General features: G+C 40.8%; 51 protein-coding genes, 1 other RNA gene, 2 pseudogenes and 2 other annotated features (2 of these 56 only partly in view). Of the genes and pseudogenes, 44 read left to right on the top strand and 10 right to left on the bottom strand.

Translation table 11 applies throughout. The features are described 5' to 3' along the window. Together HP567_RS29050 and HP567_RS29045 are read right to left on the bottom strand one after the other, a co-directional pair. On the bottom strand, positions 1 to 674 hold the 5' portion of the coding sequence (locus HP567_RS29050) for a FecCD family ABC transporter permease (protein ID WP_173611036.1). 364 nt of this gene lie to the left of the window's left edge; only the first 674 of its 1,038 coding nucleotides appear in the window; its start codon is at positions 672 to 674; its stop codon lies beyond the left edge, outside the window. Continuing rightward, complete coding sequence (locus tag HP567_RS29045; RefSeq protein ID WP_173611037.1) at positions 674 to 1,681, bottom strand: FecCD family ABC transporter permease; 1,008 nt, start codon at positions 1,679 to 1,681, stop codon at positions 674 to 676. Before HP567_RS29045 ends, HP567_RS29050 begins: the two co-directional genes overlap by 1 nt. 183 nt (positions 1,682 to 1,864) lie before the next feature. On the opposite strand from HP567_RS29045, the gene HP567_RS29040 reads away from it, so the two are divergent. Beyond that, positions 1,865 to 2,875: an ABC transporter substrate-binding protein gene (locus HP567_RS29040; RefSeq protein ID WP_173611038.1), complete on the top strand. Its 1,011-nt coding sequence runs from the start codon at positions 1,865 to 1,867 to the stop codon at positions 2,873 to 2,875. 43 nt (positions 2,876 to 2,918) lie between these two features. On the opposite strand, the gene HP567_RS29035 is transcribed toward HP567_RS29040, so the two are convergent. The 5 genes from HP567_RS29035 to HP567_RS29015 form a co-directional block, all read right to left on the bottom strand. Then, entirely contained in the window at positions 2,919 to 4,157 is a 1,239-nt protein-coding gene (locus HP567_RS29035; protein ID WP_173611039.1) for a YjgB family protein, read from the bottom strand. Continuing rightward, a complete protein-coding gene (locus HP567_RS29030) occupies positions 4,147 to 4,671 on the bottom strand; it encodes an RNA polymerase sigma factor (RefSeq protein ID WP_173611040.1) in 525 nt (174 codons plus the stop codon). The genes HP567_RS29035 and HP567_RS29030 overlap by 11 nt, the downstream gene beginning before the upstream one ends. 106 nt (positions 4,672 to 4,777) lie before the next feature. Beyond that, positions 4,778 to 5,542, bottom strand: coding sequence for an ABC transporter permease (locus HP567_RS29025; RefSeq protein ID WP_173611041.1), 765 nt, complete (start codon positions 5,540 to 5,542; stop codon positions 4,778 to 4,780). Continuing rightward, entirely contained in the window at positions 5,539 to 6,291 is a 753-nt protein-coding gene (locus HP567_RS29020) for an ABC transporter ATP-binding protein (RefSeq protein WP_173611042.1), read from the bottom strand. Before HP567_RS29020 ends, HP567_RS29025 begins: the two co-directional genes overlap by 4 nt. 81 nt (positions 6,292 to 6,372) lie before the next feature. Beyond that, entirely contained in the window at positions 6,373 to 6,768 is a 396-nt protein-coding gene (locus tag HP567_RS29015) for a YqzM family protein (RefSeq protein ID WP_047069673.1), read from the bottom strand. A 281-nt stretch (positions 6,769 to 7,049) separates the two neighbouring features. On the opposite strand from HP567_RS29015, the gene secG reads away from it, so the two are divergent. From secG to HP567_RS28960, 11 genes are all read left to right on the top strand, one after another. Then, positions 7,050 to 7,292 (top strand): preprotein translocase subunit SecG, encoded by a 243-nt coding sequence (secG, locus tag HP567_RS29010; protein ID WP_047069672.1) that lies wholly within the window; start codon positions 7,050 to 7,052, stop codon positions 7,290 to 7,292. Positions 7,293 to 7,434: 142 nt separating this feature from the next. Further along, positions 7,435 to 9,945: a ribonuclease R gene (rnr, locus tag HP567_RS29005; RefSeq protein ID WP_173611043.1), complete on the top strand. Its 2,511-nt coding sequence runs from the start codon at positions 7,435 to 7,437 to the stop codon at positions 9,943 to 9,945. Positions 9,946 to 10,093: 148 nt separating this feature from the next. After that, positions 10,094 to 10,567, top strand: a complete 474-nt coding sequence (gene smpB / locus HP567_RS29000; RefSeq protein WP_016740379.1) for an SsrA-binding protein SmpB — start codon at positions 10,094 to 10,096, stop codon at positions 10,565 to 10,567. 158 nt (positions 10,568 to 10,725) lie between these two features. Next, positions 10,726 to 11,081: a transfer-messenger RNA gene (ssrA, locus tag HP567_RS28995) on the top strand. Between the two features lie 155 nt (positions 11,082 to 11,236). Then, on the top strand, positions 11,237 to 11,572 hold the full coding sequence (locus tag HP567_RS28990) for a helix-turn-helix domain-containing protein (RefSeq protein ID WP_173611044.1): 336 nt from the start codon (positions 11,237 to 11,239) through the stop codon (positions 11,570 to 11,572). Positions 11,573 to 11,865: 293 nt separating this feature from the next. Continuing rightward, positions 11,866 to 12,825, top strand: coding sequence for an Abi family protein (locus HP567_RS28985; protein ID WP_173611045.1), 960 nt, complete (start codon positions 11,866 to 11,868; stop codon positions 12,823 to 12,825). Positions 12,826 to 14,290: 1,465 nt separating this feature from the next. Then, positions 14,291 to 14,671: a helicase C-terminal domain-containing protein gene (locus tag HP567_RS28980; protein ID WP_173611046.1), complete on the top strand. Its 381-nt coding sequence runs from the start codon at positions 14,291 to 14,293 to the stop codon at positions 14,669 to 14,671. 367 nt (positions 14,672 to 15,038) lie between these two features. Continuing rightward, positions 15,039 to 15,947: an SMODS domain-containing nucleotidyltransferase gene (locus HP567_RS28975; protein WP_173611047.1), complete on the top strand. Its 909-nt coding sequence runs from the start codon at positions 15,039 to 15,041 to the stop codon at positions 15,945 to 15,947. Further along, positions 15,940 to 17,592: a ThiF family adenylyltransferase gene (locus HP567_RS28970; RefSeq protein WP_173611048.1), complete on the top strand. Its 1,653-nt coding sequence runs from the start codon at positions 15,940 to 15,942 to the stop codon at positions 17,590 to 17,592. The genes HP567_RS28975 and HP567_RS28970 overlap by 8 nt, the downstream gene beginning before the upstream one ends. After that, positions 17,585 to 18,067, top strand: coding sequence for a Mov34/MPN/PAD-1 family protein (locus HP567_RS28965; RefSeq protein WP_173611049.1), 483 nt, complete (start codon positions 17,585 to 17,587; stop codon positions 18,065 to 18,067). Before HP567_RS28970 ends, HP567_RS28965 begins: the two co-directional genes overlap by 8 nt. 155 nt (positions 18,068 to 18,222) lie before the next feature. Then, positions 18,223 to 18,951, top strand: a complete 729-nt coding sequence (locus HP567_RS28960; protein ID WP_173611050.1) for a DUF6602 domain-containing protein — start codon at positions 18,223 to 18,225, stop codon at positions 18,949 to 18,951. A gap of 239 nt (positions 18,952 to 19,190) precedes the next feature. On the opposite strand, the pseudogene HP567_RS30090 reads toward HP567_RS28960, so the two are convergent. After that, positions 19,191 to 19,310 (bottom strand): annotated as a pseudogene (locus tag HP567_RS30090) (alkene reductase); the annotation flags it as partial. 153 nt (positions 19,311 to 19,463) lie between these two features. Between HP567_RS30090 and HP567_RS28955 the strand changes: the two are divergent. From HP567_RS28955 to HP567_RS28935, 5 genes are all read left to right on the top strand, one after another. Beyond that, positions 19,464 to 19,907, top strand: a complete 444-nt coding sequence (locus tag HP567_RS28955; protein ID WP_173611051.1) for a hypothetical protein — start codon at positions 19,464 to 19,466, stop codon at positions 19,905 to 19,907. Positions 19,908 to 20,133: 226 nt separating this feature from the next. Then, the gene (locus HP567_RS28950; RefSeq protein ID WP_173611052.1) at positions 20,134 to 21,507 is read left to right on the top strand and encodes a TniQ family protein; all 1,374 of its coding nucleotides are present in this window, start codon (positions 20,134 to 20,136) and stop codon (positions 21,505 to 21,507) included. 435 nt (positions 21,508 to 21,942) lie between these two features. After that, entirely contained in the window at positions 21,943 to 23,304 is a 1,362-nt protein-coding gene (locus HP567_RS28945; protein WP_173611053.1) for a helix-turn-helix domain-containing protein, read from the top strand. Between the two features lie 111 nt (positions 23,305 to 23,415). Continuing rightward, entirely contained in the window at positions 23,416 to 26,121 is a 2,706-nt protein-coding gene (locus HP567_RS28940; RefSeq protein ID WP_173611054.1) for a TnsA endonuclease N-terminal domain-containing protein, read from the top strand. A 5-nt stretch (positions 26,122 to 26,126) separates the two neighbouring features. After that, entirely contained in the window at positions 26,127 to 27,293 is a 1,167-nt protein-coding gene (locus tag HP567_RS28935; protein ID WP_173611055.1) for an AAA family ATPase, read from the top strand. Positions 27,294 to 27,365: 72 nt separating this feature from the next. Continuing rightward, positions 27,366 to 27,513: a sequence feature (23S ribosomal RNA rRNA prediction is too short), on the top strand. Positions 27,514 to 27,531: 18 nt separating this feature from the next. Then, positions 27,532 to 27,740, top strand: a sequence feature (23S ribosomal RNA rRNA prediction is too short). A 116-nt stretch (positions 27,741 to 27,856) separates the two neighbouring features. Here the strand turns inward: HP567_RS28935 and HP567_RS28930 are convergent. Then, positions 27,857 to 27,999: pseudogene (locus tag HP567_RS28930) on the bottom strand (exosporium leader peptide); the annotation flags it as partial. A gap of 43 nt (positions 28,000 to 28,042) precedes the next feature. Then, the gene (locus tag HP567_RS28925; RefSeq protein WP_370648061.1) at positions 28,043 to 28,387 is read right to left on the bottom strand and encodes a HesB/YadR/YfhF family protein; all 345 of its coding nucleotides are present in this window, start codon (positions 28,385 to 28,387) and stop codon (positions 28,043 to 28,045) included. A 486-nt stretch (positions 28,388 to 28,873) separates the two neighbouring features. Between HP567_RS28925 and HP567_RS28920 the strand changes: the two genes are divergently transcribed. The 27 genes from HP567_RS28920 to HP567_RS28790 all read left to right on the top strand — a co-directional run. Continuing rightward, positions 28,874 to 29,410, top strand: a complete 537-nt coding sequence (locus tag HP567_RS28920) for a response regulator (protein ID WP_173611056.1) — start codon at positions 28,874 to 28,876, stop codon at positions 29,408 to 29,410. A gap of 307 nt (positions 29,411 to 29,717) precedes the next feature. Further along, positions 29,718 to 30,797, top strand: coding sequence for a YhgE/Pip domain-containing protein (locus tag HP567_RS28915; protein WP_173611057.1), 1,080 nt, complete (start codon positions 29,718 to 29,720; stop codon positions 30,795 to 30,797). 173 nt (positions 30,798 to 30,970) lie between these two features. Next, entirely contained in the window at positions 30,971 to 31,813 is an 843-nt protein-coding gene (locus tag HP567_RS28910; RefSeq protein WP_173611058.1) for an SDR family oxidoreductase, read from the top strand. A gap of 114 nt (positions 31,814 to 31,927) precedes the next feature. Continuing rightward, a complete protein-coding gene (locus HP567_RS28905) occupies positions 31,928 to 33,220 on the top strand; it encodes a Dyp-type peroxidase (RefSeq protein ID WP_173611059.1) in 1,293 nt (430 codons plus the stop codon). A 351-nt stretch (positions 33,221 to 33,571) separates the two neighbouring features. Then, positions 33,572 to 34,450 carry an alpha/beta hydrolase gene (locus tag HP567_RS28900; protein ID WP_229088183.1) on the top strand — a complete coding sequence of 293 codons (879 nt, stop codon included), beginning with the start codon at positions 33,572 to 33,574 and terminating at the stop codon, positions 34,448 to 34,450. Between the two features lie 113 nt (positions 34,451 to 34,563). Beyond that, positions 34,564 to 35,253: a DsbA family oxidoreductase gene (locus tag HP567_RS28895; RefSeq protein ID WP_173611060.1), complete on the top strand. Its 690-nt coding sequence runs from the start codon at positions 34,564 to 34,566 to the stop codon at positions 35,251 to 35,253. Between the two features lie 161 nt (positions 35,254 to 35,414). Beyond that, on the top strand, positions 35,415 to 35,705 hold the full coding sequence (locus tag HP567_RS28890; RefSeq protein ID WP_173611061.1) for a DUF3817 domain-containing protein: 291 nt from the start codon (positions 35,415 to 35,417) through the stop codon (positions 35,703 to 35,705). A 126-nt stretch (positions 35,706 to 35,831) separates the two neighbouring features. Next, positions 35,832 to 36,047: a hypothetical protein gene (locus HP567_RS28885; protein ID WP_173611062.1), complete on the top strand. Its 216-nt coding sequence runs from the start codon at positions 35,832 to 35,834 to the stop codon at positions 36,045 to 36,047. A 532-nt stretch (positions 36,048 to 36,579) separates the two neighbouring features. After that, positions 36,580 to 37,614 (top strand): protease inhibitor I9 family protein, encoded by a 1,035-nt coding sequence (locus tag HP567_RS28880; protein WP_173611063.1) that lies wholly within the window; start codon positions 36,580 to 36,582, stop codon positions 37,612 to 37,614. A 443-nt stretch (positions 37,615 to 38,057) separates the two neighbouring features. Beyond that, positions 38,058 to 39,677, top strand: coding sequence for a GAF domain-containing sensor histidine kinase (locus HP567_RS28875; RefSeq protein WP_173611064.1), 1,620 nt, complete (start codon positions 38,058 to 38,060; stop codon positions 39,675 to 39,677). A gap of 26 nt (positions 39,678 to 39,703) precedes the next feature. After that, positions 39,704 to 40,375 (top strand): response regulator, encoded by a 672-nt coding sequence (locus HP567_RS28870; RefSeq protein WP_173611065.1) that lies wholly within the window; start codon positions 39,704 to 39,706, stop codon positions 40,373 to 40,375. Positions 40,376 to 40,539: 164 nt separating this feature from the next. Beyond that, a complete protein-coding gene (locus HP567_RS28865) occupies positions 40,540 to 41,166 on the top strand; it encodes an FMN-dependent NADH-azoreductase (RefSeq protein ID WP_173611066.1) in 627 nt (208 codons plus the stop codon). A 28-nt stretch (positions 41,167 to 41,194) separates the two neighbouring features. Further along, positions 41,195 to 41,617 (top strand): organic hydroperoxide resistance protein, encoded by a 423-nt coding sequence (locus HP567_RS28860; RefSeq protein ID WP_173611067.1) that lies wholly within the window; start codon positions 41,195 to 41,197, stop codon positions 41,615 to 41,617. A gap of 52 nt (positions 41,618 to 41,669) precedes the next feature. After that, on the top strand, positions 41,670 to 43,142 hold the full coding sequence (locus tag HP567_RS28855; RefSeq protein ID WP_173611068.1) for an aldehyde dehydrogenase family protein: 1,473 nt from the start codon (positions 41,670 to 41,672) through the stop codon (positions 43,140 to 43,142). A 183-nt stretch (positions 43,143 to 43,325) separates the two neighbouring features. Further along, positions 43,326 to 43,898 carry a hypothetical protein gene (locus HP567_RS28850; protein WP_173611069.1) on the top strand — a complete coding sequence of 191 codons (573 nt, stop codon included), beginning with the start codon at positions 43,326 to 43,328 and terminating at the stop codon, positions 43,896 to 43,898. Between the two features lie 310 nt (positions 43,899 to 44,208). Next, complete coding sequence (locus tag HP567_RS28845; protein WP_173611070.1) at positions 44,209 to 46,581, top strand: DUF2726 domain-containing protein; 2,373 nt, start codon at positions 44,209 to 44,211, stop codon at positions 46,579 to 46,581. 389 nt (positions 46,582 to 46,970) lie between these two features. Beyond that, a complete protein-coding gene (trxB, locus tag HP567_RS28840; RefSeq protein WP_173611206.1) occupies positions 46,971 to 47,903 on the top strand; it encodes a thioredoxin-disulfide reductase in 933 nt (310 codons plus the stop codon). A gap of 25 nt (positions 47,904 to 47,928) precedes the next feature. After that, positions 47,929 to 48,249 carry a thioredoxin gene (trxA, locus tag HP567_RS28835; protein ID WP_173611071.1) on the top strand — a complete coding sequence of 107 codons (321 nt, stop codon included), beginning with the start codon at positions 47,929 to 47,931 and terminating at the stop codon, positions 48,247 to 48,249. A 19-nt stretch (positions 48,250 to 48,268) separates the two neighbouring features. Then, positions 48,269 to 48,787: a thiol peroxidase gene (gene tpx, locus HP567_RS28830; RefSeq protein WP_173611072.1), complete on the top strand. Its 519-nt coding sequence runs from the start codon at positions 48,269 to 48,271 to the stop codon at positions 48,785 to 48,787. Positions 48,788 to 49,143: 356 nt separating this feature from the next. Then, positions 49,144 to 50,022 carry an alpha/beta hydrolase gene (locus HP567_RS28825; protein WP_229088181.1) on the top strand — a complete coding sequence of 293 codons (879 nt, stop codon included), beginning with the start codon at positions 49,144 to 49,146 and terminating at the stop codon, positions 50,020 to 50,022. 164 nt (positions 50,023 to 50,186) lie between these two features. Further along, positions 50,187 to 50,813, top strand: a complete 627-nt coding sequence (locus tag HP567_RS28820) for a peroxiredoxin-like family protein (RefSeq protein WP_173611073.1) — start codon at positions 50,187 to 50,189, stop codon at positions 50,811 to 50,813. A 158-nt stretch (positions 50,814 to 50,971) separates the two neighbouring features. Continuing rightward, entirely contained in the window at positions 50,972 to 51,385 is a 414-nt protein-coding gene (locus HP567_RS28815) for a hypothetical protein (protein ID WP_173611074.1), read from the top strand. Positions 51,386 to 51,669: 284 nt separating this feature from the next. Next, positions 51,670 to 53,118 carry a spore germination protein gene (locus HP567_RS28810; protein ID WP_173611075.1) on the top strand — a complete coding sequence of 483 codons (1,449 nt, stop codon included), beginning with the start codon at positions 51,670 to 51,672 and terminating at the stop codon, positions 53,116 to 53,118. Between the two features lie 6 nt (positions 53,119 to 53,124). Beyond that, the gene (locus HP567_RS28805) at positions 53,125 to 54,309 is read left to right on the top strand and encodes a Ger(x)C family spore germination protein (RefSeq protein WP_173611076.1); all 1,185 of its coding nucleotides are present in this window, start codon (positions 53,125 to 53,127) and stop codon (positions 54,307 to 54,309) included. Further along, a complete protein-coding gene (locus HP567_RS28800; RefSeq protein WP_229088180.1) occupies positions 54,306 to 55,412 on the top strand; it encodes a GerAB/ArcD/ProY family transporter in 1,107 nt (368 codons plus the stop codon). Before HP567_RS28805 ends, HP567_RS28800 begins: the two co-directional genes overlap by 4 nt. A gap of 487 nt (positions 55,413 to 55,899) precedes the next feature. Further along, positions 55,900 to 57,000, top strand: a complete 1,101-nt coding sequence (locus HP567_RS28795) for an NAD(P)-dependent alcohol dehydrogenase (protein ID WP_173611077.1) — start codon at positions 55,900 to 55,902, stop codon at positions 56,998 to 57,000. A gap of 457 nt (positions 57,001 to 57,457) precedes the next feature. Beyond that, positions 57,458 to 57,671, top strand: partial view of an alcohol dehydrogenase catalytic domain-containing protein gene (locus HP567_RS28790; protein ID WP_370648058.1) — the beginning only. Its footprint extends 260 nt past the window's final position; the window shows 214 of its 474 coding nt (coding positions 1–214); the start codon lies at positions 57,458 to 57,460; the stop codon falls past the right edge of the window.

Genomic DNA, 57,671 nt, shown 5'->3' with positions numbered 1-57,671 from the left:
AGGAAGCCGGCTACGAGAATCAGTCCGACGACCCACGGCAAAATCATGAATACGTCGTTCCAGTCAACGCCGTAGATGCTGCCAGTCAGCCAGAGCAATGCCTTATTTTGCAGCAAAAACGGACTGAACATGATCAGCATGGTGACGATGGCACCTGCTGCGATTTTGATTCCCACACCGATCATGACAAGACGTAGCGGCGTGACGCCTTTTTTCCAAGAGAGGGCGTACAACAGGAATGTCGTCAATGTTGCCCCCAAAAAAGCGATGGGAGGAAGCCACTTGATGCTCACTGTTTCAAACAAGATCAAAAAGCCGACTGCAAAAACAGATGCTCCACCCGATACCCCAAGAATATCCGGGGAAGCCAACGGGTTGCGGACGAGCCCCTGCATGATGGCACCAGCGACGGCAAGTGCAGCACCTACCAAAATGGCAATGACGATGCGAGGCAGTCGAAATTGCTCCACAATCAAAGCATTCTCTTCTGAACCGATTCCCAACAAAACTTTTACCACATCGAGCGAGGCGATTTTCATTTCACCCATTCCGAGACTGACAACCGCTACTGCGATGACGACCAGCAAGGAGAGTAGCGAAAACAAGATCGTCCTTTTATGTAGCTGAAACGATGAAAAGCGCTTGCCGATGCGAAGAGACAGGTAGTCTTTCATTATTTATCCAGCCCCTTGCGTGCGACATAGATGAAGAACGGAATCCCGATCAGGGCTGTCATTACTCCAATAGGAACCTCAGCAGGCATTGCAATATAACGAGCGCCGATGTCTGCTAACAGCAGCAGGATGGAACCAAGCAGACCGCTGTACAAAAGTACCCAGCGTGTATCGATTCCGACGAGATAGCGGGCCAGATGTGGAGTGACCAAACCGACAAAACCAATAGGTCCAGCAACAGCAACTGCGCAACCGGATAAGAGAACAATGACGATTCCAACACTGAATTTGACCAATAATGTGCGTTGTCCGAGACCTTTTGCTACGTCATCACCCATCAACAACGTTTGAATCGGACGTGCGAGGACAAAAGCAGCGATCCAGGCGATGACCATATAAGGAAAGACAGTGGCTAAGTACTCCAGCTTTCTGCCTCCGACTGACCCTGCCAGCCAGAAAAGCACCTCGTCCGTAGCCTTTTCATTCAGGACCATCATGCCGTGTCGGATCGAAGAAGCCAAGGCGGTGATAGCTGCACCCGCTAGGACCAGCTTCACAGGCGAAAGTCCATCTCTGCCGAATGAACCGAGCATGTAAACGATCAAACCTGCTACAGCGGCCCCTAGAAAGGAAATCCATGTAAACTGGGTCAAGGAGCTGATCCCGACAAAAGTAACGGCGAACACAACAAAAAGAGAAGCACCTGCATTAAGACCGAACAGTTCAACGTCTGCAACAGGGTTTCTCGTCAAGGATTGCAGCAGAGTTCCGGCCAAGCCGAGGCAGAAACCGACCGTAAGTGCATTGAGCACACGCGGTACTCGCACTTCTTTAATGACGATGTGTTCATTGGAGCCGTTAAAATTCGTATAGGCATCAATCGCAGTTTGCCAGCTCGTGTCAATGACGCCAAAGATGAGGCTGGCATAACTGAGGTAAGTCAGAAGAAGAAGGGCGAATACCAGTCCCAGAATTTTACGAAAGTTGCTAGCTAAAAAAGTATTCATGATGGCTACATCCTTATTTCTTAGATGGTTTCATAGTTAAGTGTAGAGCTACATAAAGGAAGTGTCAATGACGTTGATAGTCATTATCATTTTATGATTGACTTTTGACAAGCAGGGGAGTAGGATAGACTCTGTCATTGATATGAATTCTCATTATAGAAAAGGGAAAGGGGTCCTTTCATCATGTTTTCTCGTACATATCGGACCGCAGGCGGTAAAGCTTTTTTTGCTGTCTTAATGGCGCTCTTACTGGTTGTTACCGGTTGTGGTACTCCGCAAGCAAGCGAACAAAAGCCGGCAGAACAAAAGCCTGCTGACCAAGCAACAGGCAATTCCGAGGGTTCCGGCCAAAGCTACACAGTGAAACACGCGATGGGCGAAACAACCATTAAAGGTACGCCAGAACGCATCGTCATGTTGACTAACCAAGGTACTGAAACTCTGATGGCTCTCGGTGTGAAGCCGGTAGGGGCTGTAGGTGCAGCTAATGATCCAACACAATTCTACGATTTCACCAAGTCTTTCCTTGAGGGTACAAAATCCGTAGGTACAGAAGGACAACCTAACCTGGAAGCAATTGCGGCACTGAAACCTGACTTGATTCTGGGTATGAAATTCCGTCATGAAAAAATTTATCAACAATTGACTGCAATTGCTCCAACCGTATTCGTGGAAGAGCCACGCGGCGACTGGAAAGAAAACTTCTCTTTGTTCGCGGAAGCAGTAAACAAAAAGGCTGAGGGTGAAAAAATCCTCGCTGATTGGAACAAACGCGTAGAAGAGTTTAAAGCAAAAGCGGGCGACAAGCTGAACACAAAAGTATCTGTTGTACGTTTCATGCCTGGCAAAGTTCGCATCTACTACAAAAACACCTTCACTGGTGCGATTTTCAAAGACCTTGGCCTGGCACGTCCAGCTGCCCAAGACAAAGACGATTTCGCAGCAGAAGTAACCAAAGAGCGCATTCCGGAAATGGATGGCGACATCATGTTCTACTTTACGTACGAAACAGGCAAGGGCGAGGCATCCAAGCTGGAGCAAGAGTGGACAAACGATTCACTCTGGAAAAACCTGAACGTCGTGAAAGCGGGCAAAGCATTCAAAGTGGATGACACCATCTGGAATACTTCCGGTGGCGTAATCGCAGCGAATAAAGTGCTGGATGAGCTGGAAGGCTACATCATCGGTAAATAATGAAAAAAGACGGGACTGATGCTCCCGTCTTTTTTTTGTGTGGTTATCCCGCCATGTTGTTGAATGTTCCTCGTGGGTAGTAAATGTTTACGTGATCGATGAAGATAGTGTTTGGGTCATCGGTCATGATGCCTGAGAAAATAAATTTCAATTCGTAATCAGGGGTTACCTTGTAGGTGTAGATGGTTTGGCCGCCCGTTGTGGTTTTGCTAGCTGGCTCCCCAAGTGTTTCACGCACCTCGGCAAGTGTAATTGCTTGCAGGCGTGGGTCATAGGAACGAATATCAACGATTTGCATTCCTTTGTTAAAGGCGAAGACTAGGTTGAGATCCCGGTACGTATTGTATGTGATGCCATTGACGAAGGAGACGACATCCGGTTTGCCCAACTGTTTTTCTGCGTCATCGAATACATCTTTTTCTAAACGATACTGACTGCCGATGATTTGGCCTTTCCCGGCGAGATCACGCACGCTTTGCAACAATTCGGCATTATTCCCATAAAGCATCAGATTTTTGTTTCCTTGCGGGTAGTACAGTTGGTATTCCACAAGAATCAAGTCTTCTTTGCTCGTGCTTTTCGTGCCTTGGAAGATCAGCTTGACCTGATATTCACTCGTCACATCATAGGTATAAATTGTATGATCGCCAAACTCGCTGATACGGCTCGGTTTTCCCCAGCTCTTTTCGACGGCAGACAAGCTGATTTGCTGCAAGCGTGAATCTGTCCTGTGCATGTCTACGAGCTGCATGCCTTTGTTGTAGCCAAACACGACTTCTTTTTTCGGGTAGGCAGAGTAGATCAGTCCATTTGCTGAGTAGGTTTTCTCAGGCTTTCCCCAGCCCTTTTCTACTTCATCTATCGTTTTTTCCAGAACGAAAGGAAGGGAGATGACTCTGCCTTTTTTTGCATTTGAACGAATTTGTGACAAGAGTTCCTCTGACTGCGGAATAGGCTGTGTTGTCACGCTGTTGTTTGGACCGGGTCCCGGAGAAGCGGTAGGAGAGCCAGGAGCAATAGGTGCAACGGTATCTGGCAATGTACTCTGTTGTTGGTTCGTAAGGAGTGAGGCTCCCAGCCAGACGGTCACAGCAAGTACGGAGCAGAGGGCCAATCCCTTGCCAATCGTAGCGAAACCACGATAAGAAGCAGTCCCCCCAGATTTGCTCACATTTGTTTTGCGAATAGCAGAAACGATCTCGTGCTTTTTTTCTCCGCTCATTTTCATATCCGGCATCCCTTTCAATTTCTCTAGTAAATCATGGTCTGAATTAGATCGCATCGCCAATCATCTCCTTTTTCTCACGCTCAAGTATTTCTCTGACAGCTTTCATGGCGCGGTGCAATGTCACGTTTACTTTGTTTTCGGACCACCCCAGTATTTCAGCCGTCTCCTTGGAGGACAGTCCCTTGACCCCACGCAAAATGAGCACCTCACGAAATGCGGGTTTTACTTCTCGGATTGCATGGTAAAGTGCTTGCTGCTCCTCATGTACGTGCAAAATTTCCTCCGGTGTTTTTTCTTCAGTCTCTACATTCGCCAGCCATTTGTCTGGCAGCCAATTACGCAGACGTTGCTTTCGTTTATGATCGATGGCGGTATTTCTGGCAATCGTCAATAGCCATGTTTTCGGTTGCGATCTGCCTTCGAATGCATCCAGAGACCGAAGCGCTTTTAAAAAGACATCCTGAACGAGGTCTTCCACATCGCGGGTTCCTGTGTAGTAAATAAGAAATTTGTAAATATCATCGCCATAGCGTAGGAACCATTGCTCAATTAAACCGTTTTTGTCCATAGCTGAACCACCTTTTGTACGTTCTACATGTAATTTGACGACTCAGGGTGCATTTCATTACAAAAACAAAAAAACTGCCGGAAGCTGTGTCCGACAGTGCTTGTATTTAAGGGTGGAGCATGGAATCCCGTGTAAACCAGAGCTGATAGCTGAGCATGCTGATCAGAACCGCCGAAATGGCCGCTGAGGAGCTAAAGCTGAGCATAATGAGGATTTGGTAGCGAACGGCCTCGATGGGACTGGCACCCGCGACGATCATTCCGGTCATCATCCCTGGCAATTGGACGAGTCCGATTGTTTTCATCGTGTCAAAGGTGGGGATCATACTCGCTTTGACGGCTCGCTTCAACACTACATGCACGGCTTGGCGAGAAGTGGCTCCCAGACAAAGCAGAGTTTCGATTTCCCCGCGAGAGGCTTCTACTTCTCTGTTCATATGCGTGAGAAAAAGGCTCATGACGATCATGGAGCTGCCAATAATCATGCCGCTCATCGGGATGAGGTACTGCGGCGTAGGAGAAACAAGCCCGAGTACAACCAACAGTCCCATAGTGATGACCTCTGTTATTGCAATTGATATAGAGATCCGCCAAAAGATCCCCGATAAATGCTTGGCTCTGCTGGCAGCGTTCCACGAAGCGACCGAGATCATCATGAGAATGATCAATAAAATAAACCAGACACTATCAGCGGCAAAGACAAAATGTAGAACGTAGCCGATCGCGAGCAATTGAACGGTAGAGCGGATGGTGCCAATCAAAATGTCTTTTTCCAAGCCGAGCTTCTGCCAAACGGAGAGCAGGAGGGCAATGAAAACAAATGCATAGGCAAAGAGTAGCCACATGTATGAATCCGTAAGCGTATGCGTCATCGCTGCACCTCACTGAGGGCAGCGTGGACATTCCCATCTTGCAAAAATTCACGAGCTTCCTCGGATTGGGGCGAGTGGAAAAACGCTTCAGATTCAGCGTCTTCTGCGAGCTGGTGGTTCGCCATAAACCAAATGCGCTTGCAAGCGACTCGTGCTTCTTCTAAATCATGCGTGATCCAAATTAAGGTCGTGCCCGTTTGGTGGTGCAAATCGACGAGAAGCCGTTCAGCAGCCTGCTTGCTCTTCGTGTCGAGTGAAGCGGTAACCTCATCCAGCAGCAGGACAGGTGGCTGAAGCAACAGGGTACGAACGAGAGCGAGCCGTTGTTTTTCACCGCCGGAGAGTTGAGCCGCTGGTTTTGACCAATCAATCTCTTCCATATATAACTGTTCCATCAAGGCTGAGGCGAGCTTCTTATCAAAAGGACGCTGATGCAGGGTACTTACTGTCCGCAGATTGTCTTCCACGCTGCCTGGCAGCATAACGGCCTGCTGAGCCACATAACTGATTTTCATTCGCCAAGCTTTCGCGTCCCACAGTGTCATTTCTTTCTTCTCCAGGAAAACCGTACCGGCGTCAGGTTGCAGAAGACGACCCAAAATACGAAGCAAGGTGCTTTTTCCCTGACCTGATTTCCCCAGAATGCCAATAATCGTAGGCTCCATAATGCTAGTGTTTACGTCACGGAACAACCATGTACGTGCAGGGGAGTGGATTTGTTTCCCCAAAGCTTCAATCTTGATGATCATATGAAAAGCCTCCCCATTAACGCGGAAAACACCGAAGAGGAAAAGTCTTCGGTGTTTCTTTCTTACAGGCTATCTATGTACTTATTTCTTCTCCGACAGCCACTGTGAAACCGCTTGAATTTCTGGTTGTTTCTTCAGCATTCCAGGGGGCATGCCGCCTTTACCTTCTTTGATGATTTTAGCAATGTCGTCAGCGCTAAGCGTCGCTCCAATTTTTGTCAGGTTTGGACCTGCAATGCCTTCGAGATTTTGACCATGACAGGAAGCGCAATTTTGTTTAAATACAGCAGCAGCGTCAATTTGTGCAGTTGGTGCGCCGCCACCATTTGCTTCTTCGCCATGTTTTGGTGGGAAAATGATTGATCCTACAAGTGCAATGAGAAAAACAAGAAACAAGATACCAAACGAAGTAAAAAAGGCCTTCGCGGAATCAATTACATCGTTTTGATTCATGTCTTTTTTGTTGGACCCAGCCATCTGACAAAGACCTCCCAAAGCAAATTATAAAGTTTCATGGTAATTTTACGGCAAAAGTTTGACAATATCAAGGCGACTACCCAACAAGACAAAGAAAGTACACAATTTGCCATTTTTTCGTAAAAACACGTTGCTCTTATTCTACCTTATAACGGTCAATATTATTTGAAAGAATTTCTCTTATAATGGAAGGGATAGCGGGTTGCTGTTACCAGACAAGTGTGATAAAGTTGTTGTATTGGTTTTTTCCGCCTTGGAAATACGTTTTGAGGTGAATGAAGATGGCATTGGCTGCGAAAATTTTACTTGTGATCGCAAGTATTGGCTTAATTATCGTCGTGTTGCTGCAATCGGGAAAAAGTGCCGGCCTTTCCGGAGCGATTGGTGGCGGCGCAGAGCAACTGATGGGCAAACAAAAAGCCCGCGGGATTGACGCACTTTTAGGGAAACTGACCGTTGTATTTGCGGTTGGCTTCATGATTTTTGCGATTTTGCTCGGGTATTTCTTGAAAACAGGAGCGTAATAGACGAACGGCCGAAAGACAGCGAGTGCAACTTGCTGTCTTTTTCTCTATTCCGATTGCGATATGCGGGAACGGTGAATACTACATAATAGGATGGTCATGGAGAAACGCGGGAATGCCACGCGAAAAAGGAGGTTTGTGAATGGAAGATCAAGAAAAAATACTCGCGTTTATGCGAGAGCAAGCATACCACCCGATGACGGTGAGGGAACTGGAAGAAGCATTTGGAATCAAGGATTCTGCCACGTTCAAGGAGCTTGTGAAAACACTGAATGCACTGGAAGCGAGCGGAGAGGTGATCCGCACGAGAGCGAATCGGTATGGTGTGCCTGAAAAAATGAATCTGGTGCGTGGACGTCTGCAAAGTCATCCGAAGGGCTTCGGATTTGTGATCCCGGAAACACAGGGCGCGGAGGACGTATACGTTCATGCGAATGATATGAACGGTGCGCTGCATGGGGATACCGTATTGGTCCGTGTGGAAAAGGAAGCGGGCGGCAATCGTCTGGAAGGACAAATTATTCGCATCGTCGAGCGGGGAATGAAGCAGGTCGTAGGGACGTTCAAGGACGAGACGTATTACGCGTTTGTCATTCCCGACGAAAAGCGGCTCGGCAAGGATATTTTTATCCCAAAAGAAGCCTATAACGGTGCTGTAGATGGTCACAAGGTAGTCGTCAACATCGTTCGTTACCCAGAGGGGCGAGTGAATCCTGAGGGTGAGGTCGTCGAGATTCTCGGCCATAAGAACGATCCGGGCGTCGATATCTTGTCGATCATCCGCAAGTTCAACTTGCCAGAAGCTTTTCCAGATGACGTGTTAGCAGAGGCTGAGGCTGCACCAGATGAGATTTCCGAGGAGGAGATCAGCGGTCGTCGTGACTTGCGTGAGCGGATGTTGGTTACGATCGACGGTGCAGATGCCAAAGACTTGGACGATGCCGTTTCCCTGGAGAGGCTGCCAAATGGAAACCTGAGACTCGGCGTGCATATCGCTGACGTCAGCTACTATGTTCGTGAAAAGTCCCAGCTGGACAATGAGGCGTATCGTCGCGGTACCAGTGTCTACTTAGTTGACCGCGTGATCCCGATGCTGCCACATCGCTTGTCCAACGGCATATGCAGTCTCAATCCGCAGGTAGACCGATTGACGATTTCCTGCGATATGGAGATGGATGCGAACGGAAACACCGTCAAGTACGACATCTTTTTGAGTGTAATTCGTACAGATGAGCGCATGACGTATGCAGATGTACGCAGTATTTTGGAAGACAAGGACGAAGCTTTGATTGAGAAGTACAGCAGACTCGTCCCGATGTTCGAGGATATGAAAGAGCTGGCCTTGAAGCTGCGTAAAAAACGGATGCAGCGCGGCGCCATTGATTTCGATTTCCGCGAAGCGAAAATTTACGTCGATGAAGAGGGAACCCCTACAGAAATCGGCTTCCGTACGCGATCGATTGCGGAGCAGATCATCGAGGAGTTCATGCTCGCTGCCAACGAAACAGTGGCCGAGCATTTCCACTGGATGAAGCAGCCGTTCATGTACCGGATTCACGAAGATCCGAATGCTGAAAAACTCATGGCCTTTATGGAGTTCATCACGAATTTTGGCTACTCAATCCGTGGCAAGGGCAATTCTGTCCATCCACGTGCGTTGCAGCAGTTGCTGGAAGAGGTAAAGGGAACACCGGAAGAAATTATTATCAGCACCGTCATGCTGCGTTCGATGAAGCAAGCGCGCTATGACGCGGAAAGTCTGGGGCATTACGGCTTGTCTACGGAGTTTTATACTCATTTTACTTCGCCGATTCGCCGTTATCCCGACCTGATCGTCCACCGTCGCATTCGCGAATGGATCGAGCTGGGGAATCAAATATCAGAAAAACGTCTGGGGTACTGGGCAGAGCAAATGCCAGTAATCGCGGAGCATGCGTCACAACGTGAACGGTTGGCTGTCGATGCCGAGCGTGAAACAGACGATCTGAAAAAAGCAGAGTTCATGCTTGAGCGAGTGGGAGAAGAATTCGAGGGCGTCATCTCCAGCGTCACTTCGTTTGGGATTTTCGTCGAGCTTCCTAACACGATTGAAGGCTTGGTGCACGTCAGCTTTTTGACCGACGACTACTATCATTACCATGAGAAAATGTTTGCGCTGGTCGGTGAGCGTACAGGCAAGCAGTATCGGATCGGGGATGTCGTCGAGGTACGTGTAGCCAATGTAAACGTGGATGAACGCACCATCGACTTCGAAATCGTCGGGATGCCAAAGGCTGGGTTCCGCGGCAGCCGTGAGCGTACGCCTCGCGTAATAGATGGTCGAGGTGGAGATCGTAAGCCGACACGTGGCAAACAAGATCGTTCACGCACAGGCCGTCCAGATCGTCCAGGCAAACCAGATCGTCAAAAGGACAAAAAGCATCCAGCGGAAATCCGTCAAAAATACAAGGATCGCCGCAAAACGGAAGGGAACAAACCTCCTCGCCGTGCTGGATCGGGCAAAGCATCGAGCGGTGAAGAAGTGCTGCCAATCGGTGCAGGAGAAGGAGATACCCCAGCGAAACGCCAGAAGGGATTCTGGGAAGATCTCGTCAAGTCGAAGAAAAAGAACCGCAAAAATGTAGCCAGTCAGGCGAAACGGAAACGCCGTTAAACAGTTGTTTAAACCCCGAAAAGTACGCGGAACGATCCGTTTCCCTTTTCGGGGTTGGCTATTTACCGGGTAAATGACTTGCCACAATGGGCAAAATTTGCTAGACTAACTGGTACGAAACGCAGTACGTACAAGTGAGGTGATCTCCATGTCAAAAGATAAGGCCGGAACCAAGACAATCGCCCAAAACCGAAAAGCGCGCCACGATTACCACATCGAGCAAGTATACGAGGCAGGCATTGAGCTGACCGGTACGGAGATCAAGTCCGTGCGTGCGGCTCGTGTCCAGCTCAAGGACAGCTTCGCTCGTGTGCAGAATGGCGAATTGCTACTGTACAATGTGCATATTAGTCCGTACGAGCAGGGAAATCGTTTTAACCATGAGCCAGAGCGGACTCGCAAGTTGCTGATGCGTCGCTTGGAAATCCTCAAGCTCAATGGTCTGATTCGCGAAAGAGGGTACTCGCTGGTCCCGCTCAGCATTTATTTGAAGGGCGGTTGGGCCAAGGTCGAGCTCGCACTTGTCAAAGGGAAAAAGAACTACGACAAGCGTGAAGACCTCAAGAAAAAAGAGTCTGCGCGTGATATCGAGCGTGCTCTGCGCGAACGCCAAAAAGGTTGATTGGATTGCACTGGCAGGCTTGGCAGCAATCAACGTTGAGTTTTGGTTGTCGCCTGTGCTATATTTAATAAGCAACAACAAGCCAATACACTGTTAGTTACAATACAGTCTAGGTGCGGATTTAATGGCTCTTCACCTAGACTTTTTCTCACCTACCTGGGGGCGTTCTGGATTCGACGGGGATGGTAGAGCATGAGAAGCGAGCCGGGGGGCTGCGGACCTCGTCAACAACGCGGAACGCCATTAACTGGCAACAAACAACTTTCTCTCGCTGCTTAATAACCAGTGAGGCGCTACCATTCCATCGCCCATGTGGCATGACTAGCGCTCAACTTTAGTGGGATACGCCGGAGGCTTCCGCCTGGAGCCGAAGGAAGAAGATCAATCAGGCTAGGTAACGGGTCAGCGCGTCACTCCGCGAATCCGGTACCGAAATTTAAATGAGTGACTGCGCTCGGAGATGCTCATGTATCGCTGTTTTCGGACGGGGGTTCGAATCCCCCCGCCTCCACCAAAATACATAAAGTGAAGCCACCTGATGATGTGACTTGAACCAAATATTTGCCGCAACGGCAAGCTTATGCTTCAAAAAACTTTTGGCAAGCTTTTGCTTCAAAGTTTTTTATTTATATCCGGGCATTCAGTGCCTTAAAGTACAAGGTGTTCAAAATGAATGCAAAAACCCTTGGTGAGCGAGTCAAATTTGTAAGAAAAAAACATGATATGACTCAAGTTAATTTCGCCAAAAGTCTTGGTATATCTCAAGCAAATTTAAGCGAAATTGAATCAGGTAAATCGACTCCTTCTATAGAAGTATTAGTATCTTTGGTAGTTCAATACAAGGTCAATTTACATTGGCTTATTTTAAGTGAAGAAATGCTCTACACGAAGGAAATAGAGAAAGATGAAGTTGAATTGATTAGCTTCTATCGGCAGCTAGAAGATATTGCAAAAGAAGAAGTGATTGATTATATTAAACTAAAATTAATGCGATATAAAAAATAACTCGATTTCCAGGTCGGGTTATTTTTTATCTTATTTTGAAGTGTGAGTGACTGATACATATTTAAATTCCATTTAATAATAGTAAGACCAATAATATAAATTGCTAGTTTTTTAACGGAACTACATTTGTATAATATGCAGTACTTAAAATCCTTAGTCGCCTTTGCAAGTTTTAATACAAACATGTTCTGTGTAAATAATTATGTAACTAATATTCAATTGAAATTTATTGGTGTAAAATGGTTTGAGATACATAAAAATAATTTTCGTGAAAAATATTAGGGGCGTAATATATGATTACTCAGATAAATAAGGGGTTTAGAAGCATAGATCAACAAATAGCCCTTTTGGAAGAAAGAGGATTAATCATTGAAGATAAAGTGCAAGCTAAAAAGGAATTGATGCAAAAAAATTATTTCGATTTAATCAATGGTTTTGAAACTTTACTCTTAGTTGACAGTAAGGCAGATAATAAAAAGTACGAAGATAAGTATTTTGGAGATTTCTTAAGCTTATATGCTTTTGACAGAAAACTCTCAAGTGCAATGTTAACTATAATATCTGACTTCGAAATCCGTTTAAAAACATCAATTGCTTATCATTTCTGTGAAGCATACTGTTCAAAGGATGAACATACATTAAATTACACGGACATTTCAAATTACTATCGAAATCCTGCAGATACTAACTATTTAGCTTTACATTTAAGTAGCCACGAGCTATTTAAAATTGATTCAAAGGGAAGAAATTTCATAACTAGAATGAAATCTAAATATAAATATGTTGATAGATACGATAAACCTCCATTTTGGGTAACTATAAAAGTATTAACTTTACATGAGCTTTTAGTAATAGTATACAATCTAAGTCGACCAGTATTAAAAGCAGTACTTAATGATTTTGGTTTAGACTTAAGGCACAAAGAGGTATTCGTTAATTCTATAGAAATAATAAAGTTACTAAGAAATCACTGTGCACATTTTGAACTTGTAAATCGCTTTAGAACTACCGGTTCTACAAGAATTAATAGTGATTTAATAAAAGAGCTCAAATTAAATTGTGCAAGACGTGGATATGAAATTCGATTGTTCGATGCAGTTAAAGTACTAAATAAGTACCAAGCCATTGATCTGGTAAAGGATATCATTGTTACATATTGGTCGGAGAATATTTCTAAGGGAAAAGAGTATATTAACTTGGAGCTTATCAAAAGAATGGGAACTAATGATATTACTGACTGGGAAACCATTTAGTACTTGCAATATAAATATATATATGTTAAAATATAGTTAATTAGAAGGCCGGCCGGCGTGTAACCTGGTGTAGGGTTGCAATAAAAGCTACAAAAAGCTTACCAATTCAATTGGTAAGCTTTTTTGTGTATATCTTTGTTGTTATGATTGTACATAAACTATTCTATCCGTTAGTTTAATGACGGGTTAGTCCCCGGAAGCTTTGCACGACTTCATAACCATAGAGGTGTATGAATATCAATTGGCATATACCCAGTTTCTAAGAAAATCGTCTCTCACACCTTAGTAATTGCTTCTCTATCATCTGGTGATTTTATTAATACATTCGAAGAACACAATCCTGATTTTACGGTTTCCTGTAAAATACGTATATTAGGAGCTAATCTGATAAGTTCACGAGATTCACACCTAACCGCTATATAAGACTTGCTTTCTTTTTTCTATGGTTACAAATCTCTAACTTAAACTAAAGTTCTCTTCAGTTGTTAAGGAGTTTACATTTCAAATGCTAATTCTGGTTCGTACTTCCGATTTGAGGTACAGCAACTTAAGGACGGGAAGGCAGGGGGATGTGCCGTAAATGCGATGATTCGTAATTAGTAGAACAAATGCTTGTATTTGCTGGTAAAAGAATGTAATATAGAGTAACGACACAATATATAGTAATAAAAATTATTTTGGTTACGATATATTGATGTTAAAAAGGAGTGGATTTTCATTCGTCTTCAACTCAAAAGCAAATTTGCTCAAGAATTAGTTGGTAATTTTGTGCAATGTTTTTGATCACTTGTTTGAACAAAATATCATTGCACGTCGCGATGGACAAGTAGACATGGCATTAAGTGTTGCTGAAGCTATTAGCAATGGAACCAATCTATGATTGAAGCAGGAGTTGGAATAGGAAAATCTTATGGGTATTTATTCCCAGGTTTGATTGCATCGAAGCTTAAGAGAAAGCCAGTGTTAATCGCAACGATAGTATTGAATTCTTCCAAGATCGTTTAGAAAAATCATTTCTTTTATCGATGATTTGCGTAGAGTACCCGATTCTCAGAAGGATATTTTTGGGGGAAGATATGACCAAGAAAAAGGACGAAACTCTATAAAGGTTGAATACTGCCCTAAAAATATTGATTCAAAACTAAAATCTATGCTTTTCAATAATCAACAAATTAAAGTTCCTCTCATTCTAACCTCAGCAACCATTACTCAACCAAGGGATACTTTGGAGAGTCAGTACCAGTATCAAAAAAGAGCTTTGGGTTTTACAGGTAGTATTATGGAACCAAAACCTTCTCCCTTTGACTACGACAACCACGCACGTTTGTACATTCAACCGACATTATTCCACCGACGAAAGACAATCATGAGAAATATTTGCGACAGATATCTAAACGAATTTTTGATCTTACTATAGCTACAGAAGGAAGAACCTTAGTGTTATTTACTTCTAAAGCGGATCTTATTGTTTGTTTATGAATATTTAAGTGTCAGAAAGCTTCCTTGGCCATTGGTAAAACAAGACAAGAATGCAAATCAAAATGAAGTTATCAAGGAATTTATAATAACAAAAGGGCTACTTCTTGAGACAGGTGTATTCTGGGAAGGGATTGATATTAAAGGGCAAGATTTAAGCCAAGTCATAATTACCAGGTTACCTTTTCCTGTACCGGATCCAATTCTTGGATTTAAGGGTGATAAAGTAGAGAATAAAGAAGCGGAAGTATTAGTTCCAGAAATGATTGTAAAACTGCGTCAGGGTTTTAGGCGACTCATCCGGAATGAATGTGATAAGGGAATTGTCAGCATTTTGGATACTAGAATAATTAATCAACCTAAAAAATAGACCTTATCGAGATAATATACTTTCTGTTTTGCAATACGTAACCAAGTAACCTCAATTCAACAGATTAAAGAGTTTGCGCAGCAATTTTAATATGAAAGTATATTATTTAAGTTAATGTGTCTGAATGGGCAGAAATAGAGGAGAATCAGAACATTGACTGAATTGTTTGCCAATTGGTTCTGTATAGGATAAGTATACTTGATTTATCTGACGAGAAATCAGAAATGCCATAATTAAATCATTGAGAAACTCTTTAGGAAAAACATGTTGCATTGCAAATATGGTTTACTCTTGCAGAAGCTTTAGATTTGCCGGGATGTTATTCAGGGTTACATCACAAAATAAATTAATCATTAAGGGGATTAGTATGACGGGACATGAATATTTAGAATCACAGTTGGATGCTGAGAAGTTTGATACTAGTGAAGAGCCTGAAATTAAGGAGAAAAGAGATGAGGTAGAAGAACTATTAAGAGGGGAGTATGGTAGTAAAATCATTTCCTTCAAATATTCTGGATCAATTGCTAAGCATACTGCAATCAAGTCCAGTAAAGATATGGATTTGGCTGTACACTTCAAACACGATTCTTTTGACACATTAAAGAACATGTATGAATCGGTTAGTGATTTTCTTGAAAAACATTACACGATTATTGACCAACGAGTTTCAATCGGATTAGACGGATTAAATGTAGATGTTGTTCCTGGCCGCAGAATTGATACAGAAGATACTACTAACAACGATGTGAATCTGTATCGTACTGATACTGAAACACGGATAAAAACAAATATTGAGACACACAAAAAACATATTAGAGATAGTAGTGCAAGAAATGAAATAAAATTAATGAAGATTTGGAGAGAGCGTTGGGCACTTAAATTTAAATCATTTGCAATTGAGTTGCTTGTTATAAAAGCGATGGAATCCTTCTCAGGTTCAGGGTTAGACAATAAGGTAAAACATGTTTTGCAATATATAAAGGATGAGGTTGAGTCAATTAATCTCATCGATCCAGCTAATTCGAATAATAATGTTGCAGATATTATTGATAGTAGCAGGAAAACATTATTTAAAACAACTGCTGAATATTGCTTAACACTTCTTGAGGAAGCTGGGGAAGACAATGACAGTAAGGTAGCCGCATGGAAACAAGTATTTAAAGACACATCGAGTGACAGTACAAACAATAGTAGGGGAACAACTGCTCCAGCCTTCGGGATTATTGTAAAGGAAACACAAGACTCGGGAAGGCAGCCTGATCGTCGCCATGGTTAACTTCTTCCACCCATGGTTTAAGAGGTTACCGGAGCTTTTTGATAGAGAAAAAAAGATAATGGAATCCCTAGGATTTCAGTTAGATGCAGATTCTCTTATAAATGATAAAATTGTGAGATTTATTGGGAGATCACGTGTAAGACAAGAATATCCGCTAATTTTTTCGTATCCAAATGGATATCCTTCATTCCCTCCAATTGTAATAAGTAAAGTATCCCCAGATTTAATACTTAATCGGCATCACGCCCCAGATACTGGGGTACTTTGCTGTTTTGGTTTTTCAAACGAGCGATGGAAAGCCTATTTTACAGCATTTGAGGTGTATTTGGAAGCTGAACAACTCATTGTAGATTATCCTCCGAACGGTAATCCTCCTGTTCATGATATTGTACCGGAACCGAGGATATCACACTTTGATTACGAAGACGGTAACACTTTTCTAATCCCTCCTCCTTTCGGTGACATGAAAATTGAAGAACTTGAGGGGTTCTTTAAGGCTAAATTAAAAATAGTACGAAATAAATTTGGTACACGTGGAATTCTTAGTAGCATAGAAAATAGAGAGCTTGTCCACAATGCAGTACCTACTTATGATGAATGGTTTTCAAAAGCGACAGTAATAAACGCAGCAATAAGAATAGTAAAAGAACCTCCACCACTTGAACAAGAACAACTACAATCATGGTTAAATAGCATTGGAATAAAACCAAATAAAAGCAATGAATCATGGACTTTTATTGTTTTCCCTGATGAATGGGGGATACGGGGGAGGTATCGAGCAACATGGATCTTACTAAAAACCATTAGAGGAATTAATAAATGGATAAGATGTTATGCTGTTAACTCGGACGATCGAGAAGTTCGGACACCTCATGGTGGGGAATTAAACAATAAAAATGTGTTATTAGTTGGAGCTGGATCGTTAGGTTCCATGGTAGCCTTAAATTTGGCACAAGAGGGAATAGGGAATATTACCCTGATAGACTCAGACAGATACGAACCTGCTAACTCAATCCGACATCCAGTAGGTCAAACGTGGTTTGGGATTCCAAAAGTAGTTGCTGTTGAAGACAGAATCAAACAGGTTTCGCCTTTAACAAATGTAGATTCAAAGGCGATTTATATCGGAGAGGATAAAGGACGAGATACGTATGAGGAGTTTATTAAAGCATTAATACATGCAGACGTGATCGTTGACACAACGGGTCATCATTCGGTCTCTCATTATATAAATTCTATATGTACAAATTTAGAGAAGAAACTGGTAGTTGGTTCGGTGACGAATGGAGGATGGAGCACGGAAGTGGTACGATACCGACCGGGTAAGTCGGGGTGCTGGGTTTGTTGGAATATATCATACGGACAGACAGCTCCGCCTGGAGCTCCGGAATCTACAATGCAGTTCGCACCAGGATGTAATCAACCGACCTTTGTTGGTGCCGTCTCGGATATTAATATTGCAGCTGCACTCACCTGCCAAATGGTCGTTAACACCTTACTGGATGATACACCAAAATATCAGGAAACCGGAGGAGATTACTTAGTGTGGTCAAGTCGAGATCAACTAGGGAATTGGGATTACGCTGTTAAAGTTTTATCTAATGACAAAAATCCATCATGTTTGTTGTGTAACGCTGATGATTAAAAAAGTTTTCCTAACAGAAAACGCCTTGGCTTGTATAAGGGAAGAGGTAGGGGAAAAACGAACAGTAGAAACCGGTGGAGCTTTAGTTGGATATTATGCTGATGAGTCTGTTGTAATTACTCATGCATCAGGTCCTGGACCACGTGCCTGTAAAAAGACTACGTCTGTATTGATTGACGGTGATTATACAACTAAATTTTGCCGCCACCTTACAACGCTTTCTAATGGCTACCTTTATTATGTTGGGGATTGGCATATACATTTGATTAATGACTTAAGACCTAGTATCACAGATCATAGTGCACTAAAAATTATGTTGAATCATTACCCTGATCAGGATTTGATCAGTGCAATATTTTACAAAGATTTGACTACTGTTAAAGTGTATAAAGGTGGTTTAGGAAGAAGTTTTAACGAGGTAGAAGTTGTGCTGTGTTCGGATCCAGAATGTATGGTCCCTTTTTTAGGGATTTAGAAATTTACACGTTAAGCTTATGATTACGATTGCGTTAGTTGGGAAAGAGCAAAAATATAATAGTATATCGAAATTTGAGGCTATATATACTAAAGTGATTCTTAAGAAAAGTTCGGCAAATCATTGGAATACGCCAATTTTTAGGAGGAGTAAATTTGAGTAATAATGTAAACATGAAGGAGCTTTTTTTAGGAATGCAGCAAGAAATGTTATACAAGTTGAATACAATACGAAAACACGTCACACATCCTGGAACCAAGGGTAATGCAACAGAGTTGAATTGGATCGACTGGTTAAGAACTTACTTGCCGAATCGTTACTGTGTAGACCAGGCCTTTATTGTCGACTATACGGGGAACAGGAGTGACCAAATTGATCTGGTGATTTACGATAATCAATACTCGCCATTTGTGTTTTGTCAAGATGGTGTAAAGTATATCCCAGCAGAGAGTGTATATGCGATTTTCGAAGTGAAGCAGGCATTGAATAAGGCGAACTTAGAATATGCAGCAACGAAAGCGGAATCGGTTCGCGCTCTTCAACGTACATCTGTGTCGATCGTTCATGCAGGAGGTACTTATCCGCCAAGACCCCTCTTCGAGATTGTAGCTGGGCTTATTACTACATCTTCAGACTGGAATCAGCCGTTCGAAAAACCATTTGGTGAGGCGATAGGGGTACTTAAACCAGAGCAGAAACTTAACATCGGTTGTGTATTAAATAGTGGCTCATTCATAATGAAGCCGGATGGAACAATTGAAACAAGCTCAGGCGAAGAAGCGTTGATTTTTTTCTTTATTAAATTATTCACGCAACTGCAAAATTTAGGAACGGTACCTGCTATGGATATTGATTTATACAGTAGGGCGCTTGAATCTATATAAGCTAAATTTTATGATGATAAAGTTATAAGCATTCAAAGATTCATTGTAGCATGAAGTAATTGGCGATGAAGACATAGGCCAGACATAAGATATCTATGTCCTCATACTGGTAAAGTTCCTGATGGTCGCATACCTCTTATTGTTGAGCAGGCTACCGAAGCCTGCTCATTTTATTGAACTAACGAGCAGTTTTGCTTAATCCCAAAAGTCCCAATAGTGGAATAAACATTTAGAGACTCTCCTAATGTACTCTTTCCTCGTGGCGACGGCGTAATGCCTTTCGTGATAATTAGACCGATCCCGTCTTGAGCTCGACGCCGATAATAAGCGACGACCTCCTCTCCGACCGTCCCCGCCTCACAGATGATGAGGCTGTTTTATTTTCAGAAATGATTTTCTATTTTTGGAAGAACATGCATATAGTAAGGCTTTCTAAAATCCTATAATATTGCAATATAAATTCGCTCCTTTTGGAAAAGATGGATACTGAGTATAAAATTTGGAGCGATAATATGTACTATGTTCTTGCAAAAGTTTGTAAGCCAATCTTAATTGAACAAATAGGTGACTATAGTATCAAGTATGATGACTATGTTTTTTATTCAGTTTGGTATGGAAAACGATGTTTATTAGAAAATGCTTCACTTGTGAATGCAAGAGATTTTTGTATCAAAAGGATAGACATTAATGGTGAAATTGTTGTTGTCCTCAACACCTACTTTTTAAGTATAAAAGGTGAATGTTTCTCCAAATACATCGATCAAACTTGCTGGCATAGAAGGTATCACGCTCCTTGGATTGGTTTTTTTCCAATACCTCAACGGGTGGATAAAAGGACTCTATTATACGAAAGACTGTTCAAAGATTTTATAGAAGCAGAGAAAAATGGGGAAATTAGTCATCGATTTAAGAAGTATTTTTCACAACAAGAAAGAGATCGGTATAACAGGGTATAACGTACTTTACACTGATCTTATTATTGAGCAATACGGTAGAAAAACGTTATATTTAGTAGAATTTGGAAGGATATGCTCAATAGTAAAAGAATAAATTACACTGGAATTACTTGCATGAAGCAAAGAGAACTGTCCTCTATCGAGTATCTTCTGATGAATTAGTTTTAAGTATGGGGGAATACGGAAAAAACGTATTTACATATCGATTGAGAGTAGGACTAGAAATATGATGTATGAATATGAAGACGAAATGCTTAATCTGTTACAAGAAATCTCACCAAGGAGCATTCTTTACAACCTACCCCCTATTGGAATTGGCTCCATACACGTTGAAAGTTTGACAAGCTATGTATCTAGATTAAGTACTGCACATTGTGTAACAACAGGTGTTTTTTTTACTAAGATAATTTTTCCTTATCTAAGTAAAGAGAGTTTTCCCAGAGATGGGTTTACACCTCAAAGATCCTGCACATTTAATAACTTTCACCAAAGTTCTAAGGAATTAGTAAGTGCTTTGACGGATTTAACAACAATTGATAACCTCAGCTATCTTACATTGATAGATTTTAGTTGCTTTTTATCTAACTATGAAGTGCGATTCAAAAAATATTGGTGCCCGTGTTGTTTTCAAGAAGCTAGAGACAATAACTTACCAATATATGAACAGCTATTGTGGGTTTTTAATGTTGTGGAGATTTGCCCAAAACATAGTTGTAAACTAATTTGTAGTTGCCCCGCTTGTAAAACAGATCAGTATCATCTTTCGAGAAGAAGGGTAATGGGGTATTGCTATAAATGTGGCTTCTGGCTTGGTTATAGTATAAATAGTTCTAATGAAGACCTTTCTACTCAACACTTATATTGGCAGCGGTGGGTAATCAAAAATATTGAAGATATATTATTATTAAATAACCATGAAAGAGAACTGATTAATACTAATTGGATCGACTATCAGGATAATATTAATGAGTTCTTCAAGCTGATTACAGAAAAATATGAAATAACGAAATTTCTAGGTATGTGCGGTATTCCTAATCGATTATATTACCACTGGCAAAAGGGGCGTTTTAGAGCAAGTTTACACTCTCTACTGAAACTGTGTTATATGACTAGTACTCCTTTAAAGAAATTTTTGTTAAGGGAATTTGAAATCGATAAAGAAATCAAACCAATCCCAGATTTTATCTATAATGTTGAGCAATATAAAACAAAGCCCAAAAATGACTTAGGGGAACTACGTGAAACAATTTTAAGAATCATAAATGACAATAATAGCCTACCGCCTTCTTTATCCCAACTGGCTAAATCACTTGGATATAAAAAACCAGAAACATTACGAAAAAAGCTACCAATAGAAACTGAAATGATAGTAGAGAATTATCGGAGTTATCTTAATAGAGAAAGGCTTAATAAAAGGAATGAAATGAAAATGGCGATTATTCAATTAAATAATAGGGGGATTTACCCCTCACAGAAAAATGTTGAAGAAGAACTAGGAGTCAAATCCTATTTTTGGAAAAATACAAATAGACAATTACTTATTGAATTATGTAATGAACTGGGAGTAGTTAGGAAAAGAGGACCTCACACACAAGATTAACATTCTAATTCAAATGAGATAACAGAAGGAGTCATCCGGTGTTAGGGATATATTACATCAAAAGGAAGATACTCTTTTTGAGGAAGATGCCGTGCATTGTTTATAAATGTATCGCTAACCCGTTATCGAAGAAATGGGACAACTTCAAGAGAAGCTGTTCACAGTTTTTTGCTGGTTATATCTACTTTTGTATACTGTAATCCAATGACCACACTAACTCTGAACACTTTACATATTGACCGTAATTAAACACCGTTCTAGAGAAGAACGGTGTTTGTTGTGCTACTTACATTAACATGGAAAATTGATCATTTCACATCGTATAGGGGACATGAATATTTCATTTATGATATTTTGTTATAAAATTATCGGATTTGGCTATATTGTGAATGAGTGATCATTCTGTTATTACGTTTCCATAGGATATGGTTCGAAGTGAGAAAGGGTGAGCATATGGATATGAGAGAGAAGACCGAATTAAAGGTTTACCCCTTTATAAACCAAGATAATCAAAAAATGGTTTCACACAGTTCTCTTTACTGTCTTAAACCGCTTGGTTTGGGTACAGCGGCTATGGAATCTCTGACGAGTTATATTACACGTTTAGCACAGGCGCATTGCATAAAAACAGGAGATTTATTTTCCAACATCCTGTTCCCAATTCTCAATAAAGATTACACCAATCATATTATTGTTGAAGGGGGAAACGGTTTTTACGACTGGGCTCATTCAATAAATGGGATAACAAGTATAGCTGTAGAGTTTATAGAAATGCTAGGTAATCTAACAGGCAACCTAGAATTACGTGAACTAACTTTATTACGATTTGAGCATGTTTTACCGAACAGAGGATTATTGAAACGAGAAAAATTTTGGTGTCCGATGTGTTATCAGGAGATGAAGGACAACACAGGTGATGTATATGATCCATTGCTCTGGCTTATACAATCAGTAAAAGTTTGCTCAAAACACCATGTTTTTCTTCGGAACGAATGCCAACATTGTAAAAGAACGCAGTTAATCCTAGAGAGAAGAAGTACGCCCGGTTATTGTGTACATTGCTATTCATGGCTAGGTAGTCTTGATTTTCAACAGGATGTAGATGAATGGGAGCTCGCAAAAACAAAACATGTTGAGCAACTAATTTCAACTGCAAGCAACAGCTTTGTCAAAAGAGAAGGAATTAAAAGCACCTTAACTTCATTAGTAGGTAAATATACGAACTTTAACCAAGCAGAGTTTGCAAGAAAAATATCTGTACCAAAATCAACTTTTTGGGGATGGTACAGGGGAAAGAATTTGCCTTCGTTAGATGATGTGATAAGAATATGCAACATTTTTGGTATTACGGTTATCGATTTTTATTCTAGTAAACTACATTTCGGAAATCACTGTACGATTCCGTTGAGGAGGAAAATAAAAGAGAATCATTGTTTAACACTTGTCCCCAGTCATAAGTTAAGAATGACTGTGCGTCAATTTGTAGGCAAGAAGAATGAACCAATATCTGTAGTTCAAATGGCGAATCGATTAAATTGCAATAAAAAGACGCTTTACAAATACTGCGGAAAACTTTGCAAAGTACAATCCTCCATGAACAAATCTTACAAACAGAAGTGTCGGAATAAGAGAAGGAGTATCCTTAACTCACATGTCCAGGGAGCGTTTTATCAGATTCTTGATGAAGGGAACATACCATCTGTTCGTAGGATTGAACAGGTAATGAAACGTCCAGCCATTTTAAAAGAAAAAGAAGTTCGAATGAAGTATTACCAATTAAGGAGGAACAGCCTTTAGTCGATACAAAATATTGGGTTATTCTCGGTAGAATTATCTACATTTAGAAGGATAGAGGGTATTTCTGGAGAATATGGTTACGAGAAGAATATGCTGGGGAGGTAAATACCCTTGACCAATGAGGAATTTCGCATGTTTTGTCAAAGGATGCAATTAAGTTCTCCTGCGATAAAAGTCATTGAAAAGATAAGAACCTCAGAACCCTCAAGAAAAACGAAAAGTACGGGGAAGAATATCGCTGGATTTTATTCTAGCAAAAAAATGGGGGTCACAATTCAATTTGAGAGTCATACTTTGGAACTCCCAAGTATTTACCAAAAGGAACATGATAAGGACGTCTTGGAGTATTATGATCAGCCTCCTTCGTTTCCTATTCGGTATCAATCGAATGGTTCAAATCGAGGCCATCTATATACACCTGATTTCTTTGTCATTAGTGAATCATTTATCGGATGGGAAGAATGGAAGACAGAAGAGGAGTTAATCAAATTATCTGTAAAATCTAACCGTTATTATCGGGGAGAAGATGGAACGTGGTATTGCCCTCCTGCACAAGCGTACGCAGAAGAGTTCGGATTAAACTTTCGGGTACGTTCTTCAAATGAAATAGATTGGATATTCCAAAACAACTTGCGATTTCTAGAAGATTATTTATTAGAAGACGCTCCTACTATTAATGAATCTGCCTATAAATGCATTTTTTCCTTGGTGGCTGACCATCCAGGGATAACTTTAGCAGAATTGATTGAGAAACAAGATGGTTATTCTTCAGATGATATTTACAAGATGATCGCACAGAATCATCTTTACGTGGACCTCAATAAGAGTGTTTTTAGAGATATGGATAAGGTCAGATTTTATACAAATGAGCAGACTGCAAAAGCTTATGCCTATTTGTACGAATCTACGAATCATGAAAAAGGTATCCAACCCGAAAATGTTACGATATCGCCTGGGAGTAAAATTCAATGGGATGGCAGGGCATATACAATCATCAATGTTGGTGAACATAACATTGCTATTCTTGGAGAAAATAATGAATTAATAGAGTTACCACTCGAATCTTGGAAATATTTAATGAAAGAAGGAAAAATCACAGGTTTATCACAAAAGGGCAAGTTTGAGGAGATTGGAAAATTCCTGAGCGCTGCTTCTGAAGAGGATCTGAAAGAAGCTAACCGTCGTTTTCTGATTATTCAGCCCGTTATTGAGGGTATGAATCAGAAATGTCAAAATATATCTGAAAGAACGGTTCGCCACTATTTGTCTAAATATCGGCGAGCAGAAAGCTTATATGGAAATGGTTATGTTGGGCTATTACCCAGTCATAAAAGCAAGGGGGACCGGCGCTCTAGGCTACCAACCGAAACTCATGAGAAAATGAGTTGGTTCATTACAAATCACTACGAGAACATTAAGCAAGAAGGAGCTAGTTCCGTTTGGAGAAAGTTGGTCGAAGAGTGTCAAAGAGAAGGACTCGTATGGCCTAGTTTTAAAACATTCACCCTGCAAATTAACAAAAGGTCAACTCATGAGCAGGAGTTAAAACGGAAGGGGAAGAAAGCTGCATACGATAGTGAGCCACGTTATTTGGAACTTGAACTGCGTACGCCTAAACACGGGCAGATGCCATTTGAAATTTGTCATATTGACCATACTCAATTGGATATTGAATTAGTCTGTTCCAGAACCAAGCGAAATTTGGGACGTCCGTGGGTAACATTTTTAGTAGATGCATTTTGCAGACGATTGTACGCTGTTCATTTGTCATTCGAAGACCCAAGTAGCCGATCTTGTATGATGGTGTTTCGTGAATGCGTGAGACTACACAGTAGATTGCCCAAATGGGTAGTTGTTGACGGTGGTCGCGAATTTGGTAGCACATACTTCGAAACGCTTTTAGCTATGAATAAGATACATAAAAAAGAGAGAACGGGAAAGCCAAAGTACGGATCTGTAATCGAACGATTGTTTGGTACTGCTAACACCACTTTTGTGCAAAATTTATTAGGGAACACCCAAATAATGAAAAACGTACGCCAAGTTACACCTGAGGTTAATCCAAGAAACCAAGCTGTATGGACGTTCGGGAAGTTTTTAGAATTACTTCGTACATGGGCGTATCAAGTTTATGACACGATTGACCACCCTACTTTGGGGGAAAGCCCCAGGGATGCGTATGTACGCGGACTAGCTGAATCAGGAAATAGAGAATTTACCTATGTCCCTTATTCTGAAACCTTCCGTATGATGACAATGCCCTCAACTAAAAAGGGAACAGCTAAGCTGGACCCTGGGCGTGGATTAAAGATTAACGGGCTGTATTATTGGTCGGAGTTACTTAAAAATCCTGAGATCGAAAATAAGCAAGTACCTGTCCGGTTTGACCCGTACAATATGGGTGACGCTTTTGCTTACATCAAAAAGCAGTGGGTTCGAATACACTCTCAATATTTTTCGGATTTTAATAATCGAACATTACGAGAAATACAAGTGGCTACAGAGGAATTAAAACGGAGAATGAAAATACACGGACAAGAAACCACAATTACTGCAGTTAAATTAGCTCGATTTCTGCGTTCAGCTGAAGCCCAGGAATTATTGCTACTTCAAAGGTTACGTGATTCAGAAATGAAGGAGACCTTCACTGTATTAGAAGGAGGCAGACAGTATATAGAGACAGATAGTAAAGAACGATTAAAAACAGAAAACGATGCTCAGATGTCACTTATTGTTGACAACACAAAACAAAAAAATGATATTTCTAATTCAAATAAGAATCCTATACCCAAATTTGAAATTTACGAGGAGCTATAGGTGTAATGGAAACAAGTAATCGATCTTTCCCAGTTCAGCTTCTAGAGCAACCTATTGAAGATAGGATTCAGTATTTCAAAAAATATACGGTTGCTCATCCGTTATTAATAGAGGCATTTAACAAGTTGACCAATAATCTTCTTAATCCGGGGAACCAATCCATATTCTTTGTCTATGGACCAAGTGGCTCAGGTAAATCGACGTTATTTTTAAAAATTAGAAATAAAATTATACAAGAATTTCGCTCTGAGATAGAAAAAAACCGGGGAATTATTCCTATTATGGGCGTTGAAGCAGTTGCACCTGAGAACGGAAATTTTAATTGGAAGGATTTTTATTTACAATCACTCGATGCATTTTATGAACCTGCAATCGACTATAAAGTGGATTACGATTCGCTCTTCTCTAACAGATTGGTATCGGCATTGAGAAGGGATGACCCTACTAGAAAATATCGAAAAGCATTGGCGAGTACATTAAAGTACAGAGAGACGAAAGCTTTTCTCATAGATGAAGCACAGCACATTGCCAAAATAACCAGTGGCCGAAAACTTTTAAACCAAATGGATGTCATTAAGTCATTTGCGTCAGAATCGAATATACCCATTGTTTTAATTGGATCATATGAAATTCTTGCATTTCGAAATTTAAGTGCCCAATTGTCACGTAGAAGTGACGATGTACATCTTCCTCGTTATCGAATGGAGAAGGAAGGGGACATGGAAAAGTTCGTCAATATTCTTTGGACTTTTCAAAAACTGTTACCCTTAGAGGAAGAACCAGATCTGATAAGTTATTCTGAAGAATTTTATCAAAGATCAATTGGGTGTGTAGGCATTCTTAAAGACTGGTTGTTAAAGACACTTGAAATTCAGTTGAAGCTAGGGAAGCGTCAATTAGCAATTGATGATTTTATGTTATATGCGCACACGATTGATCGGTGTTTAGCCATGATCATGGAGGCACGTGAAGGGGAAGCACAGTTAGAAGAAAGTGACGAAAAAAAGCAATATTTAATGTCTTTGTTAAAAGGAGGTTCTCATGTATATCAAAATCAAGAAGATGAAAAGAAAAGTAATAAGGTATTAGACGAAAGGAAAAAGGGTGGAAAAAAAGTTGGCGTACGAAATCCGAAAAGGGATAAAGTTGGCGTTGACGATAATGTGATATGACGCATGCGTAATTCATTACAGGGAGACTTTTTCGTTACAAACTCTGGCTGGCAATTTCCAGTATCGAGTATGGACTGACTCTAAGCAGGATTTAAATCGAGGGAGGTTTGGCACCTCGATGTCGGCATATTGCATCCTAGGGATGAAGTAGGACCAAGGGTTGAGCTGTTCGCCTTTAAAGCAGAACGCGAGCTGGGTTCAGAACGTCGTGAGACAGTTTGGGCCCTATTGTCGTGGGCGTTGGAAGTTTGAGGAGAGCTGTCCTTATTACGAGAGGGCGCCGCTTGTGCACCAGCTGTCACGCCAGTGGCATAGCTGGATAGCTATGTGCGGACGGGATAAGCGCTGAAAGCATCTAAGCGTGAAGCCCTCTCATAGACGATGAGGTTGATAGGTTCGATGAGGAAGCGAGGTAACGCGTGGAGCTGACAAATACTAATCGGTCGAGGACTTATCCACACACTTAGCAATTGATCATGCAGATCCGGTTTCGAATGAATGAAGAAAGAAAGCCATTCAGTTTCTTGAACTGTTGTCGGAACTTGACCTAGTGATCAATCCGCTGGATTATCAGGAGTGAAGGATAAACAAAAGCATCATCAACTCGAACTAATGAAGGAGTGGTTCCGGTAAGAGTTACCCGGGAATTTATCGGTATTGAGTCAACCGTTGCTCTCACTCTCGTAATAACATTGTTAACGCGGTTCCAACATTATTTTCAATGAACAACAATAACGATATTATCTTTTTTATTCGAGTTTAAAAACAACTTCATCTGTGGCAGGCACATAGTCTACTAGAAGATCTTTGCCATTTATATACCATAATTCATCCTGCTCCATATAGAAGGTAATCCCACTAACTACTGTTGTAAGTCCCATATTATTTGGGTGCTCTTTTGCAATTCCCATAGAAAACGAGTCTTGTACCGTGCTGGCGCCACCGTAACGAACAAAAAATCGGATACTGTCGCCCATCTGGCATCCCCAATCCTCTTTAAACCAAGTGATAGCTTTTAGAGATACTGTAAGATTCATTATAAGAATAATCCTTTCTATACATTTGTAATTTACATCATATGCAAAACATGTCACGTATCTTTCTCCCAATGTTATCAGTGGAATGCATTTCATCCATCGGCACATTGAATGAGTATGGGCTACAAAAAAAGACCAGCAGATGCTGGTTTTGATCTGCACCTTAAGTTGTAGGAGAGGAAATATATGACGTGAAATATGAACCCCCAAAATGACGCTTTATCCTAGTGAAAACGATGTTTGGGAGCCCCCTATAGCAAATTACGACTTAAGTCGTAAAAAAAGGCCAACAAAGATTGGTCTTTTTTTGTAGCTTATGTTCATCCGATGTGACGATGGAGTCAATTCACTGCAATGATAGGATTATCAATGTAAGGGTAATTAGATAAATGACAGGAGGGGGACGTTAAAGATTATGTTCATCGAGGAAGGTGTCTGGAACAAGTTTCTGTGCGAAAGAGAGAAGGTTCGCTTTCTATTATGAATTTGCTGTTGCATCGTTTCTGAAGAAAGAAATTCAAATTGAAAGGAGGGAAATGAAACATGAGTATTAAAGTAATGATTGTTGATGATCATGTCTGTGTTATTCAGGGATTGCAATATTATCTTCAAACACAGCCTAATATCGAGCTTGTGGGCGAGGCTACATGTGGGGAAGAAGCTGTTGAGAAAATCGGAGAGCTGAGACCAGATGTTGTGCTGATGGATCTAATTATGCCGGGCATGACAGGGATTGAGGCAACCAGACAAATTCGGAGTAAGCATCCCAACACGAAAGTTATCATCTTAACTTCCTTTTCTGATCAAGACAAGAAGTTAGCTGCAATACAGGCGGGGGCAAACAGCTATTTGTTTAAGGACATTCAACCCGATAGGCTTTTACAGACCATATATGGGGTATATCATGAGCCTACGCATTTTCACTCGGTGAAAAGACAAGGGATATCGTTTCCGTTTATAAATCCTGAGACTACTTCATCTTTAGAGGAAGAACGCATGATAAACAAGTCAACGTGGTGTAAAGAAGGTTATGCGACTTCCTTGCGCTCGGGGAGGATAATAAAGAAGCTGTCGGATTAATACTGCGAAAGCTAATCTCGTTACCTTTTTTCACTGACTCATTTGGGGAGAAATACAAGATAGAGCTACAACTAAAGTTGTAGAAAAGACCAACATCCGTTGGTCTTTTTTTGTAGGGGAAGTTCAATCGATATACCGATGGGAGAAGTTTGATCCATTGTTAAGATAAGGACATAGAAGCAAGTCAATTAAGAGAGGTAGTTTTTATGAATCGTATGTTATGGGGAATCTTGATGATGCCTACGGCGACTACATTTAGGTTACTATTGTTTCCACTCAATTTTTATAAAAAAGGAGATATCGATCAATGACACAAGTGATTAAGCATTTATTGAGTATTTCGGCGACTCGGATCGGTATTGCGCTTGCTTTTTTTATCCCGCTTGTTTTTACCGTAGCATGGATGACTGGCTACCATAATGCGACGCAACGTATTGGTGAACTTCAAATCGCTATCGTCAATCAGGATGGAACAGCTGGAGAAATCATTCAGGATAAAATGATACGTTGGGTTCCTTTTCATTCGGACACGTTAAGTAGTGTGGAAGAAGCGAATAAGCGAATGGAACAGGGAGACTATTCGATGGTTGTGGTTATTCCCTCGAAATTTGCACACGATCTCCAAGCTGGTCAAGCCAAGTTAATCTACTATATTAACACTGGTACCTCGGAAGTTGCACATGCAGCGGTAGAAAGAGCAGCAGGAAAAATAACGGAGGGAATATCAAAATCAGTAGACGGCAATGCAAATCGTCAACCTATACAGGCTGAAATTATTAAAACTCATCAACAAGGCAACTTTGCTGTAACTATGGTACCAATATTGCTTGGTTTCACCCCGTATATTGCCATGATGACGATGAATATCCATTTGAGAATCTCGTCGCTTATGCTGAAAAGTACGTATGGAAAATGGGATTTATTTTGGAGTCGTCAGTTTCTGTTACTGCTCATTTCCATTTTAGCTTCGCTTTTTCTAAGTGCAGTGATTTATCTCTTTGTTGAACCAGCGGCACCATTTTGGAAAATGTGGATGTTTGAATGTTTCGTCTTCTTAAGCGGTATTTGTGTAACTCAAATGGGTCTTACGCTTTTCGGTCATAGTGCGCCTTTTTTCAACTTGCTGCCCATTCCACTAATGATCATGACAGGTGGAACCATCGTTCCTTCCTCTATGTTAACGCCAATCTACCAGCATCTTGGAAGCTGTTTGCCTTCGGGAATTCCTGGTTTTATGCAACTCATTTACATCGGACATGGTATTTGGAGCTTTGTACTTAACCTGCTGTTACTATCGGCTGTGACTTGGGGGATTACAGTACTTAGGATTTATATGGAGAAAAGTACAGCTTCTCCAAATGAAGTGAAGGCTACTCATGCACGTTAAACGTGAAAACGAACACTGATACGAGCTCATGTAGGAAATTGAAAGGAGGTGTTTTAGCATATGACTCTGTTATCGTATCCAACAAAGTGTGGTTGATTGTACAAACCGTGATTCGTTAGTCTAATAGACTTTTATACTAATAATGTAGGCGAATGCCGAGAGGAGTGCACTTTATGGGTTTCCCAATTCAGCAACAAAACAAACCTGGACTTGAATCAATGATGACACCGAGACCTATTTTTGATAATCCTGAATACAAACCATCCGGTAAATTGAAGAACAAAATAGCTCTTATAACTGGTGGGGATAGTGGGATTGGGAGAGCTATTGCTGTCGCCTTTGCGAAAGAGGGCGCTGACATTGCAATCTCGTACCTAGATGAACACAGTGATGCAGAAGAAACAAAGGAATACGTCACAAAGTACGGACGCCGTTGCATTACCATTCCTGGCGATATTGGGTATCAGCAGCCTCGTATAGAAGCTGTCATGCAAACGGTGGAAGAATTCGGCCGTATTGACATTCTCGTAAATAATGCCGGTGTCATGTATGTGAAGGACGATATTCTAACTGTGGAATCGAAGCAGCGTGCAGATACATTCCACACCAATATTTTTTCGCAGTTTATTCTAACGAACGCTGCCTTGCCATATATGAATGCAGGAAGCTGCATCATCAATACGACATCTGTGGATGCCTATCAAGGAGCGAAAGATTCAGTTGATGTCGCGGCAGCTAACGGAGCCATTGTTTCATTTACACGCTCGCTCTCGCTGACGCTGGCGGAAAAAGGAATCCGGGTCAATGGTGTGGCACCTGGAACCATTTGGACACCGTTAATTCCATCATACTTACCTGCAGAGCAGATTACCACATTTGGAGACAATGTTCCGATGAAGCGAGCTGGTCAACCATTTGAAGTGGCACCTGCTTACGTATTCTTGGCATCCGATGATGCATCTTACATGTCAGGACAAATTTTGCACGTAAATGGTGGGGTAATTGTTAACGGATAACTCTTGAGCATATCCCACATTCAATCCAAAACGCCCCTGAATTTTTCGGGGGCGTTTTTAGTGGATAAAGAATGCAGGGAATCGATCGGTCTTTTTTGGGTGGAGGAATTAAACATGAAGCATACACATGAAAATGAACGTACTAACGAAAATCGTGACGAATCGAGTTATAGTCGAAGAGAAGTATTAAAAATGGCGGCTTTGGCGGGATCAGGAATCGTAGTTGGAATGAGCGGAATGGCTTCTTTATTCGCGATTAACTCCAGCTTTAAAGCTAATGGTCTTGTTCATCCTGAATCCGAAGACACTCAACCAGAAGAAGTGAACAAGGACGCAATTCCATTCTATGGAGCAAGGCAAGCGGGTATCGGAACTCCTCAGCAAATGTATATGTACTTTGCCGCTTTTGACATGATTTCCGAAGAAGTCGAAAAGTTAAAACAAATACTTAAAATATGGACTGCTTATAGTGCAGATATGACAGCAGGTAGAGGGCTTAGAGAAACAAATGGTCAGCAGCAAATGAACAGCGTTAGGGAGAGTTCAATCAGTTCTTCAGCAAAGCTTACCGTTACGTTTGGATTTGGATCGACTTTATTCATCAGGAACGGGATAGACCGATTCGGATTGGCTTCACAACGACCGGATGAGCTGAATGATATTCCATCTATGCCCGGAGATTCGTTGAATCCTCAAAATTCGGGAGGCGATATTTGTATACAGGTTTGTTCGAATGATCCTACTGTCGCTTTTCATGTGATTCGCAAATTAGCAGCGGTTTCCAGTGGGATAGCGGTACTTCGGTGGATTCAAATTGGATTTATTGATGGGTCCGATGGTCAAACACCAAGAAATCTGTTTGGCTTTAGAGACGGCACAGCCAATATTGAGTTGGCAAGCGAAAAAAGCAAGAAGAACCATGTATGGGTGGACTCATCGAAAGGTCCTGCATGGATGGCCAACGGCACTTACTTGGTAGCGCGCAAAGTTCGTATGGACATGGAAAAGTGGGAGCAAACATCCCTTATAAAGCAGGAAGCTATATTCGGGCGATTGAAAAACAGCGGCGCTCCGTTAGGAAAACAAGATGAGTTTGATGTCGTAACGATGCGAGAAATCCCGCGTAACTCCCATGTATGGCTTGCGCGTAGTGTTGGGACAAAGATTTTGCGAAGGTCATACTCTTATTTCGAAGGCATTGCCCCGATGACTGGTCATCTAAACGCTGGACTTTTCTTTATCAGTTTTCAGCAAAGTGTTCATACACAGTTCGTTCCGATGTTATCCTTACTGGCGAAGTTTGATGCCCTTAGTCCCTTTCTTTCAACGGTATCGAGTTCTGTTTTTGCTTGCCCACCCGGTGCAAGTGAAGGAGGATTTATCGGTGAAGAACTTTTTAAAGGTTAAACCATAATTTTGCTTGTTAGACAAAGTAGGAACTTGCAAAGTCCCCAACTATGTTTGTTCTAAGAGTCTTTACCATTTTAACGGTGAAGTCTCTTTTTTGTTACAAGGAAGCCAGAAATTTTTAGAAATGAGGGCGGAGCATACAGTTCCTTTGAAGATTCATGTTTATTCTACAACTAAAGTCGTAGAGTGAGACTAGCTATGTTGGCCTTTTTCTGTAGTCCAACTTCATTCAATGTGCTGATGGAGTAGGTTCGTTCCAATGATAGGATAAGGACATCGAAACCGATAAACATTTCACGAAGCCTGTACATATCAAGTACAAAACTACTTTTAAGGAGCATAACGAAAATGAAAAAGATGAACACGATGTTGGCCCTGACTCTCGCACTTGGTACGGCATTTTCTGTAAATGCTGTGTTAAATAATGGGAATATTGCAAAAGCTGAGTCTTCAGCGGAAGTTACGCAAGAAATGAATGCAACACAGAAGAAGCAGAAAATGACATTTGTACTGATTCATGGTGCATGGGCAGACGCTAGCTACTGGAAGGAGACTGCCAAATCCCTTCGCAAAGCGGGTCATACCGTGCATACCCCAGAATATGCAGGCCATGGAGCTAATTTCGATGCCAAAGTAACCCATGAAGAGATCACAAAATCGGTGGTTGATTACATTAAAAAGAACAATCTCCATGATGTTGTTCTGGTAGGCCATAGCTTTGGCGGTACCATCATTGCTAAAGTAACCGAACAGGTTCCAAATGATATCAAACGTCTGGTCTTCCTTGATGCGTTTATTCCAAAAGACGGGGAGAGCATGATGGATCAGGTACCAGAGCATGCTCAGAAAATTTTCGAGTCTCTACGTGACGCTTCGGGTGACAATACTATCACTCTGCCTTTCCCTGTATTTCGTGAGACCTTCGCAAACAAAGCCACGCTGGAGCAGGCAAAAGAGATCTACGCAGTTGCACCTAAAGAACCGGCTGGGCCGATGTTCGAGAAATTGGATCTGAAAAAATTCTATAGCTTTGAAAACATTCCGAAGAGCTATGTGTACCAAACAGAAGATACCGCACTCCCACCAGCGCCGTTTGCTTGGCATCCAGCACAGTCTAGTCATCTAGGTTTGTACCGCCTCATTGTTACAGAAGGTGACCATATGAGCACGGTGCATAACAAACCGGATTTGATTGCAGAAAAGCTGATTGAAGCTGGAAGAGACTAATCGTTCTTCATAACGAGGATAAGCATTACGGGGTGACCCTACCTAAAAAAATTCTGTGGTCACTCCCCGTAATATATCTAGCTCATCTTCGTGGACTGGAGGAGATCCAATTGATGAAAGTGGAAATCATCAGTGATATTGCATGCCCTTGGTGCTATGTGGCGAAAACACGTTTCTGGCAAGCTTTGAGCGAGTTTCCTGGTGTAGATCAGGTTGAAGTTGATTACATCCCCTTTCAGCTGAATCCATCGATGCCTACTCAACCAAAGCCTTTGTTCGATTATTATTTGGAGCGATATGGGCAGGAATTTCGAGACGATCATGCCCGGATTGCCGATGTCGCTGCAAAGGAGGGGCTTGAGTTTCATATGAAAAGTGCTCTTGCGGTAAATACTTTGTCTGCGCATCGGCTTGTATGGTTAGCAGGCCACGAGTATGGTCGTCATACCCAGCGTACTGTTGATGAGGCACTCATGCGGACGTATTTCACTGATGGCGGTAATGTAGCTGATCTAGAAACACTTGTTGGACTCGCGGCAGATGCCGGGATGGACTCTCATCGTGTACGTACAGCACTCTCTGGGGACATCGGCACTGAGCAAGTACAGGTTGCAATTAAGCAGGCACAGGAACGCGGTATCCATGCAGTGCCAACCATGGTGTTCAATGGACGCTATGCGGTCCAAGGCGCCCAGGATGTTGGCACCTTCCGACGAGTACTCGAAGAAGTGGCTGCCAAGGATGAGTTGGCAATAGTCGGCACCCACGCTCCCAACTGTATGGACGAAGATTGTAAACTATAGCATCTGGAAGACCCGATTTATCAGGCGCTAGAGCTGTCAAATTGTAGTCAGGTTAAGTTGAAAAGGGGGGGCGAATTGCCCTCCTTTTTACAGCACAGTCTATCTAGTCAAAATTTATGACTTAACAAATGGTCTAAATAAATGAAAGGCTGGTAAACATCATGATCAATACGGCAATCGGACGTTTTCGAATAATCGGCTTTATAGAGGGCATCTCGTATTTGATACTTCTTGGGATCGCGATGCCGCTGAAGTACTATCTGGATGCACCAGCTACTGTGAAGGTCGTTGGATTACTTCATGGTTGGCTTTTTTTACTTTATATTCTAGCTCTGGCGCATGTTGCATTCAAAAAAAGATGGTCCATTTTGAAAGTGATCGGAGCCTTTATCGCCTCACTTATTCCATTCGGTAACTTCGTTTTAGATGTTCGTTTAAAAAAAGAGCAATAAGATTCTATTTCAGGAAACAAAGAAGGGCAGCAGTCATCAGTCAAATTGGTTCTGTTGCGTTGATTTATTCGCATTAACAAAAAACCTGCTTGTTCTATTATTCGAATAGGGTAGGAGGTAAGTAGCTTGAATCCTAGGATCGCAAACAGAAGGCAGCTGGAGATTCTAAGGAGAACATTGTCCTACGAAATAGAAGTGATGGAGTCGTTGAGAATTTCAGCATGTAAGGAAATTCTTCAGCAGCGCTTGAAAGAGTTTGAAGATGAACTAGAAAAGAATACGAGATACCATTCTGATGTTATTGATATTAGCACTAACTTAAATAACAAAAGAAGAGAATGAGCTGAGTTAAGCCGTTATGTACTTTTCGGTGAAGAACAACGATAGCGGCCATCTGGAGCTTACTTTTTTGTTGTTTATGAACGCAGTATTGGCTACTTCACATTTGTTTTCTTGTTTGTCTTTTGCTCATTACAAAACCCTTTTCTTGGCAACGACTGCCGGTGAAATAAACGTGAAGATAGAAAAGCACAAAAACATAGCTCTCTTAACGATGCCGATATGGTTTTATGTAAATGTTATGGTGAATTTGTTTATCTAGCGATGTCACTTCTGAAGAATCGAGCTGAGCAGGCTTGAGAATCTGTTAACATTCCTTTAAATCCACCGTTTTTTCGTTATTAGTCATTCACCTTTATGGTTTAGAGAAACTGTTCTGGGAGTAGGTGGGGAAGTGCTGTAATCCGTTAGAGGAGGCGAAATATGTTGATTAATCAATTTTTTAAAAATGATAATATTTTTTTAAAAAGAATGAAACGAATGGAAAACCCTTCCGTCAAATGAAATGTGTCACACATTATTAGGAGGTAAGAAGATGAATAAGAAGAAAATTGCATTAATGGTAGCAACAACATTGGTAATGGGGGGATCTGTTTCAGCATTGGGATTGACTAAACCTGTTGAAGCATACAATACTGTCCAGAATGTCGGCATTCTTCCTTACAAAATATCAGATGAGCTGGCTCGAAAGATTGAAAAAGCTTCAGTGTCAGAAAAGCTTCCGGTTATTGTTTATTTTGAAAAATCACTGAACAAAGAAGACTATAAAAAGATCGAGAAGGAAATTGGGAAAATTTCCAAAAAGCATACTTATGAAGGTGTAATTAATGGATTTGCTGGAGATTTAACTAAAAAGCAGATTTCGCTTTTGAATAATACTTCATTTGTCACGCTTATCGATCTAGACTCTGTGGCTTCGACGGGCGATGGTATCATCGTTGAATCAGCTTTTAGCAAAGGGACAGATGGTTGGATCGGTGGATTTGCAGATTATCCGGAGAAAGATAAAGGTTTTTATAAACTCACTTCTTCACTCAAAACATTACCTAAAGAGATCAACAGTAAGCAAAAAGGGCTCTACTTAAGCGGATATAATGGTAGTGATGATTTGTTTATGTTCGTTAAGAAGAAATTGAATAAAAAGGATCAGTTGAAACCAAACACAACTTACAGTGTGACGTTTGATTTCGATATTGCGACCAATGCAGGAAAGAATGGGATGGGCGTAGGCGGAGCGGCCGGTGAAAGTGTATTTGTAAAAATAGGGGCAACTAAGAATGAGCCTATTCCAGTTAAAGAGAAGCTTGGATTTTTAAGAATGAATATTGATAAAGGGAATCAAAGTGAGGAAGGCAAAGATGCGTTCATGATTGGAAACCTGTCGAAAACGACAACAGATAATGATAAGTATGAGCTAAAACCATTTAATACTGAACAGCGTCCGTTCATCGTCAAGACAGATAAAAATGCAGAGCTTTGGCTGTTAATCGGAACAGATTCTGCGTTTGAAGCAACTACGAGTATCTATATACCTCGTATCAAAGTTACTCTTAAAGAAGTGACAGAATAGATTCGAGAACAAGAATGTCGTTCACTATTGGAAGTCAACAACTTTGAAAGTCTGACGTTTAAACAATACAAAATCACATCTAAAATTGAAGTCACACTTCAATTTTAGGGCTTGCAAAGTCAAAGGGTGCCCCTATTTTTATGGCACCCTTTGATAGTTCATGAATCAAAAAATCATTTACAACTAATAGCGATCCAGTGAATTCATAAGGTAGGGTCATAATATTTGGGAATCATCATGTTTTTATTAACTATCTATGAACCAATATAATAAAAGCAGATTCATCATTTTATTTTTGGAGATCAAATTTTAAACTAAGAACGTAAAGTGAAGTTGGGCTCGTAACTATATAGATTAACGCTATCGTATCAAACTAGTTAAAAGATTTTTGACATAATATCACAATGGACACGCGAATATGTTTTGTAAAGGAAGGATATGGATTGACGAAACAATTTGGAGTTCGTGAGCTAATTATCATTAAATCAATTGCCGAGACCATATATAGATCTAAAGATGTGGAGACGTTATTGAACGCTGCATTACGTGACATCGTCAAACTGACTGAAATGCAAGCGGGTTGGATTTTTCTGGTTGACGATGTTGCTAATCAGTTTACTTGTCCAGCCCATTATCAATTGCCTGAGGCTTTAGTCAAGAACAACTGCAATTCTCTCACAACCGGATCTTGCTGGTGTCTTGAGGAATATTGGAGAGGGGAGTTAAAAGAGCCAGTCATTGCGCTACGATGCCAGCGTCTCGATCCAAAAACTCCTTATTCTTATGGGGATATAGAAGGAATTACGCATCATGCTACAATACCAATAACTGCCGGTACACGGAAATTTGGTATTCTGAACGTAGCAGCAGTGGGGAAAGAACATTTTACCGCAGAAGAATTGATGTTGATGGAGTCTATTGCATTCCGCATCGGGATCGCACTGGAGCGAAACCATTTATATCAATCCGAACAGAAGCGTGCGAATTTATATTCCCAACTTGGTGATTTTACCCGAGACCTTAGTAAACTTCTCATAACAGAACAGATTCCCGAGATGGTCTGTAGGTGGATTGGAGAACATCTGGGGTGTGAGCATACGGCATTTTTTATGGAGGAAAATGGGAAGTTATCCCGAAGGGCATCATGGGAAGATGGGGCTATTAACCGTCGCCGAAAACAGTTTTCTTTCAAGGAAATGAATCATACTGGGGAAGCATTTCTGCATGGTGAGACGAAGATATGGCGAAGTCAGCCTAATGTCGAAGAACTTAATTATCGTGCAAATGTGCATTCCTTTGTTGCTGTCCCCTTATGGTTCCGAGATAAACCTTTTGGTGTTATCTATGCTGGGTTCACGGAAGGGCGAACTTTTAACAAGGTTGAAGTGGAAGTAATCGAAGCACTTGGCAGCCATATCACTCTTGCCTTTGAGAATGCCCGCCTCTATCAGCAACAAGTAGAGTTGTTGAAGTGGGAAGAGCGTAATCGCTTGGCACGGGATTTACATGACTCCGTATCTCAAATGTTATTTTCCTTACAGTTTACCGTAGGCGGTTTAGAAACGATGTTAGAGAATCCCTCAGAAATCGTGCAGCGTGCGCTTAAAGATATGAAAGACCTTACCCAAGAAGCACTGACAGAAATGCGATCACTTATTTTGCAGCTTCGCCCGGTAGGGCTTGAACAAGGACTATTAACTGGTTTGTTCCGTTACGGCAAAACTTTGGGGCTTGCTGTCAACAACTCTGTGGACTCAATACTAGAACTTCCGAACCTTGTAGAGGAGGCATTGTTTCGGATAGGGCAAGAGGCATTAAATAACGTCAGGAAGTATGCAGGACATCCGCTCGTGCATATTAGTTTGAAGGAGCAAAATGGTCAGGTGATAATGGAAATTAAGGATCAAGGGGGAGGATTCTCTCCATACAAAATGGATGGAACAAGTACTTTTGGTATGCGAACGATGAGAGAGCGAGCGGAGACGCTTGGTGGCACGTTTGAAATTGATAGTCGGGTGGGAAAAGGAACAACGATTCGCGTTTTGATTCCACTACGCTCGTAGTCGATTCAAGGGGAGGACTCTGAAGGATGAGTATTAAAGTATTTATCGTAGACGATCATTCGATGGTCATTCGTGGTCTTCAATATTTTTTGCATACACAGTCTGATATTGAGCTTGTGGGCGAGGCAACAAGTGGGGAAGAAGCCATTGAGAAGATTGGGGAACTACAACCTGACGTCGTGCTGATGGATCTGCTCATGCCAGGTATGTCAGGAATCGAAGCTACACAACAAATTCGTGTGAAGTATCCTGAGACAAAAGTCATTGTCTTGACTTCTTTTTCTGATCATGACCATACATTATCTGCGATTCAAGCAGGCGCTAACGGCTATTTACTAAAAGACATACAACCAAAAGAGCTGGTACAAGCTATTCGTGGGGTGCATCAAGGGCAAGCTCAGTTACACCCGCTTGTGACGGAACAATTAATGTCACATCTTGTACAGAAACCAGCGACTCCATCGGTAACAGAAGATGAAAATAATATTGATACTTTAACCCCACGTGAGAAGGAAGTCTTGCAATACGTTGCGCATGGGAAGAGTAATAAAGAAATTGCCGCTGCTTTTCATATCACCGAGAAGACTGTGAAGACACACGTCAGCAATATCTTAAGCAAGCTCGGGTTAACTGCACGTACGCAAGCCGCTATATTTGCTATTAAGCACGGACTGACGGATTCGACCATAGATAAATAATGGAAGAACAAAAAAATCCTACAACTAAAGTCGTAGAAAAGACCAACAAGAGTTGGTCTTTTTTTGTAGTTCAAGTTCATTCAATGTACCGATGGGGAAAGTTCAGTTCATTGTTAGGATAAAGACATAGAAAAGACAAGATATATAACTGGAGGATACCCAAAATGAGTAAAGTACTATTCGTCAAAGCTAATGATCGTGATGCAGAGGCAGCCGTAAGTGTACAACTTTATCATGCATTCTTAGACAGCTATAAAGAATCTCATCCCAATGATGAAGTGGTTGAACTAGACTTATTCGCTGAAAACTTACCATACTATAATGCCATGATGATCAACGGCATGTTCAAAATATCGAAAGGCATGGAAGTAACAGATGAAGAGCAATCAGCTGCAAATACAGTAAACAAATATTTAAATCAATTCCTAGAAGCTGAAAAAGTGGTGTTTGCATTCCCATTGTGGAACCAAACTGTTCCTGCGGTTTTACACACATACTTTGACTACTTGTATCAAGCAGGCAAAACTTTCAGTTATTCACCAGAAGGTCCTGTTGGTCTGGTCACAGATAAAAACGTAGCTGTTTTAAACGCACGCGGTGGTGTATTTTCCGAAGGTCCAAAGGCTTCCAAAGAAATGGCAGTAAACATGGTACTTCACCACTTGAACTTTTTCGGTATCAAGAATATCGAGACTGTCATCGTAGAAGGCCATAAACAATTCACAGACCGCAGCGCAGCAATTGTTGCTGAAGGCATCGAAGCAGCAGCTAAACTGGCAGCTAGATTTTAATATTACATAAAACAGGGAGGCTTTACACATGAAAATTCTTTACTCAGCATCTGTTACCGCAACCAAGGGTGGACGTATTGGGCATGTTACTTCGTCTGATGGTCAACTGAGTTTGAACCTCGCCATGCCAAAGGCACTTGGGGGTCCAGGAGGAGAGGGTACTAATCCAGAACAACTCTTTGCAGCAGGATATTCTGCATGTTTTCATAGTGCCTTAGGTCTCGTGGCAAGAACAAAGAAGATCTCGATTAAAGATTATGAAGTGACTGCTCACGTATCAATTGGAGAAGATTCACTTGGGGGATTTGCTTTAGAAACCATAATGGATGTAAAAATTCCTGAAGTTGCTTCAGACGTAGTAAAAGATCTCATTGAGTCAGCACATCAAGTGTGTCCTTATTCAAAAGCAACAAGAGGAAACATGAATGTTACCTTTCATGTGATTAATTAAAGAAAGACATTCAGATAAAAAATACCTTCATATCAGAAAGGGAGAGATAAGTATGAATACAAAATCGAGCCTGTTTGTCGACATTAACAAACAATTCATTAATGGCGTATGGAAAGAAGGCAAGTCCAGTAAGGTAGGTACCATTTACGATCCGTTTGATAATAGCCTTTTTACAAAGGTCACCTTGGCTACAAAGGATGACATCGATGAAGCCTATCAGGTAGCAAAGGCTGCACAGAAACAGTGGGCAAAAACACCTGTAGAAGAAAAAATGAAAGTAATGGAAAATGCGATTCGTATTTTGGAAGAACATAAAGAAGAATTCATGGATGTCTTTACACGGGAAGCAGGTAGCTCCTCTGTCAAAGCCAATTTCGAAGTCCAATTGGCAATTAACATTATGAAGGAATCCGTGACCTTCCCAAAACGCATGGAAATGAGAGCTTTCCCATCCGAAATCGTTCCAGGAAAGGAGAATCACGTGTATCGTGAGCCTGCTGGCGTGGTCAGTGTCATCAGCCCATTTAATTTCCCATTCTACTTGTCGATGCGTTCTATTGCCCCAGCGATTGCCACAGGAAATGCTGTTGTCCACAAACCGGATTTGCAAACAGCGATTTCTGGTGGAGCTGTAATCGCGAAGCTATTTGAACGGGCTGGTCTTCCAAAAGGCGTCCTGAATGTAATCATTACGGATATCACAGAAATTGGCGACCATTTCGTAGAGCATCCTATTCCACAAGTAGTTTCCTTTACAGGATCGACGCCTGTCGGACGTCATATCGGTGCTCTTGCTGGTAAACATCTGAAGAAAGTTGCTCTTGAACTCGGAGGAAACAGTCCATTCATTGTTCTAGAAGATGCGGATATCAAGCAAGCGGTAGATGCTGCAGTATTCGGAAAGTTTATTCACCAGGGACAAATTTGTATGATTATCAACCGCATGTTTGTTCACCGCAGTGTCTATAACGAGTTTACAGAGGCATTCGTGAAACGAGTATCGCAGCTTCCTTATGGCGATCCAAAAGACCCTTCTACCGTTATCGGGCCGATTATCAACCAAAGACAAATCGAGAAAATTCTAAAGCTGGTAGAAACAGCAAAAGAGGAAGGTGCTCAATTCGCATTGGAAGGAAAACGGGTAGGAAACGTGCTGACTCCATTTATCCTCACCAATGTTTCGAATCAAATGACTATTGCTCAGAATGAGATTTTTGGTCCAGTGGCGTCCATTATTCCATTCGATACAGAGCAGGAAGCCATTGATTGGGCAAATGATACGGAGTACGGATTGAGTGCGGCGGTGTTTACAAGCGATCTGGAAAGAGGAGAAAGAATTGCAAGAGAAATTGAGAGCGGCATGGCCCACGTCAATGACCAATCTGTCAACGATGAGCCAACCATTCCGTTTGGCGGCGAGAAGTTTTCTGGTCTGGGCCGTTATGGCGGCGAGTGGGCCCTGGACGAATTTACTCGGATGAAATGGGTATCGGTTCAAAAAGAGAAACGGGAATATCCGTTCTAATAAGGAAGTAAGAGAAGAAGCAAGGTGATTGTGACCTTGCTTCTTCTCTGTTCCAATCAAAACCATTTCTCTTAATAATTGTAACTAACTCTCTAATTAGGATGATCTACTATATTGTCCCTTTAACATATAATTAGAGAGTTGGTAGGCGTATATTCATTGACGATCAGGGAGGATAAAAAGATGCCAAGACCTAAGAAGGAAGTTCCAAAAGATATATTATCAATTATAAATAAAGGCGAGAAAAATTACTTTTTAAACCGTGTTGGGGAATATGGAACTATCGCTAAACTTTCCCGTTGGGGGATTGATGCTTTTCTCACTTTGGGAAATAAAAAATCATTTGATATTGTTGTGACAGGGAACAAGAAGAGTTTTAATATTCAAGTTAAAACTTCAAAGGAGACATTCGTACCTACTGGATTTTTTCAAACCTACTATGATACAAGTATCCCTACACCTGATTTTTGGGTTCTTGTCCGTTCATTCGCAATAAAAGATGAGGTCTATAGTGAACAATATTATGTTATGAAGCATGAAGAATTGATGAATTATCATACAGAAAAGCTCTCTGATCCTTCTATGGGGATGAATTGTGCAGAAGATTTAAGACGAAGAGAACGTGATTTGAGGAGATTAAGAAAGGAAAATCCAGATAGCAAAAAATATCGTTCTGGAGTAGATCGGCTTTATTTTAATGAAATTCAGGAGTGGGAAAATCGTTTTTGCATCATTGTTGAAGCTATAAAAACGTAAAGGGCTATCTTTGCCGATAACCCTTTTTGTTTTTAATAATACATTTATATTAGCTCCATCACAAACCAGAACAAAAGTTCTACTTCTATTAGATAGAGTTGTCGAAATTGAAAGTAGTCTAAATCAATTATCTCCTTATCCCTTAAAATATAATTGTATCTTGATTTAGATATTATCACACCCTCGCAGATTACCCTGAGGTTCGCTGAATTTTAAAGGCTTGGCTATTTTGTTGTGGAAGGGGAAATGATAAATTAGGTTTATCTGTATGGATTTTCTTTATGTGGAAAAAGTATGAGGGGGATTATTCGTGCAATTGGACCAAAGTGAAACTCTAACTGATCTATTGAGCCTATTATTTCCTAAAAAAACTGAAGGAAATTTGGAGGAATCTCGTAAGGCTTTTCAGGAATTTTACGAACCAGAGAACATCACCCCGATTTTGGATTATGTTATCAAAGAATTTGAAAAGTCAGTTGTAATACCAATAGAAAATAAGGGGTTATATATAATTTATCTTATTAATACTGCGAAAGAAATATATATACGTATGGGTGAATACGATAAAGCTTCGAGCGTATTTAAAAATAGAGTGCTGAAATTTTTTGATAGTTTGATTCTAGAGGGAGAAAGAATTGAAGATTCGCTTGTAATATTACTTATTTATAATGAACTTTTAGCAGCATATTGCTCACAGCAGCAAATTGAAAAACAATTGTATGAGGTTTTAAAATTGACAGATCCCGCCATTATGGAAGACCTTGTAGTATATAACGGTCTATATCATGTATTTGAGATAGGGGATAAGGAATGTAGCCTCTCATTAGGAGATAGCAATAAATTTGTCAACGCATATCTACATTTTCTTGACTTATTAAACAATAGTAACGAATGTGATCTATTCACTAACCATCTCATAGCTTGTGTTAAGACTCATTACGAAATTTCACGCTATTTTGGGGATGGCTCCCTTGAATCAAGTTTCAACACCTATGAGATCATGAACAATCTTGCCCATGATATTATTTTTATTCAGCCTTTTATAAAATATTTTCAGTACATTAACAAGCTGGAATATGAAAACAAGGTCGAAGGAGAACTAACATTAAATAAAACGAAGTCTAAGGAGTTAGTAAATAATTATTTCAGTTTGATGAAAAATACTATTGATTATAACTCGAAAAAGGGAATGTCTGAAATCGAAGAAAAGCTACAGAGGGATGTAATTAGTGAATTCGAAGATCTGTACTTGTCTGCTGATAACCAGACTATGAAAAATATCTTACCGAATTATGCATTGAAAGTTCTTGATGCATCAGATACTAGGATAAAGGAGAAATTAATAGATTTCTTAGTAGAGAGATTTGAGGATTTGTATGAAGATAAACAGTACCAAATTATTTCCAGGATGCACCAAATTGGTGTGATTCCGATGGGCGATTACTTTTTTGAAACAGCATATTCGCTATCACATTCAGGTTATAGGAAAGAAGCAAAAGAAATATACGAACAAGCAATCATTGATGGTAATGAATCAGTGGCCGTCTATAACAATTTAGGTGTTTATTATAGGGAAGTGGAAAATAATTTAGAGAAAGCCGTAGTACTTTACCAAAAAGCACTAAAGCTAGATCCAGAAGATAAAACAGTAATCAATAACCTCAAATCTATTGAAAAAGCAATTAAGGAGGAAAAAGAAAAGCCAAAAAGAGTAACTGAAAACTATTTTAAAAAGACAAAAACATGGCACAAACAAATTTTATTCTCTATCTATCGAATTGGAGAACAAGAAGTCAGCATAGAGATGTTATCTGGTTTAACAAAACAAAGCCCAACCACCCTTAAGAAAAATCTCGATTATCTTGCTAGTATAGAATTAATTTCTTTTAATGGAACCAGAATTATTATGGACCCGACGGTAGAAAAATTAGTCGGTGATTATATTAATCCAAAGTTAGAACGTGAGATACTCAAAATAGATAAAACGAAATATTTTAGACCAATTTTCTATCATGAGTCTGAAATTTCACTGTATCGTGCATTGATTGAATTATTTCCACAACATTTTATTTTTCCCAACATGAGTCTTAAGACAATTTTTGACATAGAAAAATTGAAAGATATAATAGACGGAGATCATATTAATTACCTCTTTATGGCACATGTAGACTTTGTAATCATCAACACTACTACGTATTTACCGGTATTAGCTTTTGAGAAAGATAGCGACTATAATGACACCAAGTTAGCAACAGAAAATACTAAGAAGAAGAACCTCATCTTTACTACAGGTGGCATTCCATTAATACGCCTTCGCTTTAACAGTGCGATGGATTTAGAAAGATTAAAGTCAGAGGTTCGGATGGCTACTAAAGAATTACTATCTCAGATCCAAGGAGATTCACATCTTTATGAGGTCAATTTATTCGAAGAACTAGATGTGAAAAAATTCGGAATATCGATTACCCCGGTGGATATTGAGGAAGTTAAAAGTGAGTGGGAGAAGATTGTAGGAAAAATGGTTGCAGGGCAGTCTAAAATAGCAGAGATCGACGGGGACGTATTACAAGTGCAGATAGCTACTGAACTAGTCTCTGTTATTGAATTAGGCAGGGATAATATAAGGGATAAAATATCACAGAAATTTCCTAGCCTAAGGGATATAAACTATTTATGGTATTGATAATACTTCGACAACAAAAGGCACCGGAATCGGTGTCTTTGTTGTTGAAGTAACAATGTTTAAGATTGATAAACAATATTCTAAGTCTGTATTTTGTCTAACTAGTTTACCGTTGTTGATAGGAATGCCATTTAGCCTATGGCAGAGAGATTCTGCTTACTAAAAAACAACCTACAACTTAAGTCGTAGAGCGAGACCAATATGTATTGGTCTTTTTTTGTAGTCCAAGTTCATTCAATGTACCGATGGAGTAGTTCCATTCCAATGATAGGATAAGCCAATAAAAAGAAAAGTAATAAAAGACAGGTGCTCAAGACTAGATCGGTAACCCGATGGATTATCTTATGGAACCTAGAGCTCCTTGACGAATTGAAGGGGGAGGTTATGTGCTGGAGCATCATAGAGCAGTCATTATAGGAACAGGGCCAGCGGGGTTAACCGCTGCCATTTATTTGGGCCGCGCCAATATGACGCCGCTCGTCATAGAGGGTATTCAGCCTGGGGGACAGCTGACGACAACCACGGAAGTTGATAACTTCCCGGGGTTCCCGGATGGCATATCCGGGCCAGAGCTTATGGACAATATGCGTAAGCAGGCATTCCGCTTCGGGGCTACCTTACGAGCAGGACGTGTCACTAAAGTCGATCTCTCGAAACGACCTTTTACTTTGTATCTTGAAGAAGGCGATATGATTACCGCTGACTCCATCATCATTTCCACTGGCGCAACAGCTAAAAAGCTTGGGATTCCGGGCGAGTTGGAGAACATAGGCAAAGGGGTTAGTGTTTGCGCTACTTGTGATGGATTCTTCTTTAGAAACAAGAAGATTATCGTGGTTGGCGGCGGTGATACCGCTATGGAAGAAGCACAGTTCTTAACAAGATTTGCTTCTGAAGTTCGTGTTGTTCATCGAAGAAATGAATTAAAAGCTTCGAAAATTATGCAAGATAATGCCCGAGGTAACCAAAAGGTGACTTGGAGTCTCAATCGTACCCCACTTGAAGTCGTTGCTGATACAAATGGCGTGACAGGATTGAAAGTACGAAACAATGAAACGGGCGAAGAAGAGTTGATTCAGGCGGATGGCATCTTTCTAGCTATTGGGCATGAACCGAACACGGGATTCCTAGAAGGAAAACTCCCTACCGATGAGCTTGGGTATTTGCAGGTGCAACCAGGTACCTCGCAAACAGGTATACCAGGGGTATTCGCCTGTGGTGATGTTCAAGATCGAATATACCGTCAAGCGATCACATCCGCAGGTAGTGGCTGTATGGCTGCATTGGATTGCGAAAGATTTCTTTCCGAGTCCCATGAATGATCGTACAAATAAGGAGGAATGCAATATGTCAGTTATTCATGCATCTGATGCAACATTTCATAGCGAAGTAGAATCTTATGCAGGTACTGTTCTATTGGACTTCTGGGCCCCATGGTGCGGTCCTTGCAAAATGCTATCACCAATCTTGGATGACCTCGCTGAGGAGATAGGAGATACAGCCAAAATTGTTAAAGTCAACGTCGACGAAAACGCTGAATCAACTGACAAATATGGCATCATGAGTATTCCAACAATTATCTTGTTTCAAAACGGAAAAGTAGTCAAACAACTGACTGGTTTTCAAACGAAAGAAACGCTCAAAGCTGTAATCGAACAACATAAATAATCAATAGGAGGAATTTCAAATGAAAGAAGAACGCACAGGAGTAGTTACCATAGGCCAGAATCCAATTACATTGGTTGGACCAGAACTGAAAGTGGGGGAGCAAGCTCCTAATTTCACACTCAACAAAGATGTGATGAGAGAGGTTAGCCTCTCAGATTATGACGGCAAGGTGAAATTGATTTCGGTTGTTCCGTCTTTGGACACAGGCACTTGTGATGCACAGACACGACGTTTCAATATAGAAGCAGCCAAACAGGTAGAGAATGTAGTCATTTTGACGATTTCGGTTGATCTGCCCTTTGCCCAAAGTCGTTTCTGCTCGACTGCAGGCATCGATAAACTCGAAGTGCTCTCTGATTACAAGTACCGCTCTTTTGGTCAAGCTTATGGTGTCTTGATTAAAGAACTTCAGTTAGATCATCGAGCGATCTTTGTGCTGGATACAAACAATATCATTCGATATGTGGAATATGTGCAGGAACTGACCTCACAACCGAACTACGAGGCTGCTTTAGAAGCATTGAGGAAGCTTGTGTAAAATCAATATAGAAGGATAAAGAGGGCGTTCTCCAAAGTCGAGATAGACGAGGGGGAAGCCCTTTTGTTATGAAAGTCCTTATATTCTCTAAGTCCTAATTACCTTAAAGACTTTTCACTACACTGAAATATGAATGATCGGAATGTATTACAAGAAAGTTCCCTATTTAACGTACAACTAAAGTCGTAGAGCGGGACCAGCCTTGTTGGCCTTTTTCTGTAGTCCAACTTCATTCAATGTGCTGATGGAGTAGGTTCGGGCCAATGATAGGATAAGGACATCGAAAGCGATAAACAACTCGCGAAGTCTGTACATATCAAGTACAACCCAAACTACTTTTAAGGAGCATAACGAAAATGAAAAAGATGAACACGATGTTGGCCCTGACTCTCGCACTTGGCACGGCATTTTCTGTAAATGCTGTGTTTGAAAATGGGAATATTGCAAAAGCTGAGTCTTCAGCGGAAGTTACGCAAGAAATGAATGCAACACAGAAGAAGCAGAAAATGACATTTGTACTGATTCATGGTGCTTGGGCAGACGCTAGCTACTGGAAGGAGACTGCCAAATCCCTTCGTAAAGCGGGCCATACCGTGCATACCCCAGAATATGCAGGCCATGGAGCTAATTTCGATGCCAAAGTAACCCATGAAGAGATCACAAAATCGGTGGTTGATTACATTAAAAAGAACAATCTCCATGATGTTGTCCTGGTGGGTCATAGCTTTGGCGGAACCATCATTGCTAAAGTAACCGAACAGGTTCCAAATGATATCAAACGTCTGGTCTTCCTCGATGCGTTTATTCCAAAAGACGGGGAAAGCATGATGGATCAGGTACCAGAGCATGCTCAGAAAATTTTCGAGTCTCTGCGGGACGCTTCTGGTGACAATACTATCACTCTGCCTTTCCCTGTATTTCGTGAGACCTTCGCAAACAAAGCCACGCTGGAGCAGGCAAAAGAGATCTACGCGGTTGCACCTAAAGAGCCGGCTGGGCCGATGTTTGAGAAATTGGATCTGAAAAAATTCTACAGCTTGGAAAACATTCCAAAGAGCTATGTGTACCAAACAGAGGATACCGCTCTTCCACCAGCACCATTTGCTTGGCATCCAGCACAGTCTAGTCATCTAGGCTTGTACCGCCTCATTGTTACAGAAGGTGACCATATGAGCACGGTGCATAACAAACCGGATTTGATTGCAGAAAAACTAATTGAGGCTGGCAGAGACTAATAGTCCTTTATCACGAAGATAAGCCTTACGGGGTGACCGTGCCTTATTAATGGCTACGGCCACCCCCTGCAATTTATCAAGGTTTCCGTGGAATTTTGAATCAATAAGCACCCTAAGTTACAAAGGCCGAAGGAGAATGAATAGATGAAAATGGAGGGAAGAGGATGGCTATCCGATCATTAAATCAAGAATTTGAGAAATTAGCATTTAACTTCAAAAAAAATACAGATCAACACATTCGCGAATTACAAGAAAAGGGGACAGCAAAAGGATTAAAAGTAGGCAGTATAGCAAAGGACTTTGTACTAAAAGATACTTTGGGAAAGGATATCAGTCTTTATGAAGAATTGGTCCGAGGGCCTGTTATATTGACGTTCTATAGAGGAAGCTGGTGTCCATTTTGTAATCGTCAATTAAAAGCGTATCAGGAAATCCTTCCAAAGATTCAATCTATTGGAGCTCAACTTATTGCGATAAGCCCTCAAGTGCCAGACCATTCTTTGTCTATGGAGGAAAAGGAGGGTCTTTCCTTTAAAATAGTCAGTGATCCAAAAGGTATTGTAGCAGCAAAATATAACGTACTCTATGAGGTTCCAGAATATATTAAAGAATTGTATCTGCAGGCCAATATTGACCTAAAAGAATACAATGGGACAGATCATTGGATACTCCCTGTTCCAGCGACATTCATGATAGATGAGAGTGGAATCGTTCGTTTTGCCCACTCCGATCCGGATTATACAAAAAGGTTAGAGCCTGCAGATTTGATTTGGGGACTTCAATCGTTGTAAGTAACACACGCTATTCTACTTATATTGGGAAATTGAAATTTTTAAGACAATGAGTTAGTCACCATAAGAATGGATATGCGGGAGGAAATATTGCCGATCCATTTTTTTGTCGTGTTTTCAGGACATATAAATGGTATAGATAAATGGAGGAATTAGATATGAAAGTTAATAATATTCCCTCAAAATACACAAGCAGTATTACTAATTTGCGTCAAACAAAGACAATTAAGCAACTAGAAGTTCGTGCAAATGAACTAAATACGAGAATGGAACTGTTGAAAAGCAGCTCAGTAACCGGACGACAAAAAGATAAGATGGTTGCCAAAATGGCAAGGGAAAAAAGCGATATCGATAAGCAACTGTCCGTTTGGAAGAAAAAATATGGAATCGATCAAGAAGGAGATAATACATTCGAGGCGTTAGATCATTCTCTTCGTAAGGTAGAAAATGAAATACAAGAAGTTAAGAAGCGGAGTATGAATTATAGACAAAAAGCAATGATCCTTATGGATTTATTTGAAGAACGGACCGCAATTAAGCAAAAGCTGAGAGAACTTCCAAGAAGAAAATAAGAAGCCAGTTTACACTATTTTTGAAAGTCCCAGATAAAAAGGAATGGCTCCTTTCCATGTTAGGATGCATGTCAAATAATAAGAGCAGTAAGGTATTATATTCAAAAAGAGGATGTAATAATAGATGAACGTCCGAATGCCCATATTCGGGCGTTTTTTGTTTCAAGAATGAGAATAACAAAAGCTTAATTATCAATGTACCCCATCAATACCAAGGTATCTATGCATATTCAGATCGTTATGGGAAATACTTGGAAAAAGCGTGTGAAAGAGGAAGTATTTATATGAAAACAGACACTAATCCTTTTGTGAGTCAGCTCATTGATATGTTAGGTAATCCTCCAGATTTAGTAGTGAGTACAATTCAAGTATCCACTAAGGATTATGTGTGTTGTGTTTTTATTGAAACCACAGTCGATAAAAATAAAATTGAACTGGGAGTTCTTCAATTCTTATCCGAAGAAATTAGAAATATCGAGTGGGAATCATCTAATGAATTTATTAAGGTGTTACAACACCGCATTCCAATTAGTGCAATTTCAGTAACTTCAGAGTTGCAAAATTGTGTCCAAAGTTTACTGAAGGGAGTATGTTTACTTGTTAGTTCTAATACAAGCCAAGTAATTCTTCTAGACGTATCAAAGACTCATCACCGAAATGTTTCAGAGCCCTTGATGGAATCAACTGTACTTGGACCTCAGGAAGGTTTTACAGAGAGCATCGAGGTTAACTTGTCACTCCTAAGAAAACGAATTAAGAGTATTCATTTTCGAATTGAGCAGGTTTTTATCGGAGAACAGACAGAAACAAAAGTCTGCTTATTGTATATGGCAAACCTAGCTAATAGGGACGTAGTTGATGAATTTAGAAAGCGAATTAACTCGATCAATGTCGATAGCGTCTTAGATACTTCTTATGTGGAAGAGTGGATTCAGGATAAAACAATTACTCCGTTTTCTACTCTTTTACGAACAGAACGACCTGATATTGTAGCTTCGCACCTATTAGAGGGACGAGTTAGCATTATCGTTGACGGAACACCGGATGGACTGATTGGTCCCGTTACTTTATTTCAATTTTTTAGTGCCCCTGAAGATTACTATCAAAGGGCAGATATTGCCACTCTTCTTCGATGGCTAAGAATTTTTTCCTTTATGTTATCTATTTTTGTGCCTGCTCTCTACATAGCAATTGTCTCTTATCATCAAGAACTTCTTCCACATTCATTATTAATTAGTCTTTCTGCTCAGCGAGAAGGGGTTCCTTTTCCAGCTTTTCTTGAAGCAATGCTCATGATGATTACATTTGAAGTGCTGCGCGAAGCAGGTCTGCGTATGCCCCGAATAGCAGGACAAGCAATTTCAATTGTCGGTGCTCTCGTTTTAGGCGATGCAGCAGTTTCGGCAGGGTTAGTTTCGGCGGCGATGGTCATTGTTGTTGCAATTACTGCCATCTCTAATTTTGTGGCACCATCTTTTAACTTCGGTATTGCACAGAGATTACTTCAATTTTTTTACATGATACTAGCAGGTTTTATGGGATTGTTCGGTGTATTATGCGGGGTACTATTTACGGTGGTACATCTAGCTGCGATGAAATCTTTTGGAGTGCCATATCTCTCCCCAATTGCACCTATCATTCTTAAGGATTGGAAAGATATCTTAGTTAGAGTACCTAGGCCTTGGATGAAAACCTATCCTGAAATGAATCAAGTGCAGAAAAAAAGACGGTGAGGTTGTATGCGATCAATAACCAAACAAATCATCTTGATTGGTGTATGTTCCTGTTTCTTAACTGGATGCTGGGATAAGGTAGAGATTAATCAATTGGCAGTGGGAGAGCTTGTAGGAGGAGATATTGATCCACAAACACAAGACCAGATCGCCTACTTCCACATTGTTAATCCGGAGGCTGTTGCTCACCAAAAGGGTTCCGGAATCAAGGCACCCTATTATTCGTATAGAGTTCAAGCACCCAGTATAGCAGCGTTAGGTATGGAAGCTGCTAAAATATTGCCTCGGAGACTCTTTCCTGATCATTATCAGTCTCAAATAATTACGGAACGATACGCCAAGCGGGGCTTGCAGCCGTTTATTAACTTTTTTGAAAGGCAGTATGACAGGAGGACCAACCTATACTTATTCATTACTGATTCTCCACTTGAAGACATTATGATGACTTATATACCTTTAGAGAGGCTATCGGGACGTTCATTACGATCTTTGATTGAGATCGAGTCTGAAACAACGGGAAGAGTAAGTAAGAAGTCTCGTGTAAAGGATTTAGTTGAAAACATGGAGTCTTCCATTTTGACAGTATTACCAATGTTAAGCGTTAGTGGATCACGGCCAACGCCATCTACAGACCGATATGATCAAATAAGTGGTAACCAAGGCAACTTAAAGTTGACTGGAGGGGCCGTTTTTAAACATGACAAGATGATCGGAAAAATGAAGTTAAACGAGATGGCCTATTACAACTTATTGAGAAAGGAATGTGAGGTGTTATTTGAATCCATGGTGGTAAATGGGCGCATAGTCGACGTGCGTACAGCAAAACCCAAGGTTGAAGAACGATTGTTTATCGTCGCTGGCAAACCCGTTTGGAAAGTAAACATTAAGGCCGGTTTGTCTATTCTCCATAATGAACAATCGAAGGAATTAACCTTAGAAAATTTAAATGAGATTAGAGATGTCTTTAATCAACAGGTATTAAAAAAAGCAGATGGCTTATTTCACTCAGCAATAATAAGAGGATGGGATTTATTCGGATTAGAAGATCGAATCAAGTATAAAACTGGGAGTGATTGGGAAAATATACAAAAACGGAAGGGTGGGTGGAAGGCTACGAAGCTCGAACTGTCAGTAGATAGCAAGGTTATCGATATTGGTGAGATCATCAATCCTTATAAAGGGGGAAAATGATGGAACGGGCCCAAATAAGCGCATGGCAGTTCTTTGTCTTGGTATTCGGCTATTTGCTGGGAACATCCTTTTTTTTTCGCCCCGGTGGTCTTATTGTCATCGCGAAGCAAGATGCCTGGATTGTTCCATTATGGGCAGGCGTAGCTGGTATTCTTATGTCCTTGCTTTGGATGCATTTAGCTGATTATTATCCAGGGCTTTCCATTGTACAGATTTGTACTCAGGCAGGAGGAAGGGTGATTGGAGGAGTAATGGCTTTGATGTACATAGGGTACTTTGTGCATCTGTCCTCTTTAATCACTCGGAATCTGGGGGATTTTATGAGTCTGACTCTTATGCCTCGCACACCATTGACTGTGTTCCATCTCATGCTGCTCATTGTTACCGTTTATGCTGTTATTAAGGGAGTTGAGGCGATAGCACGAACAACAGAGGTAATGTTCCCTATCGTAACTTTGACGTTTATGCTTATTTTTCTCCTTGCACTTCCGGAATGGAACTGGAATCGCTTTCAGGGAATGTTCCAATTTGATGTATGGTCGACGATGAAAGAGAGTAGATCTATTTTTGGATTTCCATATATGGAGGCAATCACCTTAATGATGCTGTTTCCATATATACAAAGGCAGAGAAAAGGTGTTTTTTTACTAGGCATAATAGTTACTACTTTATTATTAAGTCTCATTACATTTTTTATGATCGGGGTACTAGGGGTAACTCGCGCCTCGCATACTACATATCCTTTATTTTTGATTGTGCAAGAAATTCAGATCGGTACTTTTATCGAGCATCTAGACTCAACAATTGCACTCATTCTAGTTATTGCGATTTTTATTAAGCTAACAGTTGCTTACTATTCAGCAGTAATAGGTCTAAGCCAACTATTTCAGTTAAGAGATAGGTCATGGTTGGCGTTTTCCCTAATCTTTCTAGTTGCTGGTCTTGCATTAGGATTTGATAACATCTTACAAAATATAACTTTTGCAAGAGAATATTACTTTGAATACATGTTGCTGTTTGCGATTATTTTCCCTGTAATCCTTCTGGTTATTACTCGATTGAAGCAGATAATAGGGAACACGAAGAGGGGCTCTGAATCGTGATCTGGTTTTTTATTTTTTTATTTGTTATCTTTACTTTCGCTATTATAGTAATGGCGCAAAAGCGAAAAAGTCCAATGGAGTTTCGGATCTTGATCATCGTTATGCTTCTTGGGTTTGCCGATTGGATTAGTATTTTAATGGGACAACCGTTCAATTTGAATTATTGGATAGCAACATTAATAGATAGGATAGTAAAATAAACAATTTAAGGTATCGAGTTCCATTACCTGTGTGATGATTTTATAAATCGAGATCTATGCACACTGTGAACTTTAAAGAACGCTATTCGACGTTTTGGACGGTACCTTTTTAAAGGCATATCTAGATTCTCCTACAACTTAAGTTGTAGACCAAGACCAACAGCTGTTGGTCTTTTTTTGTAGTCAATGTTCATTCAAAGTGCTGATGGAGCGAATTCGTTCTAGTGATAAGTTAATTACATAGAAAAGATAACGAGAGAATAATTCCGAATAATGGAGGTATTACTTTGAAAATTACTGCAGCTGTCATCCATCAAAAAGAAGAAGCATTCAAAATAGAGCAGATCGAAATTACCGAACCTCAAGCAAACGAAGTACTGATCAGAGTCGTTGCCACTGGCGTTTGCCATACTGATGCAGTAGCTAGAGATCAAGGACTTGCACCGTTTCCAGTGGTGCTAGGGCATGAAGGTGCTGGCATTGTCGAAAAAGTAGGCGTTGGGGTAAAGCATGTGGAGCCAGGTGATCATGTCGTCATCTCCTATGCTTCATGCGGTCACTGCGAAAATTGCCTTACTGGTCATCCATCAACATGCGTCGAATTTAATCAATTGAATTTTGGTGGTGAAATGGAGGACGGATCACATCGTTTGCATCAACATGAGCACGAGTTATCCACTTTCTTTGGTCAATCCTCTTTTGCTACTTATGCAATTGCAAATGAGCGCAATGTGGTAAAGGTAGACAAAGATGTGGATTTGGCTCTGTTAGGACCACTGGGCTGCGGCATTCAAACAGGCAGCGGGACTGTTTTAAATAAATTGCGTCCATCATTTGGGAGTTCTATTGCCGTTTATGGCTGCGGAGCTGTTGGACTGAGTGCGATCATGGCGGCTAAGATCGCAGGTTGCAAAGAGATTATTGCGATTGATGTCCATGACAGTCGATTGGAACTTGCAAAAGAACTAGGAGCAACATTGACTTTGAACGGAAAGAATGTCGATGTAGTGAAAGAGATTAAAGCAGCTACAGGTGGAGGAGCAAATTATGCAGTTGAAACGACTGGAGTGCCACCTGTAGTACGCCAATCTCTTCAAGCTCTACGTCCACTCGGTATTTCTGCAATTGTCGGGATTACCCCGGAAATGAGCATTGATGTACACAATGACATTATGGTAGAGGGGAAAACGATGATTGGGGTGATCGAAGGAGACGCCGTACCACAACTGTTCATTCCGCAACTCGTGGAGTATTACAAAAGAGGCATGTTTCCGTTTGACAAGCTCGTGAAGTTCTACGATTTTCATGATATTAACAAGGCATTCGAAGATTCTAAAGCAGGTATTACGATTAAGCCTGTACTTAAGATCAGTGAAATCACGAATTAAAAACCTGATTTCACAGTAAGCCTCACCGAGTCATCCTGTGTAACAATGGCCATCTGCATAACACGCGGTTATCTGAAGCCCAGATGTGGTGGTATTTAGTAACGACTGAAGGTTGAACTCATCTGCAGAAACCGTCAATGGGTTGACTTGAATTAATGCATAACATTTGTAAGAAAGTCGAGTAAAGAGTGACAGGCGTCTATATTAAATACAGCCGCCCAATGCTTAGGTTAATCCTAAGATAGGGAGGCTGTTTTTAAGTCACAATTGTTTTATCGATTCTTCCTTCCATCTATCTATATTGTCACTGGATAAAATCTACTAACCAGTGAGTAAACGATAAAAAACATCCAAAGTGGGGAGTCACTACTATGCACATTTCTGCATCTGTCACCCGCCGTAAAGGAGAAGTATTCACATAGAACAGCTTAACATCAACAAACTCAAAGCAAACGAAGTGTTAATCCGAATAGTGGCTACTGGCGTATGCTATACCGATTCCGTAGCCACAAAACTAGGTCTTACACCGTTTCTATTGGTACTCGGACATCAAATCGCTGGAATTGTTGAGAAAGTAGGTGCATTGGTAGAGGAGATCGAACAAGGAGATCATGTCGTCATCTTCTATACTTCATGTGGCTACTGTCAAAATTGCCGTGCTGGCCACCCTT

This window comes from Brevibacillus sp. M2.1A, assembly GCF_013284355.2.
In the GTDB taxonomy this organism is placed as follows: domain Bacteria; phylum Bacillota; class Bacilli; order Brevibacillales; family Brevibacillaceae; genus Brevibacillus.
Note: the sequence above shows the minus strand (reverse complement) of the source record. Positions and strands in the feature narration are given on the sequence as shown.

What these genes read in the sequence shown, in the direction of transcription:
- HP567_RS29045 (WP_173611037.1), bottom strand. Translation starts at nt 1,681, where the DNA reads ATGAATACTTTTTTAGCTAGCAACTTTCGTAAAATTCTGGGACTGGTA.
- HP567_RS29040 (WP_173611038.1), top strand. Translation starts at nt 1,865, where the DNA reads ATGTTTTCTCGTACATATCGGACCGCAGGCGGTAAAGCTTTTTTTGCT.
- HP567_RS29035 (WP_173611039.1), bottom strand. Translation starts at nt 4,157, where the DNA reads ATGCGATCTAATTCAGACCATGATTTACTAGAGAAATTGAAAGGGATG.
- HP567_RS29030 (WP_173611040.1), bottom strand. Translation starts at nt 4,671, where the DNA reads ATGGACAAAAACGGTTTAATTGAGCAATGGTTCCTACGCTATGGCGAT.
- HP567_RS29025 (WP_173611041.1), bottom strand. Translation starts at nt 5,542, where the DNA reads ATGACGCATACGCTTACGGATTCATACATGTGGCTACTCTTTGCCTAT.
- HP567_RS29020 (WP_173611042.1), bottom strand. Translation starts at nt 6,291, where the DNA reads ATGATCATCAAGATTGAAGCTTTGGGGAAACAAATCCACTCCCCTGCA.
- HP567_RS29015 (WP_047069673.1), bottom strand. Translation starts at nt 6,768, where the DNA reads ATGGCTGGGTCCAACAAAAAAGACATGAATCAAAACGATGTAATTGAT.
- secG (WP_047069672.1), top strand. Translation starts at nt 7,050, where the DNA reads ATGGCATTGGCTGCGAAAATTTTACTTGTGATCGCAAGTATTGGCTTA.
- rnr (WP_173611043.1), top strand. Translation starts at nt 7,435, where the DNA reads ATGGAAGATCAAGAAAAAATACTCGCGTTTATGCGAGAGCAAGCATAC.
- smpB (WP_016740379.1), top strand. Translation starts at nt 10,094, where the DNA reads ATGTCAAAAGATAAGGCCGGAACCAAGACAATCGCCCAAAACCGAAAA.
- HP567_RS28990 (WP_173611044.1), top strand. Translation starts at nt 11,237, where the DNA reads ATGAATGCAAAAACCCTTGGTGAGCGAGTCAAATTTGTAAGAAAAAAA.
- HP567_RS28985 (WP_173611045.1), top strand. Translation starts at nt 11,866, where the DNA reads ATGATTACTCAGATAAATAAGGGGTTTAGAAGCATAGATCAACAAATA.
- HP567_RS28975 (WP_173611047.1), top strand. Translation starts at nt 15,039, where the DNA reads ATGACGGGACATGAATATTTAGAATCACAGTTGGATGCTGAGAAGTTT.
- HP567_RS28970 (WP_173611048.1), top strand. Translation starts at nt 15,940, where the DNA reads ATGGTTAACTTCTTCCACCCATGGTTTAAGAGGTTACCGGAGCTTTTT.
- HP567_RS28965 (WP_173611049.1), top strand. Translation starts at nt 17,585, where the DNA reads ATGATTAAAAAAGTTTTCCTAACAGAAAACGCCTTGGCTTGTATAAGG.
- HP567_RS28955 (WP_173611051.1), top strand. Translation starts at nt 19,464, where the DNA reads ATGTACTATGTTCTTGCAAAAGTTTGTAAGCCAATCTTAATTGAACAA.
- HP567_RS28950 (WP_173611052.1), top strand. Translation starts at nt 20,134, where the DNA reads ATGATGTATGAATATGAAGACGAAATGCTTAATCTGTTACAAGAAATC.
- HP567_RS28935 (WP_173611055.1), top strand. Translation starts at nt 26,127, where the DNA reads ATGGAAACAAGTAATCGATCTTTCCCAGTTCAGCTTCTAGAGCAACCT.
- HP567_RS28920 (WP_173611056.1), top strand. Translation starts at nt 28,874, where the DNA reads ATGAGTATTAAAGTAATGATTGTTGATGATCATGTCTGTGTTATTCAG.
- HP567_RS28915 (WP_173611057.1), top strand. Translation starts at nt 29,718, where the DNA reads ATGACACAAGTGATTAAGCATTTATTGAGTATTTCGGCGACTCGGATC.
- HP567_RS28910 (WP_173611058.1), top strand. Translation starts at nt 30,971, where the DNA reads ATGGGTTTCCCAATTCAGCAACAAAACAAACCTGGACTTGAATCAATG.
- HP567_RS28905 (WP_173611059.1), top strand. Translation starts at nt 31,928, where the DNA reads ATGAAGCATACACATGAAAATGAACGTACTAACGAAAATCGTGACGAA.
- HP567_RS28900 (WP_229088183.1), top strand. Translation starts at nt 33,572, where the DNA reads ATGAAAAAGATGAACACGATGTTGGCCCTGACTCTCGCACTTGGTACG.
- HP567_RS28895 (WP_173611060.1), top strand. Translation starts at nt 34,564, where the DNA reads ATGAAAGTGGAAATCATCAGTGATATTGCATGCCCTTGGTGCTATGTG.
- HP567_RS28890 (WP_173611061.1), top strand. Translation starts at nt 35,415, where the DNA reads ATGATCAATACGGCAATCGGACGTTTTCGAATAATCGGCTTTATAGAG.
- HP567_RS28880 (WP_173611063.1), top strand. Translation starts at nt 36,580, where the DNA reads ATGAATAAGAAGAAAATTGCATTAATGGTAGCAACAACATTGGTAATG.
- HP567_RS28870 (WP_173611065.1), top strand. Translation starts at nt 39,704, where the DNA reads ATGAGTATTAAAGTATTTATCGTAGACGATCATTCGATGGTCATTCGT.
- HP567_RS28865 (WP_173611066.1), top strand. Translation starts at nt 40,540, where the DNA reads ATGAGTAAAGTACTATTCGTCAAAGCTAATGATCGTGATGCAGAGGCA.
- HP567_RS28860 (WP_173611067.1), top strand. Translation starts at nt 41,195, where the DNA reads ATGAAAATTCTTTACTCAGCATCTGTTACCGCAACCAAGGGTGGACGT.
- HP567_RS28855 (WP_173611068.1), top strand. Translation starts at nt 41,670, where the DNA reads ATGAATACAAAATCGAGCCTGTTTGTCGACATTAACAAACAATTCATT.
- HP567_RS28850 (WP_173611069.1), top strand. Translation starts at nt 43,326, where the DNA reads ATGCCAAGACCTAAGAAGGAAGTTCCAAAAGATATATTATCAATTATA.
- trxA (WP_173611071.1), top strand. Translation starts at nt 47,929, where the DNA reads ATGTCAGTTATTCATGCATCTGATGCAACATTTCATAGCGAAGTAGAA.
- tpx (WP_173611072.1), top strand. Translation starts at nt 48,269, where the DNA reads ATGAAAGAAGAACGCACAGGAGTAGTTACCATAGGCCAGAATCCAATT.
- HP567_RS28825 (WP_229088181.1), top strand. Translation starts at nt 49,144, where the DNA reads ATGAAAAAGATGAACACGATGTTGGCCCTGACTCTCGCACTTGGCACG.
- HP567_RS28820 (WP_173611073.1), top strand. Translation starts at nt 50,187, where the DNA reads ATGGCTATCCGATCATTAAATCAAGAATTTGAGAAATTAGCATTTAAC.
- HP567_RS28815 (WP_173611074.1), top strand. Translation starts at nt 50,972, where the DNA reads ATGAAAGTTAATAATATTCCCTCAAAATACACAAGCAGTATTACTAAT.
- HP567_RS28810 (WP_173611075.1), top strand. Translation starts at nt 51,670, where the DNA reads ATGAAAACAGACACTAATCCTTTTGTGAGTCAGCTCATTGATATGTTA.
- HP567_RS28805 (WP_173611076.1), top strand. Translation starts at nt 53,125, where the DNA reads ATGCGATCAATAACCAAACAAATCATCTTGATTGGTGTATGTTCCTGT.
- HP567_RS28800 (WP_229088180.1), top strand. Translation starts at nt 54,306, where the DNA reads ATGATGGAACGGGCCCAAATAAGCGCATGGCAGTTCTTTGTCTTGGTA.